At 70.7% G+C, this 56,670-nt stretch carries 55 protein-coding genes and 2 tRNA genes (1 of these 57 only partly in view); 22 read left to right on the forward strand and 35 right to left on the reverse strand.

The annotated features are described in order from the left end of the window. The 4 genes from KF837_29295 to KF837_29310 all read right to left on the reverse strand — a co-directional run. Window positions 1–301 (reverse strand): hypothetical protein (locus tag KF837_29295; GenBank protein ID MBX3231457.1); only part of this gene is annotated, 301 nt, incomplete at its 3' end. A gap of 207 nt (window positions 302–508) precedes the next feature. Further along, window positions 509–955, reverse strand: a complete 447-nt coding sequence (locus KF837_29300) for a hypothetical protein (GenBank protein MBX3231458.1) — start codon at window positions 953–955, stop codon at window positions 509–511. Next, window positions 952–2,109 carry a hypothetical protein gene (locus tag KF837_29305; GenBank protein ID MBX3231459.1) on the reverse strand — a complete coding sequence of 386 codons (1,158 nt, stop codon included), beginning with the start codon at window positions 2,107–2,109 and terminating at the stop codon, window positions 952–954. The genes KF837_29300 and KF837_29305 overlap by 4 nt, the downstream gene beginning before the upstream one ends. Continuing rightward, the gene (locus KF837_29310) at window positions 2,106–3,032 is read right to left on the reverse strand and encodes a hypothetical protein (protein MBX3231460.1); all 927 of its coding nucleotides are present in this window, start codon (window positions 3,030–3,032) and stop codon (window positions 2,106–2,108) included. The genes KF837_29305 and KF837_29310 overlap by 4 nt, the downstream gene beginning before the upstream one ends. A 58-nt stretch (window positions 3,033–3,090) precedes the next feature. Here KF837_29310 and KF837_29315 point away from each other — a divergent pair, with 58 nt between their 5' ends. Next, window positions 3,091–3,468 carry a hypothetical protein gene (locus KF837_29315; GenBank protein MBX3231461.1) on the forward strand — a complete coding sequence of 126 codons (378 nt, stop codon included), beginning with the start codon at window positions 3,091–3,093 and terminating at the stop codon, window positions 3,466–3,468. 3 nt (window positions 3,469–3,471) lie between these two features. Here KF837_29315 and KF837_29320 read toward each other — a convergent pair whose 3' ends face one another. From KF837_29320 to KF837_29340, 5 genes are read right to left on the reverse strand one after another with little or no spacing between them, the layout of a single operon-like run. Continuing rightward, entirely contained in the window at window positions 3,472–4,404 is a 933-nt protein-coding gene (locus tag KF837_29320) for a sugar kinase (GenBank protein MBX3231462.1), read from the reverse strand. Between the two features lie 18 nt (window positions 4,405–4,422). Continuing rightward, entirely contained in the window at window positions 4,423–5,280 is an 858-nt protein-coding gene (mtnP, locus tag KF837_29325) for an S-methyl-5'-thioadenosine phosphorylase (protein MBX3231463.1), read from the reverse strand. Further along, entirely contained in the window at window positions 5,277–6,593 is a 1,317-nt protein-coding gene (locus KF837_29330; protein ID MBX3231464.1) for a hypothetical protein, read from the reverse strand. Before KF837_29330 ends, mtnP begins: the two co-directional genes overlap by 4 nt. Beyond that, window positions 6,593–7,597, reverse strand: a complete 1,005-nt coding sequence (locus KF837_29335; GenBank protein ID MBX3231465.1) for a hypothetical protein — start codon at window positions 7,595–7,597, stop codon at window positions 6,593–6,595. Before KF837_29335 ends, KF837_29330 begins: the two co-directional genes overlap by 1 nt. A 42-nt stretch (window positions 7,598–7,639) precedes the next feature. After that, complete coding sequence (locus tag KF837_29340) at window positions 7,640–9,118, reverse strand: protein kinase (GenBank protein MBX3231466.1); 1,479 nt, start codon at window positions 9,116–9,118, stop codon at window positions 7,640–7,642. A gap of 68 nt (window positions 9,119–9,186) precedes the next feature. Between KF837_29340 and KF837_29345 the strand changes: the two genes are divergently transcribed. Further along, a complete protein-coding gene (locus KF837_29345) occupies window positions 9,187–10,131 on the forward strand; it encodes a prolipoprotein diacylglyceryl transferase (GenBank protein ID MBX3231467.1) in 945 nt (314 codons plus the stop codon). 58 nt (window positions 10,132–10,189) lie between these two features. Beyond that, window positions 10,190–10,405 (forward strand): hypothetical protein, encoded by a 216-nt coding sequence (locus tag KF837_29350; protein ID MBX3231468.1) that lies wholly within the window; start codon window positions 10,190–10,192, stop codon window positions 10,403–10,405. A gap of 77 nt (window positions 10,406–10,482) precedes the next feature. Here the strand turns inward: KF837_29350 and KF837_29355 are convergent, their stop codons facing one another. Continuing rightward, window positions 10,483–11,010 (reverse strand): DUF3341 domain-containing protein, encoded by a 528-nt coding sequence (locus KF837_29355; protein MBX3231469.1) that lies wholly within the window; start codon window positions 11,008–11,010, stop codon window positions 10,483–10,485. A 203-nt stretch (window positions 11,011–11,213) separates the two neighbouring features. On the opposite strand from KF837_29355, the gene KF837_29360 reads away from it, so the two are divergent. Together KF837_29360 and KF837_29365 are read left to right on the forward strand one after the other, a co-directional pair. Continuing rightward, window positions 11,214–12,209: a polysaccharide deacetylase family protein gene (locus KF837_29360; GenBank protein MBX3231470.1), complete on the forward strand. Its 996-nt coding sequence runs from the start codon at window positions 11,214–11,216 to the stop codon at window positions 12,207–12,209. 427 nt (window positions 12,210–12,636) lie between these two features. After that, the gene (locus tag KF837_29365) at window positions 12,637–12,999 is read left to right on the forward strand and encodes a VOC family protein (protein ID MBX3231471.1); all 363 of its coding nucleotides are present in this window, start codon (window positions 12,637–12,639) and stop codon (window positions 12,997–12,999) included. Window positions 13,000–13,009: 10 nt separating this feature from the next. On the opposite strand, the gene KF837_29370 is transcribed toward KF837_29365, so the two are convergent. Both KF837_29370 and KF837_29375 read right to left on the reverse strand, forming a co-directional pair. Next, window positions 13,010–13,882 carry a proprotein convertase P-domain-containing protein gene (locus KF837_29370; GenBank protein MBX3231472.1) on the reverse strand — a complete coding sequence of 291 codons (873 nt, stop codon included), beginning with the start codon at window positions 13,880–13,882 and terminating at the stop codon, window positions 13,010–13,012. A gap of 122 nt (window positions 13,883–14,004) precedes the next feature. Beyond that, window positions 14,005–14,841, reverse strand: coding sequence for a proprotein convertase P-domain-containing protein (locus KF837_29375; GenBank protein ID MBX3231473.1), 837 nt, complete (start codon window positions 14,839–14,841; stop codon window positions 14,005–14,007). 20 nt (window positions 14,842–14,861) lie between these two features. Between KF837_29375 and KF837_29380 the strand changes: the two genes are divergently transcribed. Beyond that, a complete protein-coding gene (locus KF837_29380) occupies window positions 14,862–15,449 on the forward strand; it encodes a hypothetical protein (protein ID MBX3231474.1) in 588 nt (195 codons plus the stop codon). Here the strand turns inward: KF837_29380 and KF837_29385 are convergent. After that, window positions 15,439–16,473: a site-2 protease family protein gene (locus tag KF837_29385; GenBank protein ID MBX3231475.1), complete on the reverse strand. Its 1,035-nt coding sequence runs from the start codon at window positions 16,471–16,473 to the stop codon at window positions 15,439–15,441. The genes KF837_29380 and KF837_29385 overlap by 11 nt on opposite strands. A 334-nt stretch (window positions 16,474–16,807) precedes the next feature. Between KF837_29385 and KF837_29390 the strand changes: the two genes are divergently transcribed. Both KF837_29390 and KF837_29395 read left to right on the forward strand, forming a co-directional pair. Next, entirely contained in the window at window positions 16,808–17,452 is a 645-nt protein-coding gene (locus KF837_29390; GenBank protein MBX3231476.1) for a hypothetical protein, read from the forward strand. Window positions 17,453–17,523: 71 nt separating this feature from the next. After that, on the forward strand, window positions 17,524–18,015 hold the full coding sequence (locus KF837_29395) for a hypothetical protein (protein MBX3231477.1): 492 nt from the start codon (window positions 17,524–17,526) through the stop codon (window positions 18,013–18,015). Between the two features lie 87 nt (window positions 18,016–18,102). On the opposite strand, the gene KF837_29400 is transcribed toward KF837_29395, so the two are convergent. After that, on the reverse strand, window positions 18,103–18,660 hold the full coding sequence (locus KF837_29400; protein ID MBX3231478.1) for a hypothetical protein: 558 nt from the start codon (window positions 18,658–18,660) through the stop codon (window positions 18,103–18,105). Window positions 18,661–19,096: 436 nt separating this feature from the next. On the opposite strand from KF837_29400, the gene KF837_29405 reads away from it, so the two are divergent. The 3 genes from KF837_29405 to KF837_29415 all read left to right on the forward strand — a co-directional run bounded on the left by KF837_29405 (window position 19,097) and on the right by KF837_29415 (window position 20,450). Continuing rightward, window positions 19,097–19,978, forward strand: a complete 882-nt coding sequence (locus KF837_29405) for a hypothetical protein (protein MBX3231479.1) — start codon at window positions 19,097–19,099, stop codon at window positions 19,976–19,978. A 71-nt stretch (window positions 19,979–20,049) separates the two neighbouring features. Beyond that, a complete protein-coding gene (locus KF837_29410) occupies window positions 20,050–20,190 on the forward strand; it encodes a hypothetical protein (protein ID MBX3231480.1) in 141 nt (46 codons plus the stop codon). Window positions 20,191–20,246: 56 nt separating this feature from the next. Beyond that, on the forward strand, window positions 20,247–20,450 hold the full coding sequence (locus tag KF837_29415; GenBank protein MBX3231481.1) for a hypothetical protein: 204 nt from the start codon (window positions 20,247–20,249) through the stop codon (window positions 20,448–20,450). A gap of 131 nt (window positions 20,451–20,581) precedes the next feature. Here the strand turns inward: KF837_29415 and KF837_29420 are convergent. The 3 genes from KF837_29420 to KF837_29430 form a co-directional block, all read right to left on the reverse strand. After that, a tRNA-Glu gene (locus KF837_29420) sits at window positions 20,582–20,656 on the reverse strand. A 39-nt stretch (window positions 20,657–20,695) separates the two neighbouring features. Next, a tRNA-Gln gene (locus KF837_29425) sits at window positions 20,696–20,769 on the reverse strand. An 88-nt stretch (window positions 20,770–20,857) separates the two neighbouring features. Continuing rightward, complete coding sequence (locus tag KF837_29430; GenBank protein ID MBX3231482.1) at window positions 20,858–22,633, reverse strand: serine/threonine protein kinase; 1,776 nt, start codon at window positions 22,631–22,633, stop codon at window positions 20,858–20,860. Window positions 22,634–22,919: 286 nt separating this feature from the next. Here KF837_29430 and groES point away from each other — a divergent pair, with 286 nt between their 5' ends. Both groES and groL read left to right on the forward strand, forming a co-directional pair. Beyond that, window positions 22,920–23,210, forward strand: a complete 291-nt coding sequence (gene groES, locus KF837_29435; protein MBX3231483.1) for a co-chaperone GroES — start codon at window positions 22,920–22,922, stop codon at window positions 23,208–23,210. A gap of 17 nt (window positions 23,211–23,227) precedes the next feature. Further along, complete coding sequence (gene groL, locus KF837_29440; protein MBX3231484.1) at window positions 23,228–24,904, forward strand: chaperonin GroEL; 1,677 nt, start codon at window positions 23,228–23,230, stop codon at window positions 24,902–24,904. A gap of 70 nt (window positions 24,905–24,974) precedes the next feature. Here groL and KF837_29445 read toward each other — a convergent pair whose 3' ends face one another. Both KF837_29445 and KF837_29450 read right to left on the reverse strand, forming a co-directional pair. Beyond that, window positions 24,975–26,186 (reverse strand): hypothetical protein, encoded by a 1,212-nt coding sequence (locus KF837_29445; protein ID MBX3231485.1) that lies wholly within the window; start codon window positions 26,184–26,186, stop codon window positions 24,975–24,977. Window positions 26,187–26,336: 150 nt separating this feature from the next. Next, complete coding sequence (locus KF837_29450; GenBank protein MBX3231486.1) at window positions 26,337–26,879, reverse strand: TlpA family protein disulfide reductase; 543 nt, start codon at window positions 26,877–26,879, stop codon at window positions 26,337–26,339. Between the two features lie 69 nt (window positions 26,880–26,948). Here KF837_29450 and KF837_29455 point away from each other — a divergent pair, with 69 nt between their 5' ends. Genes KF837_29455 through KF837_29470 form a run of 4 tightly spaced genes read left to right on the forward strand, consistent with a single transcriptional unit; the run spans window position 26,949 to window position 32,893 of the window. Then, entirely contained in the window at window positions 26,949–27,716 is a 768-nt protein-coding gene (locus KF837_29455; protein MBX3231487.1) for a 3',5'-cyclic-nucleotide phosphodiesterase, read from the forward strand. Between the two features lie 43 nt (window positions 27,717–27,759). Next, a complete protein-coding gene (locus KF837_29460) occupies window positions 27,760–30,198 on the forward strand; it encodes an ATP-binding domain-containing protein (GenBank protein ID MBX3231488.1) in 2,439 nt (812 codons plus the stop codon). Window positions 30,199–30,202: 4 nt separating this feature from the next. Continuing rightward, window positions 30,203–31,219, forward strand: coding sequence for an NAD(P)-dependent glycerol-3-phosphate dehydrogenase (locus tag KF837_29465; protein ID MBX3231489.1), 1,017 nt, complete (start codon window positions 30,203–30,205; stop codon window positions 31,217–31,219). A 33-nt stretch (window positions 31,220–31,252) separates the two neighbouring features. After that, complete coding sequence (locus KF837_29470) at window positions 31,253–32,893, forward strand: serine/threonine protein kinase (protein ID MBX3231490.1); 1,641 nt, start codon at window positions 31,253–31,255, stop codon at window positions 32,891–32,893. 12 nt (window positions 32,894–32,905) lie between these two features. On the opposite strand, the gene ureG is transcribed toward KF837_29470, so the two are convergent. The 7 genes from ureG to KF837_29505 all read right to left on the reverse strand — a co-directional run bounded on the left by ureG (window position 32,906) and on the right by KF837_29505 (window position 39,000). After that, a complete protein-coding gene (gene ureG / locus KF837_29475; GenBank protein ID MBX3231491.1) occupies window positions 32,906–33,631 on the reverse strand; it encodes an urease accessory protein UreG in 726 nt (241 codons plus the stop codon). Beyond that, window positions 33,628–34,257, reverse strand: coding sequence for an urease accessory protein UreF (locus tag KF837_29480; protein ID MBX3231492.1), 630 nt, complete (start codon window positions 34,255–34,257; stop codon window positions 33,628–33,630). Before KF837_29480 ends, ureG begins: the two co-directional genes overlap by 4 nt. Window positions 34,258–34,259: 2 nt before the next feature. Then, window positions 34,260–35,972, reverse strand: a complete 1,713-nt coding sequence (gene ureC, locus KF837_29485) for an urease subunit alpha (protein ID MBX3231493.1) — start codon at window positions 35,970–35,972, stop codon at window positions 34,260–34,262. After that, window positions 35,969–36,724 (reverse strand): urease subunit gamma, encoded by a 756-nt coding sequence (locus KF837_29490; protein MBX3231494.1) that lies wholly within the window; start codon window positions 36,722–36,724, stop codon window positions 35,969–35,971. Before KF837_29490 ends, ureC begins: the two co-directional genes overlap by 4 nt. Further along, on the reverse strand, window positions 36,724–37,557 hold the full coding sequence (locus KF837_29495; protein MBX3231495.1) for an urease accessory protein UreD: 834 nt from the start codon (window positions 37,555–37,557) through the stop codon (window positions 36,724–36,726). The genes KF837_29490 and KF837_29495 overlap by 1 nt, the downstream gene beginning before the upstream one ends. 15 nt (window positions 37,558–37,572) lie before the next feature. After that, a complete protein-coding gene (locus tag KF837_29500) occupies window positions 37,573–38,115 on the reverse strand; it encodes a hypothetical protein (GenBank protein MBX3231496.1) in 543 nt (180 codons plus the stop codon). Between the two features lie 120 nt (window positions 38,116–38,235). Beyond that, complete coding sequence (locus KF837_29505) at window positions 38,236–39,000, reverse strand: HAD family phosphatase (GenBank protein MBX3231497.1); 765 nt, start codon at window positions 38,998–39,000, stop codon at window positions 38,236–38,238. A 369-nt stretch (window positions 39,001–39,369) separates the two neighbouring features. Here KF837_29505 and KF837_29510 point away from each other — a divergent pair, with 369 nt between their 5' ends. Further along, on the forward strand, window positions 39,370–40,401 hold the full coding sequence (locus tag KF837_29510) for a hypothetical protein (protein MBX3231498.1): 1,032 nt from the start codon (window positions 39,370–39,372) through the stop codon (window positions 40,399–40,401). A gap of 27 nt (window positions 40,402–40,428) precedes the next feature. On the opposite strand, the gene KF837_29515 is transcribed toward KF837_29510, so the two are convergent. The 8 genes from KF837_29515 to greA all read right to left on the reverse strand — a co-directional run bounded on the left by KF837_29515 (window position 40,429) and on the right by greA (window position 51,944). Next, window positions 40,429–41,508 carry a glycosyltransferase gene (locus tag KF837_29515; GenBank protein MBX3231499.1) on the reverse strand — a complete coding sequence of 360 codons (1,080 nt, stop codon included), beginning with the start codon at window positions 41,506–41,508 and terminating at the stop codon, window positions 40,429–40,431. After that, the gene (locus KF837_29520; GenBank protein MBX3231500.1) at window positions 41,505–42,449 is read right to left on the reverse strand and encodes a glycosyltransferase family 2 protein; all 945 of its coding nucleotides are present in this window, start codon (window positions 42,447–42,449) and stop codon (window positions 41,505–41,507) included. Before KF837_29520 ends, KF837_29515 begins: the two co-directional genes overlap by 4 nt. Further along, window positions 42,446–43,564, reverse strand: coding sequence for a glycosyltransferase (locus tag KF837_29525; protein ID MBX3231501.1), 1,119 nt, complete (start codon window positions 43,562–43,564; stop codon window positions 42,446–42,448). Before KF837_29525 ends, KF837_29520 begins: the two co-directional genes overlap by 4 nt. Then, window positions 43,561–44,916, reverse strand: a complete 1,356-nt coding sequence (locus tag KF837_29530) for a PQQ-binding-like beta-propeller repeat protein (GenBank protein MBX3231502.1) — start codon at window positions 44,914–44,916, stop codon at window positions 43,561–43,563. Before KF837_29530 ends, KF837_29525 begins: the two co-directional genes overlap by 4 nt. Beyond that, window positions 44,913–46,193 (reverse strand): hypothetical protein, encoded by a 1,281-nt coding sequence (locus KF837_29535; protein MBX3231503.1) that lies wholly within the window; start codon window positions 46,191–46,193, stop codon window positions 44,913–44,915. The genes KF837_29530 and KF837_29535 overlap by 4 nt, the downstream gene beginning before the upstream one ends. A gap of 33 nt (window positions 46,194–46,226) precedes the next feature. Next, on the reverse strand, window positions 46,227–49,136 hold the full coding sequence (locus KF837_29540) for a sulfatase-like hydrolase/transferase (GenBank protein ID MBX3231504.1): 2,910 nt from the start codon (window positions 49,134–49,136) through the stop codon (window positions 46,227–46,229). A 243-nt stretch (window positions 49,137–49,379) separates the two neighbouring features. Continuing rightward, the gene (locus tag KF837_29545) at window positions 49,380–51,353 is read right to left on the reverse strand and encodes a DEAD/DEAH box helicase (GenBank protein MBX3231505.1); all 1,974 of its coding nucleotides are present in this window, start codon (window positions 51,351–51,353) and stop codon (window positions 49,380–49,382) included. A 111-nt stretch (window positions 51,354–51,464) separates the two neighbouring features. Next, entirely contained in the window at window positions 51,465–51,944 is a 480-nt protein-coding gene (greA, locus tag KF837_29550; protein ID MBX3231506.1) for a transcription elongation factor GreA, read from the reverse strand. Between the two features lie 55 nt (window positions 51,945–51,999). On the opposite strand from greA, the gene KF837_29555 reads away from it, so the two are divergent. The 3 genes from KF837_29555 to KF837_29565 are packed head-to-tail and all read left to right on the forward strand — an operon-like array spanning window position 52,000 to window position 54,448. After that, window positions 52,000–52,293, forward strand: a complete 294-nt coding sequence (locus KF837_29555; protein ID MBX3231507.1) for a hypothetical protein — start codon at window positions 52,000–52,002, stop codon at window positions 52,291–52,293. 17 nt (window positions 52,294–52,310) lie between these two features. Continuing rightward, window positions 52,311–53,150, forward strand: coding sequence for a tetratricopeptide repeat protein (locus KF837_29560; GenBank protein MBX3231508.1), 840 nt, complete (start codon window positions 52,311–52,313; stop codon window positions 53,148–53,150). After that, window positions 53,147–54,448, forward strand: a complete 1,302-nt coding sequence (locus KF837_29565) for a serine protease (protein ID MBX3231509.1) — start codon at window positions 53,147–53,149, stop codon at window positions 54,446–54,448. The genes KF837_29560 and KF837_29565 overlap by 4 nt, the downstream gene beginning before the upstream one ends. On the opposite strand, the gene KF837_29570 is transcribed toward KF837_29565, so the two are convergent. After that, window positions 54,437–55,015 carry a Uma2 family endonuclease gene (locus KF837_29570; GenBank protein MBX3231510.1) on the reverse strand — a complete coding sequence of 193 codons (579 nt, stop codon included), beginning with the start codon at window positions 55,013–55,015 and terminating at the stop codon, window positions 54,437–54,439. The two genes, KF837_29565 and KF837_29570, sit on opposite strands and share 12 nt — an antisense overlap. An 85-nt stretch (window positions 55,016–55,100) precedes the next feature. On the opposite strand from KF837_29570, the gene KF837_29575 reads away from it, so the two are divergent. Continuing rightward, window positions 55,101–56,670: the 5' portion of a sigma-54-dependent Fis family transcriptional regulator gene (locus KF837_29575; GenBank protein MBX3231511.1), read on the forward strand. 266 nt of this gene lie beyond the right edge of the window; 1,570 of the gene's 1,836 nt are visible here — the first part of the coding sequence; the start codon lies at window positions 55,101–55,103; the stop codon falls past the right edge of the window.

Genomic DNA, 56,670 nt, shown 5'->3' on the forward strand with positions numbered 1-56,670 from the left:
CGGCTCCGCCGGTCGCGCCGGCGGTCGTGGTCGATCCGGGCCAGCCCGCCGGGGTCACGAGCCATCCGACCAGCGCGATCAAGAGCGCGCAGACGGTGACGATCGCGGACGCGGTCACGACGAAGCCGCCCTTCGCCGCCGCCGCCGCGCCCGCGGCCTTGGTCGCGCTCGTCGCGGTCGCGGTCGCGGTCGCGGTCGCGGCGGCGGCCGCCTTGGGGGAGGCGACGAGCGCGACGACCCCGGCGGTGAACGCCGCCGTCGGCGCGCTCCGGCCGACCGCGCTCGCGAACCGCTCGAGCACCGACTCCTTCAGCGTCGCGCGCGCGCGCTCGAGGCGCTTCTTGATGTCGCGGGACAGAGTTCCTGTCAGGGTGAGTCAGAATTGCTGTCAGTGCCGCCGCCGCCGCGTGAGTCAGAATTCATGTCAGTAGTGTCGGGGTCACGATGCGAAGGGCCGGGGTCGGGCGCCTGTCGGGGCGCCTGTCGGTCGTGGTGCGTCGCGACCCGCTTACCCGGACTCGTTGACGTGCCGCGCGCGATGCTGCCCTCGCGGCTGACGGAGACCGGCTCGATTGAGCAGGAGGCGCACGTACCGCGCTGTGATGCGCAGTTGCACAGCGATCTGCCGATTCGAGACGCCCTCGCTGTGTAGCTCGTACACGCGCCGCTTCTGGAGTTTCGTCCTTGTCCCGCGCGGCAGAGAAAACCGCTCGCCCCCAAACGCCGCGCACACCTTCGACCAGGCTGTTTCACCAAGAACCTCGGCCCACGGATGCGAGGCGCTGGCGGTTGGTTTGCGCGGGATATGAGCGTCGACACCGCCGCACGCATCTGTAAGCTTCAACGTCAGCTCCGGCCCGATCAGGTCCGACAGGGCAAGCATCGAGTCGGGCCATGTGTCGCGATCCGGAATCGCGACGTGTTCAACCGCACGTGGCGGGGGCCGACTCTTCATCGAAACCTCAACGCGCCCAAGCGCGTCCCGGCAACCGCTTCGCGGATCATCGCCCCGCCTAGCGAGCCAGCGCGGCGAAGGAACTGCTCGGTGGTTCGGACTGCTTGGCTGGTAGATACGAAGACGTCGTGCCGTCGAAGGTCAGCGATGAAGAGCGATGACGCCGCAGCGACGGTCTCCGCCCCGAGCTCGTCGTCGGCGGTGAAGTCACGGACGGTCGCCCAGTCCTTGCCTAGCAGTCTGACGACGTATCCGTAGGCCTCAGCGGGAGAGACGTCACGCCCGGCCGCACGCGCCTTCTTGCGGTATCGCTCCGACGCGAGCGCTACGTCGGTCACGTGCTCGACGGCGTCCTCGATGCGGATGTCGATGCCCTTCAGTCGCTGCGCGACTTGATAGAGCTGCGCTTGGCGCTCGATCCTGTCATGGTCCAGTTCCGGGTTCTCATTGCCGTACGCCTTGCCTGCCCGGACAGGAACCGCGTCCACGGCGTCGGCCTCTATGAATCGGTCATAGACCGTCCCGTCGTCTCCAAGCTCGGGCACGACGATAGCGAACGGCTGGTTCGCCATCTTCGAAGGCGGAACGACGATCGGCGCGCGCCATCCCTGCGCGGAAGCCCCTTCCCTCGGGAGCAGCCTCTCCTCGACGAAGTAGGCCGTCGGGGCGAAGCGGCGGAGGAAGATGCCGAACGCTCGAAGGTCCGCTCCGACGGCATGCACCGCTTCGACGAAGGATGGCGCGCCATCTTCGACGAAGGCCACCGCACGCAGGCCCTTCACGGCCGGAGCCGCCGCGCCGAGGAAGCCCACGTGCTTCAAGTACCACCGACCCGGATGCGGATTGGCGAACGCGTCGGGTGTAAAGAAGGAGGCCGAGACCTTGGTGTATCGCCCCTCGCGAACCGCTTCGACGAAGTCATGATTCAAGCGCCCGACCTCGGCCACGAGGACGTTGCCGCTCCGTTCGAGCGACTCGACCCGCCCGTAGGTCGGTGTGTCATCGTGCGGATGCCCGATGACAATCGGCGCCTCGCGAAGACGAGGCTCGTAGGCGAGCGCCGCGGCATCGAGATCAGCAGTCGACAGATCGACGACCTCCCCATTCGACGCGGTCTGCGGTCCGGCGCGAAATATTTCGACGCGCGCCGTCACACCCAGCGCCCGAACGCAAAGGTGATCGCGGTCACGATTGCATAGTGGCTCGGCTCGCTCTGCGCTGCGCCACGGGTCGCGGCCGCGAATTCATCCTTCGCAGCTTGATGCGCGCGTGCATCGAGCGACTCCACGGACGGACATCGCGCCAGAGGGGCTGCGATGCCTGCGCGCGCGCACGCATCACGAACACGCTCGGCGTGCTGCGCGTGCTCGTCGAGCATCGAGCGATGCTCGACGAACGCGCGAACGAGCTGACGGCGTGCCTGCACCATCTTCGCGCCGATCGCTTCCTCGCGCGCCCGGAAGTCGCTCGTGAGCTGAGCGACCTCGAGCGCTGCCGAGTAGCGCGCGAGCGCCGATTCAGCGGCGCTAAGGCATCGCTCCGCATCACGGACCCGATTGGTCGCGGCGTCGAGCTTGGGCGTCAGGAGTCGGCGCGCGCGCTGCAGGTCGGCGTTCGCGCCGCGCTCCGCATCCTGCGCCTTGAGCACTTCGGCCCGCTTCGTCGGATCGGCATCGAATGCCGACTCCGCCTTGCTCGTCTGCGCCTGCACCTTCGCGAAGTCCGACTCCGCCGCAGTCAGCTCCGACGCGATGGCGTCCCTCGCAGCCATCGCTGTCGACAGGGATTCTCTCGCCGCGTCAACCTCACCCTTCCCACCCGCGGCGACGGAGCCAAGAACATCTCGGTTCTGCTCCGCGGCTCGGAGTTGCGAGTCCGCGCGGTCCACTTCCGCTTTCGCTCGGAGGACCGTCTCGCGCGCGTTCTCGCAGGCACGACTCAACGAGGAGAATCGTTCCGCGTCACGCTGCGGCACCTTGCGTTCCTCAGCCAGCTCGGCATCGCACGCAGCGGCGTGGGCGAGGGCATCCTCGTGGCGCGTCTCTGCCGCGGCGAGTTCACCCGCGGCAACGCCCACCGCAGCCGCGAGAAAGGCGTAGATTGGATTCCCTTCGGACTTCTGCTTCCGCGAGCTCGTGAACGCGAAGATCGAGACGTCGACGGTCCCGGTCTACGACGACGAGGGGAAGGAGATCGGCGTCGAGCCCGCCGACGCGGCCCACAAGGAGATGATGAAGGAGTTCGCGGGCTACTACTTCCAGAGCTACACCGACGACGGCGACCCGCGCCCCGCCGACGTGTCCGAGCTCCGCGGCTTCCTCGTCAGCGGCAGCGGCATCCGCATCGACCTCGCGAACATGCTCCCGCACGTCTTCGGCGGGATGGACGCCTCGTACGAGCTCACCTGGGCCGATCTCTCCGGCGCCGGCGTCCTCCGCACGGACACGGACCTCATCGCGCGCACCAAGGCCGCCCGCCCGCAGCAGCCGCCGGAGCCCGACGCGACGAACTGAACGTCACTCCCCGAGCGCGACGGGGCCGCCCGTGTCGACCAGGGAGGTGAAGAGCTTCATCCGCTCGGCGAGGTCCCTCGGCGTCACGTCGAGGAGGCGCTTCGGGCCGATGCCCTCGACGCAGAAGGAGCCGAGCGCGGAGCCGAAGTAGATCGCACGGCGGATCGTCTGGTGGTCGACCTCGCCCGCGCGCGCGATGTAGCCGAGGAGGCCGCCGGCGAAGGAGTCGCCCGCGCCGGTCGGGTCGAGCACCTCCTCGAGCGGGTAGGCGGGGGCGAAGAACATCCCCGCCGCGTCGAAGTAGAGCGCGCCGTGCTCGCCGCGCTTGATGATGAGGCGGGAGGGGCCGCGCTTCCGGATGTCCGCCGCCGCCTTCACGATGTTGTGGATGCCGGTGAGGTCGCGCGCCTCCTCGTCGTTGATGACGAGCATGTCGACCTTCTTCAGGACCTCACCGAGGAGCTTGGGCTCGCCCGTGATCCAGAAGTTCATCGTGTCCGCCATCACGAGCTTCGGCTTCTCGATCTGGGCGAGCACCTCGAGCTGGAGCGCGGGGTGGATGTTGCCGAGCAGCACGAACGGCGTCGCGCGGAACTGCGGCGGGATCTTCGGGCGGAAGTCGGCGAAGACGTTGAGCTGCGTGTCGAGCGTCGTGCGGCTCGCGAGGTCGGGCGAGTAGCGGCCGCGCCAGCGGAACGTCTTGCCGTCGGCGTGCTCCACCCCCGCGGTGTCGACGCCGCGCCGCTTCAGGTCCTCGAGCACGGCGCCGGGGAAGTCGTTGCCGACGACGCCGACGAGGCGGACCGGCGTGAGGAGCGACGCCGTGATCGACGAGTACGTCGCCGCGCCGCCGAGGACGTCGTTGAACACGCCCGTAGGCATCTCGAGGTCGTCGAACGCGAGGGACCCGACGATGAGCGCAGACTCTTTCTTCATGTTGTGCCGAGTCTCTTACTAGAGGTCCATGAGCCAGGAAAGGCGCGCGCGGGCCTCGGGCGACACCGCCGTACCGGCCGTCATCACCGCGCCGCGCGAAGCTTGGTGCGCGATGCTCTTCGTCGGGTCCGGGAGCATGCCGGCGAGGGCGACGAGGGTCTTCTTCGCGAGCACGACGTTGCCCTTCATCGTGGCGACGACCTGCTCGACCGTCACCGCGTCGTGGTGCTCGTGCCAGCAGTCGTAGTCGGTCGCGAGCGCGAGGGTCGCGAACGGCAGCTCCGCCTCGCGCGCGAGCTTCGCCTCCGGCATCGAGGTCATCCCGATCACGCTGACGCCCCACGTCCGGTAGACGCGGCTCTCCGCGCGGGTCGAGAACTGCGGGCCCTCCATGCAGATGTACGTGCCGCCGCGGTGGACCTTCGCGCCGGCCTTGTCGGCGGCGTCGGCGACGGCCGGGCCCATGAGCTTGCAGACCGGGTCCGCGAACGGGACGTGCCCCGCGACGCCGTCCTCGAAGAACGTCGTGATGCGCCGCTTCGTGAGGTCGATGAACTGGTCCGGCACGACGAGGTGGCCGGGCGCGATCTCCTCCTTCATCGATCCGACCGCGCTCACGCTCACGAGGTGCGTCGCGCCCGCCTTCTTCAGCGCGCACACGTTCGCGCGGAAGTTGATCTGATGCGGCGGGATGCGGTGGCCGCGGCCGTGCCGCGGGAGGAAGAGGATCTGCGTCCCGTTCTCGAAGGTGCCCATCACGAGCACGTCGCTCGGCTTGCCGTAGGGCGTGTCGACGTCGAGCTCCTGCACGTCGCGGAGGCCCTCCATCTCGTAGAGGCCGCTCCCGCCGAGGACACCGAGGGTGTAGTTCGTCATGGCTTCTGCACTTTCCAGACTTCGCCGTTGTTCCAGTTGACCCAGTAGACGTACGTCGCGTCGGCGGTGATGCCGCTCGGCGCGCCGACGCCGCGCCAGAGGATCTTCGGGTCCGTGCAGCAGCCGTCGACGGGGCACATCGCGATCGAGCCGCCGAAGTAGGGGAAGTACGGATCGCCGAGGTTCGTCCAGTAGAGGCGGCTCCCTTCGAGGTAGATGCCGTGCGGACGATAGACGCCGCCGTCGGTGCCGGCGCCGTAGGAGCACTCGGTCGTGCCGGTGCGCGTCATCCGCCGGAGCTCGCCGCCTTGTTCGCCGGCGATGCCGTCGTCGAAGAACGCGGCGATGACGGAGCTCCCCGTCGTCGTCACGTTGCCGGGGCCGCCGAGGCGGGCGAACGTGCTGTACTCGGCGATCGCCGTCCCTTGCGTCCCGAGCGCGTTGATCTTCCCGAGGATGGTGCGGCCGACCGCGGTCGCGCTGTAGAACGTGTCGTTCGCGTCGACGTGGATGAAGTCCGGCCCGTTGACGACGTTGAGGTCGATCGGCGCGCCGCCCGCGTCGGGTCCGCCGTCGGGGACCCACTTGTGGAGGCGGCTGTTGTAGTCGGCGTAATAGAGGACGCCGTCGTGGGCGGCGATCGCGAGCGGGTTGTCGGCGATCTCGACGAGGTGCGGCGTGCACGTGTCGGCGGTCTCCGCGTCCGCGAGATCGCAGTACCAGAGGCCGCCGTTCCGACCGGCGTCGTCGTACACGTAGTCGTAGACGAGGAAATAGAGGCGATCGCCGACGATGACCGGCGCCTGCGTGTACTGGAAGCTCACGATCTGGACGGGGTTGCCGCTCGTCTTCGAGATCCGCCAGATCCCGTACTCCGTCGACGGGTAGCTCGACGCGGCGAAGAGCCAGTCGCCGTGCTCGACGACGTAGCGGAAGCTCGCCGCCGGGACGCTCGCGATCGGGATTGCGTCGCAGGTGCCCATCGTGCACTGCGAGGGGCCGAGGCAGACGTTGCCGCACACGCCGCAGTTGTTCTTGTCGGTCGCGACCTTCGAGAGGTCGCACGTCGCGGAGTCGATCTCGAGCGCCGCGTCCGCGTCGGTGCCCGCGTCGTCCGGCGGCTCCGACACGTCGGGGACGGTGCTGTCCGTCACCGGCGTCGCGTCGACGACGACGTTTCCGTCGGCCGTGTTGCCGTCAGCGCCGGCGTCGGCGTCGGGCTCGGGCTCCTCGAACGAGAGGTCGGGCACGCCGATGAGGCCGGCGCAGCCGGTGAGGACGCTGAGGAGGAAGAAGAGCCGGGTGCGTTTCATCAGAACGCTCCGAGGACGGTGAGGCCGGCGCTGTTCGGGCCGGCGTTGGGGGCGACGTGGAGGCCGGTCCGCTTCGACGGCGCGGTGAAGACGAGCACGGCCCCGGCCGCGAGGCCGACGCCGCCGACGATGAACCCTGCGGTCGAGACCGCCCCGAGCGTGCGCGCGGAGTCGGCCGCGTCGACCGCGCTCCGGGACGAGCATCCGCCGTCGGTCGGGCAGACGTCCTTGGCGTCGCTGGCCTTGCCGATCGCCATGAGCCCGGTGACGGTGCCGACCGCGAGCCCGGCCACGCCGACGCCGCCGACGATGAAGCCGAGGGTGCGGCGCGAGCTGCCGCGCGGCTCGGGCGGCGGGGCGGGCGGAGGAAGCGGAGGCGTCACCGCGGGCGGCGGGACCGGCTCGGACGGCGGGGCCGGCTCGGGCTCCGGCTCCGCCTCGAGGCGCGGGATCGTGAGCTCCACGGTTTCGCCGTCTTTCACGATCGTCGCGGACGTGTGGAACGGCTTGTGGCCGGGCGCCTTCGCCTCGATCGGGTGGGCGCCGACGTCGACCGGGATCGACACGCCCCAGATCGCCTTCGCGACCGCGACGCCGTCGCGCGTGACCTCGATCTTCGCGTGGTTCGAGGGATCGACCTTGATCGTCAGCCGCGCGAGCTTCGGCTCGAGCGCCGCCGCGCGCTCCTTCGCGAGCTTCTCCCAGTCCTTCTTGTTGAGCGCCTGCGCCGCGCTCGCGGCCTCCTTGTAGGTGGCCCACGCGCTCGCGGACTGTTTGTTCTTCTCGTAGCAGTTCGCGAGGTGGATCATCGTCCCGGCGCCGCGATCGAGGCGGTTCGACTCCGCGAAGATCGGGCACGCCTCGGCGTACCGCCCCTGCGCGGCGAGCTTCTTCGCCTCGTCGAACAACGTCTCGGCCGCGACCTCGTTGCCCGCGTGCGCGACGCGGGGAGCGAAGACGAGACCGAGCACGAGACATACCGCGCCGAGCTGCTGAGGCCGCATGGCGCGTCATCCTAGCCGAAGCGCGGTAGCGCGCCCGCGCGATCAGCGCCGGCCGATTCCGTCGAGGTCGTCGGGCTTCGGCGCGGGAGGAGGCGGCCTCGGCGCGGCGGGGACGGCCGACTTCACCGCCGGCGGCGGCGTGGGCTTTCGCTCCTCGGGCAGCGCGCTCGCGGCGGGCGGCTCCGTCACCGGCGGCGCGGCGGGCGTGACGGCGGGCGGGAGGTCCTTCCGTCCCGGCGGCAGCGGATTGTCGTTCCCGGCGGAGATCGGCGGCGGCGGCGTCTTTCGATCCGGCCGGCCGGTGAACATCACGATCCCGGCGGAGACGACGAGGCCCGCCGCGATCGCCGCCGCGCCGATGACGAAGTAGGGCGAGCGCGCGACGAGGGCGGGCTTCGGGGAGACGGGGATGGTCGAGAGCGGCTGCACCGCGGTCTCGCCCCACGCGACCGAGGTCCCTTGCGCCTTGACCGGTCCGGACGGGCGGTTCTCGGCCGCGGGGAGCGCGCCGGAGCTCGGGCTGACGAGCGGGAGCACCACCGGGCCGCTCCCGGGGACGGAGCCGGGCGGCAGCGGCGCGGTCGCGGCGAGCACGTTGGTGCGGTTCGAGCTCACCGCGCGGATGCGGTCGGTCGCGGACGTCTGCGTGAGGCCGTGGAACGGCTCGAGCGCCTGCACGAGCTCGAGGACGCTCTGGTAGCGGTGCTCGGGCTGCTTCGCGAGGCAGCGATCGATGACGGCCTCGAGCCCCTCCGGCACCTCCGGCCGGTGCGAGCGGATCGACGGATGGCGCTCGGTCACGACGACGAGCACGAGCTCGGTGACGGTCTCGGCGTAGAAGGGGATGCGGCCGGTGAGGAGCTCGTAGAGGATGACGCCGAGCGCCCAGATGTCGGTGCGCGCGTCGACGTTGCGCGCGGAGCGCAGCTGCTCCGGCGACATGTAGCTCGGCGATCCGATGATCTCGGTCGTCTTCGTGAGCTGCATCTCTCCGGGCGTCGAGGGGTCGACCTTCGAGATGCCGAAGTCGAGGACCTTCACGAGCGGCTTGCCCGCGACCGAGCGCGTGAGGAAGAGGTTCTTCGGCTTGAGGTCGCGATGGACGATGCCGGCGGCGTGCGCCTCCGCGATCGCCTCGCAGGCCTGGAGCACGTAGTCGACCGCCTCCGTGACGGTGGGGAGCGTCGGGCCCTCGCAGACGTCGCCGAGGTCTTGACCCTCGAGGCGCTCCATCACGATGTAGGGGCGACCGTCCTCGAGCGTGCCGACGTCGAAGACGCGGGCGACGTGCTCGCTCCGCAGGCTGACCGCGGCGCGCGCCTCGCGCATGAAGCGGCCGACCACGTCGGTGTGGTCGAGCGCGACGGAGCGGAGCAGCTTGATCGCGACGTTGGTGTTGAGCCCCTCGTGGCGCGCGGCGAGGACGACGCCCATGCCGCCGGAGCCGATCATGCGCTCGACGCGGTATTTCCCGGCGAGGAGCTCGCCGCCGGAGAAGGTGGGCTGCGTCGTGTCCTGCATCCGATCACGGGAGAGTATCGGTCGGGCCGAGGGGCGTCGAGCGCGGTGGTATGCTCGGCGAACGCTGCATGCGGCCGGAGCTATTCCGCCTCTTCGACGTCGGGTTCCCGTCGTACTTCGTCCTCCTCTTGTCGGGCTTCGTGTTCGCGACGGGCCTCGGCGTGCTCTGGGCGCGGCGCATCGGGCTGAACCCCGACGTGATCGTCGACCTCGGGCTCGCGATGCTCCTCGCCGGCGTCGTCGGCTCGCGCATCCTGCACGTGCTCGCGGACGGTCACTTCATGGAGTACGTGCACCTCTGCACGGACCCGAGCCAGGTCGACTGGCCGTTCGACAAGGCGGAGTGCGTCTCGCCCGTGTACGACGGCGTCTGGGACGCGACGCGCGGCGTCTGCCATCCGAAGGAGAGCGACTGCTTCGCGTGGGCGAAGTTCTGGGCCGGCGGCCTCACGTATTACGGCGGCTTCATCGGCGCGACGGTGGCGGCGGTGTTCCTCCTCCGGCGCGATCGCTTCCCGTTCTGGAAGGCGGCGGACATGGCGGGGTTCGCGATCCCGATCGGGCTCGGCTTCGGCCGGATGGGGTGCCTCCTCGCGGGCTGCTGCTTCGGCGCGACGACCTCGCTGCCGTGGGGGCTCTCGTTCCCGCCGCGGAGCCCGGCGAGCGACGCGCAGGCGAAGGCGAACATATTGCAGAGTGCACGCATGTGGAGCGCGCCGGTCCATCCGACGCAGATCTACGAGTCGGCGCTCTCGCTCCTCGTCGCGGTGGTGTGTCTCTACGTCGTGCTCCCGCGGAAGCGCTACGACGGGCAGGTCTTCGCGGCGTCGCTCGTGCTCTACGCTTGCGCTCGCTTCGCGTGCGAGGTGCTGCGGCGCGACGATCGCGGCGGCTTCCTCGGTCTCTCGACGTCGCAGCTCATCGGTCTCGGCCTCATCGCGGCGGCCGCGGTCATCCACGTCGTGCGTGGCAAGCGCGCGCGTGGGACGATTTCGCCCAGCGCGGCGACGTGAGCGTGCGCCGGCGCCGCCGCCTCTCGGGAGCGGAACGAGGCTTGCTCCGTGCTCGAGCATGAACATCACGCCCACGTCCGAGCGCGGCAGCGAGGACCCGAGCCCGACCGGCCCCGAAGGCGAACGTGTCGGCGACGACGACGCTCGCGACGAGGGCGACGACGCGCCGAAGAAGTCGAACAAGGAGCTCGAGCCGATCCCAGGCCCGGGCGCGCCGCTCGTCCCCGATCACCCGACGATCGACTCGAACCCGATCGACCCACGGGTGTTTTGAGTCCCCGCCGGGGGATGCTCCGCGCGCGGGCGCGCGCTCCGCCGCCCCCGGACCCCCCGAGAGGCGGGTCTTGAGGGTCAGGCGCGGGCTTGCGGGAGGGCGGCCTCCGAGGTCGTGACGATGTCGGTGGCGATGACGCTGTCGAGGACGGCGCGGACGACGTCGGCGTCGTTGGCGCTGCGGATGTGGACGGCGACGAGGATGCTGCCGATGGTGCTCTTGCCCTCGTAGTACTTGGCCTCGATCTCGGGGACGGTCGCGCCGAGCATCGCGCCGGCGACGCCGACGACGAAGCCGCCGACCGCGGCGCCGGCGAGCGCGGCGAGGAGGGGCCCGAGCTCGCCGACCGCGCGCAGCGAAGGGAAGAGGCCGGCGAGCGAGAGGGCGAGGCCGAGCGTCGCGCCGAGCATCGCGCCGAAGCCGATGCCCATGAGCGCGCCTTCCGGCGCCTTGGTGTTCGCCTCGAAGCCGAAGTCGTGATCGCCGTGACGGTCGGGATAGAGGACGGAGACGTCCCGCGGCGAGATGCCCGACTCGGCGAGCCGCCGCACGGCCTGGTCGGCCTGAAGAGGAGTGTCGACGATGCCCATGACGACGCGCTTCATACCGCTCCCTCGAAGCAGCGCGCGTGCCGGATCGATCCGATCACGAGGGAGGATCCGAGGATCTGTAAAGATCCGCAGTTCTACCTCCACCCTCATGATCCCACATGGGCCGGCTCGAGCAATTTCCATTGGTTAGACGTGTCGGGGTGGGTGGTCCGATGTGTGCTGATAGCTCGGGCACACGTCCACGGAGGTTCTTGAACATGGTCTCTCGTCGTCTCCTCGCCCTGCTCCTCGTCGCTTCTTCTGGCTGCATCGCGGTCGCTGGCTGCTCCGCGGAGACCGACGACGACACGGCGACGGACGACGGCGCCGACGACGGCATCCCGGGCGACGGGTCCTCGGAAGACGAGGTCGTCGGCGAGCGCCAGCTGAACGGCTCGGAGCTCCCGGCGAAGACCGTGTCGCTCACGTTCGACGACGGCCCCGGGCCGCGCACGCAGGAGCTCGCCGAGTACCTCGCGTCGGAGGGGATCCCCGCCGCCTTCTTCATCAACGGCAAGAACGCGCCGGGCCGCCAGAAGGCGCTCCAGGCGATCGTCGACAACGGCCACGAGCTCGCGAACCACACGCACAACCATCTCCAGCTCACCTCGCAGTCGAGCGCCAAGGTCGTCGCCGAGGTCCAGCTCACCGACGACGTCATCAAGCAGTACCAGCCGCGCGGTCCGTGGTTCATCCGCGCTCCGTTCGGTGCGTGGAACGGCAGCGTCGCGCGCTCGATCAACAACAGCGCGATGAGCAAGTACGTCGGCTCGATCTTCTGGAACGAGGGCGGCGCGCTCACCTCGAACGCGGCGGCCGACTGGGACTGCTGGGGCAAGGGCGTCAGCGTCCAGCGCTGCGGCGACCTCTACCTCCAGGAGATCAAGCGCAACGGGAAGGGCATCGTCCTCTTCCACGACATCCACGGCAAGACGGTCGACATGATGAAGCAGGTCGTCGTCCCCGGCCTCAAGGCCGCGGGCTTCAAGTTCGCGCGGCTCCAGGACGTGCCGTCGATCAAGCGCGCGATGGGCGCCGCCGGCGGCCCGCCCGCGGCGGCCAACGAGTGCGCGAGCGCCACGCTCGGCCGCAACGTGAAGGAGAACGTCTGCGTGCAGTCGCGCACGGACGAGAAGTGGTACCGCTGCGTGGACGGCGAGTGGGCGCGCTCCGAGGCCGGCGACGCGCGCTGCACCGCCCGCCACCCGCTCTGATGGCGGCGAGGAAATCTCCGAAGAACCCCGACGAAGCGAAGCTCCGCGCGCTGGGCCTCTCGTTCCCCGAGACGACCGAGGACTTTCCGTGGGGCCACCGCGCGCTGAAGGTGAAGGGCAAGGCCTTCTGCTTCATGGGCACCGGCGCCGAGGCGGGCTCCGACAGCGACGACTTCTTCTTCACCGTGAAGCTCCCGCACACGGGCGCGATGGCGCTCACGCTCCCGGGCGTGAAGCCCACCGGCTACGGCCTCGGCAAGTCGGGCTGGGTCTCCGCGAGCTGGCCGCCCGGCAAGGCGCCCGTCGCCATGCTGCGCGACTGGCTCCGCGAGAGCTACTGCGCGGTCGCGCCGAAGAAGCTCGCCGCGCAGCTCGAAGGCGACGCGCCGCCCGCACGCGCGCCGAAGACTCGCGTAACCTCGGCCCCATGTCCGAGCCCGCCGCCCACACGCACCACGCGATCGACTACATCGAGATCACCGTCACCGACGTCGCCGCCGCGAAGCAGTTCTACGGCGAAGCCTTCGGCTGGACGTTCAACGACTACGGCCCCGGCTACGCCGGCATCCGCGGCGAGACGCGCGAGCAAGGCGGCCTCGCGCAAGGCGAAAAGCCGGCGCGCGGGGGCCCGCTCGTCGTCCTCTTCTCGCGCGACCTCGACGCGACGCTCACGGCGGTGAAGAGCGCGGGCGGCGCGATCGTGAAGGAGCCGTTCGCGTTCCCCGGCGGCCGGCGCTTCCAGTTCACCGATCCGAGCGGCAACGAGCTCGCGGTCTGGGCCGAGCGCTAGATACGTCCGATCACTTCACGTCGCTCTCGACGAGCGGCGCGGTGCAGTTGGCGACGAGCGACGGGTCGAACGAGATCGACCATCCGAAGATGAACCCGTTGTCCTCCGACCAGCGGTCGGTGACGCGGAGCGTCCATTCGCCGTTCAGCTCGCTGCCGACGAGCGAGTCGAGCGACTTCGCAGGGCGGTAGCTCCCCGGCGCGAGCGACTTCGGGAGGATCTTGTGCTTCGCCGCCTCCGAGTCGAGCATCGCGGGGTTCGGCGCGTCGGCGGACCAGCAGTACTCCGCGCCCTTGCCCGCGACCGGGCGCGCCTTGTCGTCGAGCCTGTTCGGCTCGCCCATCGAGAGGCCGTTGCCCTGCCGGCCGCGGAAGTCGGTGAGGATCGCCTCCTTGCCGTCGGGGCTGATCAGCTTGATCTCGAGGTCGCGGAGCCAGGAGTGCTCCATCGTCACGCAGATCTTCACGAGGTCCTTCTCCGACGCGATCGTCTTGTCCGGGTCGAAGCCCTTGAACTTCAGCTTCGACTCGTAGGGCACGCCCTCGCCGTCGTTGCCGTCCGGGAGCGCGAGCGGCGTCGCCTCGGGTTTGTCGACCTCGCCGCAGACCGGACAGCTGCCGACGCCGGAGCAGTCGGGATCGGCGCAGTCGACGAGGCCGTCGCAGTCCTCGTCGCCGCCGCCGGAGCACTGCTCGGGCTTCGGCTCGTCGCAGGTCGCGCCGTCGTCCTTGCCGCCTTTGCCTTTGCCGGCGATGGAGCCGGGGCCCGTCGCGGCCGCCGCTTCGTCCACGTCGGTGTCGGCGTCTTCGCCGGCCGGTGCGGCGGTGCAGGCGACGAGCCCGGAGAGGACGAGGATCGCGAAGCCGGCGGCCTTTTGCATCACGAGCAGAACGACAGCAAGCGCGATGCCGTCGCGCCGTTCCGCAGAAAAAGCCTGAAATCGCGGGGCGCGCCTGGGGCGGCCAGGCCCCCAGGGTGTATCCCGCGCGTTACTTCACTACTTCGCTACTTCACGCCGAGGTCGGCGATCGGGACGGAGCAGTCCTTCACGAGCTCGGGCTTGAAGGCGATCGACCAGCCGAAGATGAAGCCGTTGTCGAGCGACCACCGATCGGTCACGCGGATGGTCCATTTGCCGTTCAAATCGCTGCCGACGAGGGCGTCCATCGAGGTCACCGGGCGGTACGTGCCGGGCGTCATCGTCTTGTAGTAGGTCTCGAGCGAGGGCTTCGCGTCCTCGGAGTCGAGCATCGGCGGGTTCGGCGCGTCGGGCGCCCAGCAGTACTCCGCGCCGGTCCCCGCGATCGGCTGGTCGACGAGGTCGTCCATGTTCGGCGTGCCCATCCGGATCTGCGTGCCGTCACGGCCGCGGAAGTCCGAGAGGATGACCTCCTTACCGGAGGGGCTGATGACCTTGATCTCGAGATCGCGGAGCCACGAGTGCTCCATCGTCACGCAGATCTTCACGAGGTCGGCGCCCTTCGTCACCTGGCCGACGCCGAAGCCGGTGAAGTTCAGCGTCCCCTCGTAGGGCACACCTTCGCCGTCGTTGCCGTCGGGGAGGGGGAGCGGCGTCGCCTCGGGGCGCTCGACCGCGCCGCACACCGGGCAGCTCCCGACGCCGGAGCAATCGGGATCGGCGCAATCGACGAGTCCGTCGCAATCGTCGTCTTTGCCGTTTCCGCACGCCTCCTTCGTGTCGGCCTTGCATCCGGCGCCGGGCGTGACGCCGCCGATGTTCGGCGTGCTCTTCCCGCCCGCGCCGGCGCCGTCGTCCTCCGCGGAGGAGCCGCACGCGAGGAGGAAGCCGAGGACGAGCAGGCCACACGCCGTCTTCCGCATCCCGATATGCTACGCGACGCGTGCGTACGCGGCGACTCCTCTTTCCCTTGCTCCTCGCGGCGTGCGGCGCCCGCACGGCGCTCGGCGAGGGCGCGGACGTGGACGACGACGGCTCTTTCGTCTTCGTGGACGCGGGCGTGACGCGCGACGCGGCGCGCCTCGACGCATCTCGGAGCGACGCATCTCGGAGCGACGTCGTGCTCCCGCCGCCGCCCGCGACGTGCAGCGGCCCGCTCTTCTCGTGCGGCATGAGGTTGCGCGTCGAGGAGGTCACGCTCTCCGCCGGCTCGTGCTTCGTCGACACCGACGTCGACGAAGGCAACGAGGGCCGCCTCGAGTTCGAGTGCTTCGGCGGCCTCGCGACGGCGCGCTTCGGAAAGACGGTCTTCTCCGGCACCTTCGACGGGCGGGACCTCGATCTCTGCGCCGGCTCGACGTACCGCTGGGCCGACGGCTGCGACTGGACCAGCGCGCAGCGCCTCCGCGGCCAGCTCGCGACCGTGACGAACACGACGCTGCAGTTCGACTACGTCGAGAGCCCGGTCCCCGGCGAGCGCGGGTGCGCGTCGCCGTGCACCGCGCGCGCGACGGTCCGCGTCATCCCGTGATGTCGCGCCAGGTCACCAACGCGGCGATGCCGAGCAGGATGAGCATCCCCGCCGCGTGAACCAGCGCCTCGCCGGTGCGGTTGGGCCTGCGTCCCGCGATGAGCTCGAACGCGAGGAACATGAGCCGCCCGCCGTCGAGGAACGGGAAGGGGAGGAGGTTGAAGAAGCCGAGCGCGATCGAGATCGCGACGAGCACGAGCACGAACGCGTACGGCCCGCGCGCCACCTGCGCCGCGACCTCCTTCGTCATCCCCACCGGTCCGGTCACGCCCTCGGTCGATCGCGTCTTCGCGAGGTGCGCGAAGCCGGCGACGTTCTGCGCCGTCACCGCGGCGGGCATCACGACCGCGAGCTTGGCCGCTTCCCCCACGCCGAGCCGACGCGTGGTGGTCGTCGTCTTCGCGCTGATCCCGATGACGCCCCGGCCGTTCGCTTCGCGGGGGACGATGACGATCGGCGCGAGGCGCTCGCCGTTCCGCTCGACGACGTACGGCGTCTCGATCCCCGCGCGCGTGCTCGTCACCTTCGCGAGGTCGCGGACGTCGTGCACCGGCGTCCCCGCCGCCTCGACGACGACGTCGCCGGCGCGGACGCCGGCGCTCGCGGCCGGCTCGACGACGGCGTCGACGATCATCGGCGACGTCACCTGCGTCTCGGGCCACCCGGCGAGGCCGAGCGCGAAGATCGCGACCGACGCGAACGCGTAGTTCGCGAGCGGGCCGCCGAGGATCGTCAGCGCGCGGGCGCGGAGGCTCTTGTTCTCGTAGAGCCCCGGATCCTTCGGGTCGCTCTCCTCTTCCACCGCGCCCATCCCCGCGATCCGCACGTAGGCGAGGAAGGGGACGAGGCAGAGCTGGAACGTGGTGGGGCTCCCCTTCGGCTTGTGCTTCCAGAGCGCGGGCCCGAACCCGATGCTGAAGGTCGTGACGCGCATCCCGGCGAGGCGCGCGAAGACGTAGTGCCCGGCCTCGTGCACGATCATCAGCAAAGAAATCCCGAAGATCGCAAGGACGAGGTTGGCCATGTGCTCCCGATAGTGGTCTCAAGGACCGTTTTGTTCCCGCGCGCTCCCGTCGAGCGTCACGTGGATGCTGGGGTCGACGTTGCGCTTGCAGCGGCGTCCGGTGCAGATGTCGCGCCGGCACGCTCGGCCGTCGTCCGCATACGCAACGCCGCTCACGACGAGGAGAGCGGCAGCGAGCGCAACGCGGTGCACCCGTCGAGGATAGCGCGTCGCGCTCGTACGAGACGTCCACGACCGTGACCAGCGCCACGGCCCGATCGATCCGGCACCAGGCGCCACAAGTCTGAATACATTCGATTTTTCCAGAGGCACTGCGTTTGCTTCCTTGCCCACCATGCCCACCCGAGCCTGGTTGGCGGCGGCGGTCCTCCTCATTGGTTGCCGCCCCTTCGACGCGGACGACCCCCGCGAGCCCGAGCCGGACACGGCGGAGCCGCCGATGACCGAGACGATGCCGGTCTCGGCGAGCGGCTCGCCCGGCTCATCCGGCGCGGACGGTGCGGACGCGCCCGAGGACACGGTCCCGGCGTCGAGACCGGCGGCGCGCTGGCACGGAGCGTTGAACGAAACGAGGTCGGAGCACTTCAAGGAGTCGCTCCTCCTTTGCTGGCGCGAAGTCTCGTTCAAGGACATCGTCTTCGACCTCGAGCTCGCGGCGGACGGAAAGCCCACGAGCGCGGTCCTCACGGCGACCGCGGTCGACGACGGGAGCTGCAGCGTCACGCTGTTCTCGAGCTCCCAGCGCGAGCAACGCCTCACGTACCAGCTGGGTCCGACGCGCCGCATTCTCCCGGACGGCACGCACGAGCTCGAGCTCCGTCCGGTGGACGACGCGAACCCGCTCAAGGCATCGCTCGTCGTCAGCGGTCACTTCACGGGTGAGGAGAGCGACGGGAAGCTCCTCTGGACGCGCTCGGATTCGACGCCGTGGTCCCTCGAAGCGAACGTGCGATGCAAGCCCAAGCCCGTTCCACAATGATGCGCGAGCTCTGAAATCGATCGCGATCCCGAGCCAGGCAGGGAAGGGGGTGCTACGTCGCGCGGCGACGCATGAACACGAGCACGAGCATTCCTTCGCAGGTCCGCGTGGCGGTCGGCTTCTCCGAACCGCCGCGCCCGCACGGCCCCGCGCTCGGTCTCGAGGGCGAAGGTGCGGTGTGGGCGGAGCACGACGCGGTGGTGCTGCAGGGCGGAGCGCCCGCCGGGAAGGCGCTCGCGTTGGCGCCGATCGCGGCGTGGCTCATCGCGCTCGCGGTGTGTGGAGCGTTCGTGGCGCGCGGCGGCGAGCTCGAGCACCCGCCCGCGTGGTTGGTCGTCGTATGCATCGCGCTCAGCGCCGCGGGCCTGGCCGTGAAGCTCGCCGGCGCACGCCTGCGACGTCCAACGACGCTCCGCCTCGGCTGGTCCGAGGTCCTGGGCGCCGCCCCACTCGGCCTCTCGATGCGCCTCTTCACGACCCGCGGCGAGATCATCCTCGCCGGCCTCGGCCCTTCGGGCGCCGCCAATCTCCAACGCCTCGGCGAACGCATCACCCGCCGATAGCCCGCACCCTCTCGACGCGCTTCGGCCAGCCGGGCTCCGTCTTCTGGATCGACGAAGCCGCGAGGTCTGGCGCGCCGCCCCCTGATCCTACGGCCGCCGAGCCGAGAGCGCGTCACCGAGCGCGGCTTCGTTCAGGAGGTGTCCGCCGTGGTAGCGGACCTCCCTCACGTTCGCGTGCTTGGCGCGAAGCTGTCGAAGCAGGTTCCCGGAGGGATCGAAGTTGTGTTCGTCCTCGTCGCCGACGAGCATGGTGAGCTCTCCGCATCCGGTGAGAGATTCGGGGCTCGGCTCGAGCGGCCCATGGAACACGCCGGCGCCCACGGTGATCGCGCGAACCGCTTCGGGGACATGGCTCTTCAACGAGCAGCTCCGAATCAGCTTGTTCAGCAGGTAGCCCCCGTTCGAGAACCCGACGAGCGTGACGGGACCGTCACCGAAGCACGCCCGAGCTCCCGCACGAACGACCGAGGCGGCCGCGGCGAGCTCGGCGTCATCGAACGACCAGCCCCAGCAGATCGACCCAGGCTGCGTAGGACAGGCCATGCTGGAACGAGGCAGGGCGAAGCGAACGGACAGCTTCCGCGCGAGCGCGGCGAGCACCTCGCGATTCGCCATCTCTTGCGGCGAGGCCGTCGCCCCGTCCATCCCGTGCAAGTAGACAGCAAACGACGTCGCGTCCTTCGGACCAATGCACGCCGCCGTCCGAAGAACGCTGGGCGGTTCGGCATCCATCGCCACCTCGGCGGACGGCGCCGGCGCCGACGCCTTGGTGCTCCCCCGGCATGACGCGAGCACGAGAGCGAACGCCACCGTCCGCGTCAGCACCATGACAGCTTCATACCCTCCTTCGCCACACACCTCGCCGCGAAGTTGTTTTCGGAGCCGCCGCGCCGCCGCGTGTCTCCGCCCACTGCACGCATCATCACACGGGGCGCCGCGCTGGCGCTCGCGCATCTCCGCCGGGCATGGCCACGCGCGCGGGCATGGTGGGGTCCGACTCCCTGCCGCCCCACTACTTGCATTATGCACATGATGAGGACCAACGATGACATGGCGTAGAGGACACGGTGCGGGGGCGGGAGTGCCGCGCGTCGAGGTCATGCCTCCCGACGAGCTGCCGGTGAACGTGCCCGCGCGCGCCGACGACGAGAGCCCGCACGACCGCGGCGAGCACGGCCGCTTTGCTCGTGGCGACGGCATCGCTCGTCGCGGAGGTCATGCACGCGCGGGACAGACGCGCCTCGCCGATCGGATGGGCCTCGCGACGCTCGCGGGCGATGCCGCGTTCGCGCCCTATCGCCGCGCCGCGGTCTCGTTCCGTCGGGCGCAGTGCGCCGAGCTTGCTCGCACGGTCGGCGGCGGCATCTGCGGGCCGTCGTCGGGCGAGACGTGCACGTGCATGAGGGTCGGCGCGGTTGAAGACGAGGACGGCGATCCGAAGGCCGTGACCCTCGACTGCACGCCGGACGAGGCCGCACGCGAGGCGAGCATCGCGCGTGCGCTCTCTCGGCGCGAGGTTACGCATGAGGACGCTGCGGAGCGCGTTCGTGCGCTTCGCTTGGATTCGAGAACGGAGGAACACCACATGCTGAAGTCGAGCCCGGTTACCGCAGACGAAGAGATCGAGGACGCGTGCGCGTACATCGTCGCGAGGGAGGTGTGGCGCGAGAGCAGCCGCCGCGTGCCAAGCGCCCCACCGGAGTCATCGGCCGCGTCGACGCGATCATGCCGCCGATGCCGAGGCCTCGCCTCGACGCCCGCGAGGTCGACGTGTGCAGGCCGCGAGGCGGTCGAGGCCGACGTCCTCGCGGCTCGTCGGCGCCGCCGTGATCGGGGATGCTGCCGTGACGAAGAGGAGCTTGCGACGAGCATCGCGCCAGTCGTCGCCCTCGCGATCTGGTCGGCCCGCAAGCTGCACCGCGCGCGGACGATCGAGATCGGCCGCTTCGGGAGCGACCGGTGAGGCACTTGCGCGGCACGTGTAGCGCGCGCCATACTTGAGGCATGGGGCCCAGGGAGAAGAGTGAGGACAACATGCCTGTGCTCGTCCCGGCGTCCGACGAGGACCGTCGCGAGCTCGAAGCGGCGCTCGCGGAGACGGACGCGATCGAGCTGACGCCCGAGGAGCTCCGGCTCTGGGCCGAGACCGGCGAGTGTCCCGCACGCCTTCGTTGAGGCCACGGTTCATTCGCCGTCTTCACGCGCTGGGGGCCGTTCCGGAGAGCCCAGCAATGGCCGCAGTCGGACGGACGATCAACGCGATCTGCGCGTCGGCGATCTTGCCGACGCCGTTCGACGCCGTCGCGACGATCCCGCCGACTCAGGCCGCGCTCGTTCGGCGTGTGCCAAGGTTCAACCTCTGGCTGTGGTACCGCGTCGACGATGAGCGCGTGGACTTCATCATGGTGACACCCACGCCGCCTGTCATCGAGTGACGGGGCTGGCCCAGAACCGACCCGAGAAGCGCTTTTCGCAGGTCGTCAGACTTGCGTCATAAATCTGCGGTCGTCTTCAACGCAAAAGCCCAAGGTATCGCTACCTTGGGCTAGTTCTCACAGTCGCGTTTTGGCGACCCCAGCGGGAATCGAACCCGCGTTACCGGCGTGAGAGGCCGATGTCCTAACCGCTAGACGATGGGGCCAGTCGTGAATCCTTGGAACGAAGTAGGGGAGAGGGAGGGTGGCTGGCGGACTAGGATTCGAACCTAGATAGTCGGAGCCAGAATCCGACGTCCTGCCATTAGACGATCCGCCAATGTCACCTGTGCGTGACCGCACCTGGCTGGTCCGCGCACCATAGTCAGGCGCAATTGCTTGTCAAGAACGCCTACACGCGGCGCACCTCAAAACGTTCGCGAACGCCCCCGCTCCGGGAGCCGCGCCGGATGCGTGAAACCATTCGCGTTCGTTCGCGTCGTCGCTGCCGGTCGGGGTGGGGCGTACGGATCGTCGCGGACCGACAAGCGCGGGCGCGGCGGAGCGCTGCGCGGGCCGGGAGGCGGTGGTGGCGGCGGGATCACCGCGGCCTTGAAGGGGCCCGCCGGCGGCGCCGCCACCCTCTCCTCCCGCTCTGGCAACGCGAAGCTCGGCGGTACGAACGTCGACGTCCCGAACCTCAGCGGCCGCTCGACGATCAGGCTCTCCACCGGCTCGAGCGTCGCCGCAGCGGCAGCCGCCGCAGCGGGCGGCGCAGCAGGAGACGGCGCGAAGAGGCTCACGACGAAGAGCACGCCCGCCCCCGCCACGACGCCGATCGCACCCCAGCGCCGTCGCTGAAAGCTCCGCTCCGCCTCCGAGCGCATGTCCGCCGGCGTCGTCGCCGCCCGCAGCCGCTCCACGAGCCCGCTGCCCTTCGGCCGCGCCGCCCGCAGCCAACCGCCCTTCGCGTCCGCCGGCTTCGACGCCGCCCGCTCCGCGCGCCAGCCGCCCTCTGCGTCCGCGCGCGCAGCCAGCGGCTTCGTCGCCGCCCGCAGCCGCTTTGCGAGCCAGCCCTTGGCGTGCGTGTGCATCTTGCTGAGGTCGGCTCCGAGGTTGGGGAGCGACGTTGCACCGAGGTGGTGGCCGGGGAGGGGAGGGGGGCCGCTCGCCGCCCGCTTCACCGCCGCCACCATCCGCGTCACCGTGTCGAACGGAAGCACGTCGCTCGACGCGAGCGACTCCTCGGCGCCGTCCCGCGCGTCATCCCCAACCCGAACGTCAGCTGAAGCGTCATCGAGCGACACCGCCATCGCGAGCTGCGGCGCGACCGAGGGCGCGGCGTTCCCGCGCGGAGCCGGAGCGGGCGCGGGTGCGGGCGCCTGCGCGCTCGGAAGCGTCGGGCGTACGTCGCCGAACGGCGCGAGGTCACGCGCGAGCGCGCGCACGGTCGGCGGGCGGCCTGCCGGATCCTTCGCGAGGCAGGCGCGGACGATCTTCGCGAGCTCGTACGGAACGTCCGGCGCGGCGAGGAGCGCGGGCTCGTGGTACGCGACCGCGACGAACATCCCTGCGATCGTCTCTGCGTCGAACGGGAGCTTGCCTGCGATGAGCTGGTGCAAGATGACGCCGAGCGCCCAGACGTCCGCGCGCGCGTCGACCTCCGGATCGCGGAGCTGCTCCGGCGCGAGGTACGCCGGCGACGCGAACCACGCCGCCGAGCCCTCCTCGCTCTCGAGCGGCTGCATCATCCCGAAGTCGAGCACCTCGAGGACGCCACCCTTCGTGAGGAGGAGGTTCTGCGGCTTCAAGTCTCCATGCACGACGTCGGCGGCGTGCGCGTCCGCGAGGCCGATGCACGCTTGCAGCACGAGGCTCACCGCTTCACGCGCCGGCAGGGAGCCGTGCTCGGCGAGGAGCTCCGCGAGCGTGCGGCCCTCCGCGAGCGACGACGCGATGAAGGGATACCCCTCCTCCGTGAGCCCCGTGTCGACGACGCGCGCGACGTTCGCGCTCCTCAGCGCGGCGACGCGATGCGCGACCGCGAGCACCGCCTTGCCCTGCGCCGTCGTCAGCGTGGTGAGGACCTTCAGCGCGACGCGACGATCGAGCCGGACGTGCCGCGCCGCGACCACGAAGCCCGAGCTCCCCACCCCGAGCAGCCGCTCGACGCGGTAGCGCCCGGCGATCGTGTCGCCTCGCATCGTGTACCCAGGGACCACTCGCGCTCCGGAACCCAACATGGCATCCGATGCCCCTGCAGCCTGGATGCCTCGGCCGTTTCGGCGGAAAGCGCTCGTGTTTCCATACGGTTAACGTCCAAGCGCGAGCCTGGCAGAAAGCCTCATCTTCGCGGGCGTGGGCGGGAAAGCGCAGCGTAGGCCTTGACGCCTGGGGACCGGGGTAGCAGGTTGCGCCCGATTTCTGGCACTCACCTAGACCGAGTGCTAACAGCCCGCGTTCAGCGGCTCTCAAGTCAGGGTAATCACCATGAAAATTCGTCCGCTGCAGGATCGTCTCGTCGTCAAGCGCACCCAGGAAGAAGAGAAGACCAAGGGCGGGATCATCATCCCCGACACCGCCAAGGAGAAGCCGCTCGAGGGCGTCGTCGTCGCCGTCGGCTCGGGCAAGGCCGTCAAGGGCGGCAAGGTCATCCCGCTCGACGTGAAGGAGGGCGACAAGGTCCTCTTCGGCAAGTACTCGGGCACCGAGGTCAAGATCGACGGCGAGGAGCTCGTGCTCCTCCGCGAAGAAGACGTCCTCGCGGTCTTCAACAAGTGAGCTGAGGGAGAAGAACCATGAGCGCAAAGCAGATCGTCTACTCCCGCAACGCGCGCGGCCGCATCCTCCACGGAGTGAACCTCCTCGCCGACGCGGTGAAGGTCACCCTCGGCCCCAAGGGTCGCAACGTCGTCATCGAGAAGTCCTACGGCTCGCCCGTCGTCACGAAGGACGGCGTCACGGTCGCGAAGGAGATCGAGCTCGGCGACAAGTTCGAGAACATGGGCGCCCAGATGGTGCGCGAGGTCGCGTCGAAGACGAACGACAAGGCCGGCGACGGCACCACGACCGCGACCGTCCTCGCGCAGGCGATCTACCAGCAGGGCCTCATGCTCGTCGAAGCGGGCCACAACCCGATGGAGCTGAAGCGCGGCATCGACGCCGCCGTCGCCGCGATCGTCGCGGAGGTGAAGAAGGTCTCCACCCCGACGAACGACAAGGAGCACATCTCCCAGGTCGGCACCATCAGCGCGAACGGCGACAAGTCGATCGGCGACATGCTCGCGAGCGCGATGGAGAAGGTCGGCAAGGAAGGCGTCATCACCGTCGAAGAAGCCAAAGGCATGGACTCCGCGCTCGAGGTCGTCGAGGGCATGCAGTTCGACCGCGGCTACCTCTCGCCCTACTTCGTGACGAACACGGAGAAGATGACGACGGAGCTCGAGAACCCGTACATCCTCATCAGCGAGAAGAAGGTCTCGGCGATGGCCGACCTCATCCCGCTCCTCGAGGAGGTCGCGCGCTCGGGTCGCCCGCTCCTCATCATCGCGGAGGACGTCGAGGGCGAGGCGCTCGCCACGCTCGTCGTCAACAAGCTCCGCGGCGCGCTCAAGGTCGCCGCCGTCAAGGCGCCGGGCTTCGGCGATCGCCGCAAGGAGATGCTCAAGGACATCGCGACGCTCACCGGCGGTCAGGTCGTCTCCGACGACCTCGGCGTGAAGCTCGAGTCCTTCACCACGAAGGAGCTCGGCCAGGCCAAGCGCGTCACGATCGACAAGGACAACACCACCCTCGTCGACGGCGCCGGCGACAACAAGGACATCAAGGGCCGCATCGAGACGATCCGCAAGCAGATCGAGAACACGACGTCGGACTACGATCGCGAGAAGCTCCAGGAGCGCCTCGCGAAGCTCGCCGGCGGCGTCGCGATCATCAAGGTCGGCGCCGCGACCGAGACCGAGATGAAGGAGAAGAAGGCCCGCGTCGAAGACGCCCTCCACGCCACCCGCGCGGCGGTCGAGGAAGGTGTCGTCCCCGGCGGCGGCGTCGCGCTCCTCCGCGGCGCGAAGGCGCTCGACGCGCTCAAGCTCGAAGGCGAGCAGGCCTTCGGCGTCCGCCTCGTCCGTCGCGCGATCGAGGAGCCCCTCCGTCAGATCGCGAAGAACGCGGGCCAGGACGGCTCGGTCGTCGTCGAGAAGGTGCGCGAGAGCCAGGGCGCGTTCGGCTTCAACGCCGCGACGGACAAGTACGAGGACCTCGTGAAGGCCGGCGTCATCGACCCGACCAAGGTCGTCCGCTCCGCCCTCGAGTTCGCCGCGAGCGTCTCCGGCATGATGCTCACCACCGAGGCGCTCATCGCCGACAAGCCGAAGAAGCCCGCCGCGGGCGGCGGCGGCGGTGGCATGGGCGGCATGGGTGGAATGGGCGGCATGGGTGGAATGGGCGGCATGGGCGGCGACTTCGACATGGACTGAGGCTTTTCAACGACAGAGCCTCGGCGTCCGTACGGGCCGAGGCTCTGTCATTCCATGTCGGTGGGTGGCGCTACCAGCCGGTGACCTTCTTGATCTCCGCGATGAGGGTCGTCGCCATGCGGTCGTGGATCTTCACGCCCGGGTGGTAGTCGCAGCCGTCGCGCTCGGCGTCGTCGGTGAGCACGGGGAGATCGATGAAGTGCACCTTGTCGTCGCCGCCCGTCTTCCGCGCCGCGACGACCTCCGTGAACGCGCGCTTCTGGTTCGTGTGAGCGTCGAAGCCGACGGGGTACCAGTCGTTCTGCGTCGGCGAGACGATGACGAAGATCGGCGCCGCCGCGTACTGGGCGCGGACGGCGCTGACGAGCTTCGCGAACTTCTCCTTGAACGCGCCGAACGCCGGCGGATCGACGACGCCCGCCCGCGGCTGCGCGTAGTCGTTCGAGCCGAGGTTGATGAGCACCGCGTCCGGCGCGGGCGCCTTCGTGAAGTCCCAGGCCGGCGTCGCCGACTCCGGCGTCGCGCGCGTGAAGAGGTCCTCGAAGACGATCGGATCGTTGCGGTCGTTGTTCTGGACGACGCCCTTGCCGCTGTACGCGATGACGAGCGCGTCGGCGTCGAACGCGTCCGCGACCTTCGCCGCGTACGTCTTCGTGACGTTCTGCGTCGAGGCGCTGAACGGGCAATTCGGGCCCTTGCCCTCGACGCCGTACCCGGTCGTGTTCGAGTCGCCGAGGAACTCGATCTTGCGCGTGCGCGGCTTCGGCGGCGCGAGCAGCTTGCCGCCGCCGAAGTCGAAGCCCTTGAACTTCGTGACGCCGACCTGGCCTTCGACGCGGCGGATCAGCTCGACGACGTGCTCGCCGGCGGGGAGGTCCTTCGCGAGCTCGTAGACGTGCTCGCCCTCCTTCAGCTTGAGGACCTGGACCTTGTCGTCGACGCGGAGATCGAGCTCGCTCGGCCCCGCGTAGAGGTTCGTCTCCGCGAGCGTCGCCGACACGCCCGTGCCCTCGAAGCGCGCGAGGATGCGCGTGTTCGGCCAGCCGAACGTGCGGGTGTCGCCGTCGATCGCGAAGCGCCCGACGAAGGCGACGGCGGGCTCCGCGGGCGCCGGCGGGTCGACGTCCCCTGGCTTCGTCGGCGGAGGCGACTCCTTGTCCGCCGGCGGCGGGGTCCGATCGGGCGGGTTCCCGTCGCCGCCCGGCGGCGACCCCGAGTCGGCCGAAGTGCACGCCACCGCCAGAACCGACGCGGCGAGCACCGCCGCGAGCCGTCGTCCCATCCCGTTCCTCCACGCAACGAGGGAGCAATCCCCGGACCGCGCCCCGGCGTCGATATTGGCCCGCTTTCAGCGTGATTCACGAGCGATCCATGGACGCTGCGCCCACGTCGCTTGCGTGAAATGCTGCACCGCGCTGCCGCCGACGGCGCGTCAGAGGAGCTCCTTGATCTCCTTCTCGATCTCCTTCTCCTCGCCGTCGCGGAAGCCGGTGTGGATGTGTCGGATCGTGCCGGTCTTGTCGATGACGTACGCCGACGGCATGTTCGGCGGGTGGTAGCAGTCCGCGATCTTCTTCTCGGCGTCCCAGCCGACCGGGAACTTCGCGCCGTGCGCGCTGATGAACCCGGCGATCTTGTTGTCCTCGTCGTCGGTCGACACCGCGAGGACCTCGAGCCCGTTCGCCTGGTACTTCGTGTAGAGGTCCTGGTACTTCGGGAACGACTTCTTGCAGGGCTCGCACCACGTCGCCCAGAAGTCGATCACGGTGACCTTGCCCTTCTCGATCGTCATCTTGCGCCCGCCGTTGACGGACGCGAGCGAGAAGGAGGAGGCGAGCTTGCCGACCTCGGGCTTGCCGGTGCAGCTGATCTCGGCCTTCGTGTCCGCGCTCGACGTCGACGTCGGGTCCTTCGCCTCTTCGTTGCACGCCCCGAGGAGCACGAGCACGAGCGCGAGAGCTGCACGCATCTTCATGGCTCGCGAGCGTACCCGAGGACGGCGCGTTTTTGACTCTTCCGGATCCGTGGCGATAAGCTCCCACCCGTGCAATTACGCGTAGTCGGCTGCCACGGCGGGGAGACCCCGAAGCACCGCACCTGCGCGTTCCTCCTCGACGAGCGGATCGCCATCGACGCCGGATCGCTCACGAGCGGCCTCGATTTGCCGCTCCAGTTCAAGCTCGAGGCCGTCCTCGTCAGCCACGCCCACCTCGATCACATCCGCGATCTCGCGACGATCGCCGACAACCGCGCGCAGTACGGGTGCAAGCCGCTGCAAGTCTTCGGGACGAAGCCCACCATCGACGTCTTGAAGAAGCACTTCTTCAACGACCTCCTCTGGCCGGACTTCACCGCGATCCCGACGAAGAAGGAGCCGACGATCGCGTACCGGATCCTCAAGCCCGAGGTGCGGGTGGAGGTCGCGGGCTACGGCGTCCGCGCGATCACGGTGAGCCACACGATCGACGCCTCCGCGTTCATCATCGACAAGGGCGGCATCTCCGTCGCGTACTCCGGCGACACCGGTCCGACCGATCGCCTGTGGAAGGCGCTCGACGAGACGCCCGACCTCCGCGCCCTCCTGATGGAGGTCAGCTTCCCGAACGAGCGCCAGCGCCTCGCGACCGTGAGCGGTCACCACACGCCGCAGACGCTCATCACCGACCTCAAGAAGTACAAGTCGCCGAAGACCCTGCCGACGCTGCTCTATCACATCAAGCCCGCGTTCCAGGCCGAGGTCGAGAAGCAGTGCGCGAAGCTCAAAGGCGTCGAGCTCACCGTCCTCCAGCTCGGCGAACAGCTCCTGCTGTAACCCTGTAACCGGCCGAGGCCGCGTGCTATGTCGGTCGGCCCCTTTGAGCGCCGCCGAAACCAACGAAACTGCCCCGATCCCGGGCCTCGAAGACGACGAGGACGGGTCGCGGATCGTGCGCGAGGAGATGCGGCTCCTCGAGACGGTGCTGAAGAACCTCGGCCCCGCCCCGCCGGAGAGGGACCCGAACGATCCCGTCGTCCAGAGCGAGATGGCGGCGCAGCTCGCGGACGACGACCGGCGTCTCCTCGAGCTCCGCGACCTCGCCGCCTCCGCGAAGCCGGAGGACCTCCCGATGCTCTTCGAGCAGATGCACACGCTCGGGGCGCTCCGCGCGCACCGCGGGAAGGGGATCACCGGATCGGTCGATCGCAAGAGCCCGTACTTCGGGCACCTCCGGCTCGAAGAGCAGGTCCTCCAGCGCGGCGGCAAAGGGCAGGGGAAGGAGCGGCGGCGCGACGTCCTCATCGGATCGCGCCAGTACCTCGACGCGGCGGCGGGCATCCGCATCGTCGACTGGCGCAACGCGCCGGTGAGCCGGATCTTCTATCGCTACCGCGAAGGCGACAGCTACGAGGAGACGCTCGGCGATCAGCCGGTCGAGGGCGAGGTCGCCGCGCGCCGCACGGTCGCGATCGTCGACGGCGAGCTGCGCAAGGTCACCGCGCCGCAAGGCACCTTCGTGAAGGAAGCGGACGGCACGTGGCGCCGCGCCGCCGCGCACACCGCGCGCCTCCGCCTCCCCGCGGCGGGCACGAGCACCGCCGCGACGCCGCCGAAGCCGGGCAAGGAGACGACGACGTCGGCCGATCGCCTGCTCCCCGCGATCGCGGCGATGCTCGACAAGGAGCAGTACGACCTCATCACGAAGCCGGGGATCGGCCTCGTCGCGATCCAGGGCAGCGCCGGGAGCGGCAAGACCACGGTAGGCCTCCATCGCGTCGCGTACTTGCACGCGAGCCAGCCGAACCGCTACCGCGGCAGCCGCATGCTCGTCATCGTGCCGAACGAGGCGCTCGTCCACTACACGAGCCGCGTGCTCCCGGCCCTCGGCGTCGACGGCGTGCCGGTGTTGACCTTCCATCGCTGGGCGGTGCGCGTCGTGATGGACCTGTTCCCGAGGTTGCCCTCCGCGATCAGCGACGAGACGCCGCCGCTCGTCTCGCGGTTGAAGAACCACCCCGCGATGCTCGAGGCGTGCGCGTCGATCGGCGAAGAAGCGATGACACGCGTCGACGCGAAGGTCCGCGCCACGATGGCGAAGTGGCCGGAGGGCGAGCGCGTCATCGCGGCGTGGGACGCGACGAAGGGCGCGCCCGATCGCCGCGTGACGCAGCTCGCGCAGTGGCTCGCCGGCAAGCGCGACCTCGCGAACACGAAGGGCTCCGGCGATCTCCCGAACGTGACGCGGAGCGCGGTCGAGTCGATGGGGCAAGAGCTCCGGAGCGAGACGCGCAACGTCCTCGGCGCGTGGGACGAGGTCACCACCTCGCGGCCGCGGCTCGATCGATTCTTCGGGAAGTACTTCGGTACGGGCCAGCTCGATCAGGTGCACGAGTGGTGCACGCGGCAAGCGCGCGTCCGCACCGAGCACGAGCGCGACGGCGAGACGCCTTCGCTCGACCTCGAGGACCGCGCGCTCCTGCTCCGCCTCTTCCAGGTCCTCCGCGGCCCGCTCCTCGACGGCGACGGGCAGCCGCTCACGTGCGCGCACCTCTTCATCGACGAGGTGCAGGACGCGTCGCCGGTGGAGCTCAAGGTGCTCCTCGAGGTCGCGCGCGGCACCGCCGACGTCGCGACCGATCTCTCGCAGCTCTCCGTCACGCTCGCGGGCGACACCGCGCAGCGCATGCGCGAGGAGGACGACGAGCACGTCCCGTTCGACTGGGACGCGACGCTGAAGGAGCTCGGCGTCCCCGGCGGCGCGAAGGCGATCGATCCGCTCAAGGTCAGCTACCGCTCGACCGCGCCGATCACCGCGTTCGCGCGCGGCGTGCTCGGTCCCTTCGCGCACGAGGCGGAGCCGATCGCGCCGCGCGGCGGACCGCCGGTCGAGGCCTTCACGTTCGCGTCGGCGGGCGAGGCGGTCGCGTTCCTCGCCGACGCGCTGCGCGAGCTCGCCGCGAACGAGCCGGACGCGAACGTCGCGCTGCTCTCGCGCTTCCCGCAGCAGGCCGAGATGTACTTCGAGGGCCTCCAGCGCGCCGAGGTCCCGAACGTGCGCCGCGTGCGGCGGCAGGACTTCACGTGGGAGCGCGGCTTCGACGTCACCGACGTCCGGCAGACGAAGGGCCTCGAGTTCGACGAGGTCATCCTGCTGGAGACGACGGCGTCGAGCTACCCCGACACCGCGCAGGCGCGCCACGCGCTCTACGTCGGCGCGACGCGCGCGGCGCATCAGCTGTGGTGCCTCTCGAGCGAGTCCCCGTCGAAGCTCGTGCAAGAGGGCCTCGCCGCCTCCGCGGCCGCGCCTACGGAGTGACGGCGTGACGACGGTCGCGGTGATTGGTGGCGGTGCGTGGGGGACGGCGCTCGCCGCGCATGCGTCGCGGCTCGGGCACGACGTGAAGCTCTGGGCGCGTGAGGAGGAGGTCGTCCGCGACGTCAACGAGGCGCACGAGAACCGCCTCTTCCTCCCCGACGTGAAGCTCCCGTCCGCGATCGTCGCGTCGAGCGACGCGCGGACGGTCCTCGACGGCGCGGCGATCGTCCTGCTCGTGCCGCCGTCCGCGTTCCTTCGCTCCGTCACGACCCTCATCGCGCCGCACGTCCCGAAGGGCGCCCGCGTCGCGATCGCGACGAAGGGGATCGAGAACGACTCGCTCCGGCTCATGCTCGACGTCGCGGCCGAGACGCTCGGCGGCGTCGTTCCGCCGGCGGAGCTGGCCGCGCTCTCGGGCCCGAGCTTCGCGAAGGAGGTCGCCTCCGGGCTGCCGACCGACGTGGTCGTCGCCTCGAAGGACGAAGCCGCGGCGACCGAGCTGCAGAGCGCCCTCCACTCGCCGATGTTCCGCGTCTACACGAGCAAGGACCCGATCGGGGTCGAGGTCGGCGGCGCGATGAAGAACGTCCTCGCGATCGCGGCCGGCGCCTGCGACGGGCTCGGCCTCGGGACCAACGCGCGGGCCGCGCTCGTCACGCGCGGCCTGTCCGAGATGGCGCGGCTTGGAGTCGCGCTCGGCGGCGATCCGCTGACCTTCATGGGCCTCTCCGGCGTCGGCGACCTCATCCTGACGACCACGGGCGCGCTCTCCCGCAACCGCGCCCTCGGGATGAAGGTCGCCGAAGGGGCCGATCCGGCCGGGTTTCTCGCCTCGCAGCGGACGGTGGCGGAGGGCTACCTGACCGCGAAGGCCGGGTTTCAGCTGGCGCAGCGTCACGGGGTCGACGTCCCCATCACGGAACAGGTCTTTTACGTACTTCATGAAGGGCGGCCGCTCCTCGACGCCATGAAGCGGCTCCTCACCCGCGCGCAGAAAGAGGAGCTTTGGGGCCTCACGTAAAGGTATCCTGACGCCGAAAGCGGCCTCGCGACTGTGAGCACCATCCTCGATACCGGCGCCGTCCTCGATGGGAAGTACCGGCTTCTCCGCCGAATCGGCGAGGGCGGAATGGGCACGGTGTTCGAAGGCGAGAACGTCCGCATCCGGCGGAAGGTCGCGATCAAGGTGCTGCACGAGCACGTCGCGACCTCCCCCGAGTTCGCGCAGCGCTTCGTCCGCGAGGCGCGCGCCTCCGCCCGCATCGGGTCGGAGCACGTGTGCGACGTCCTCGATCTCGGCGACCTCGAGAACGGCGAGAAGTACATCGTCATGGAGCTCCTCGACGGCGAGAGCCTCGAGGACAAGCTCGAACGCGACCTCAAGATGACGGCCGCGGACCTGGCCCCGGTCGCGTTCCAGATGCTCGACGGCCTCGGCGCGATGCACCATGTCGGCGTCGTCCACCGCGATCTCAAGCCGGCGAACGTCTTCCTCTGCAAAGGGAAGGGGGGCGACGTCAGCGTGAAGATCCTCGACTTCGGCGTCGCGAAGATCGAGGCGAGCGACGAAGACCCGAGCGGCGTCCACGACATGACGACGACGGGCACGATGATGGGCACGCCGCTCTACATGTCGCCCGAGCAGGCGCGAGGCGCGCGCGACGTCGACGGCCGCACCGATCTCTACGCCGCGAGCGTCATCTTCTACCGCGCCCTCACCGGCGAGGTGCCGCACCACGGGACGAGCCTCCACGAGCTCCTCTTCAAGATCGTGCTCGACGAGCCGAAGGCGATTCGCGACCTCGCCCCCGAGGTCGACGACGAGCTCGCGCGGATCGTCATGAAGGGCCTCTCGCGCGATCCGGAGAAGCGCTACCCGTCGGCGCGGACGTACCAGGAAGACATCGTCGCGTGGGGCAAGGACCACGGCTTCGACTTCAGGATCACGCTCCCGAGCGAGCCGCCGCTGCTGCGCAAGGTGACGGGCGGCTTCCCCGCGGCGCAGATCGAGCTGGCCGCGCCGGCGATCCGCTCCGGCAACACGCCGGTCTCCGTCGACGGGCGGAAGAGCGCCCCGGCGATCACGCCGGACGCGGCGGCGATCGGCGTCGCCGACACGCAACCGTCGAGAGCGCCAGAGCCGCCACAGACGATGCAATCGCCGGCAGCGTCGACGATGGGAGAATCGCCATCGCTCGCGCCGAAGCCCGCCGCCGGCGATACGCTCGTCGCGGGAGGGACGCCGAAGGAGCCGGCCGCGGCGCCGCCCCCTCCTCCGACGAGGCCCTCGCCGCCGGAGCCCGCGAAGGCGACCCCCGAGGCCGCGGCGACGCCGGCGCCGGTGGGCTCGTCGATGACGATGTACATCGTCGGCGGCGTGATCGTCGTCGCGTCCGCGATCCTCGGCATGAAGCTCGGCATCGCGAGCAAGCCGCCGGAGCCGGAGCCCGCGCCGAGCGTCTCGGTGAGCGCGCCCCCGTCTGCGCCGCCCCCGCCCGCGTCGACGCCGGCCGCGATCGTCCCGGTGGTCCCGTCGGAGTCCGCGGCGCCTTCCGTCTCTGCGCCGCCCGCGCCCCCGCCGCCCGCAGCGCCCCACCCGAACGTCGCGCCTCCGCCGAAGCCGAGCCCGGCTCCACCCCCGACCCCCGCGCCCGCCATCTCCGGCCGCGTCATCCGCACCGACGCGGGCTTCTAGGGGTAGGGGAGCTTAGGGGGTGAGTGCTTCGTCGCGGGCGTGGAGGAGGTGGGTGATGATCTCGTCGACGCCGTCGCCGATGTTGCAGCGGGCGAAGACGACGGGGCCGCCCTGGCGCATGCGCTCGGCGTCCTTCGCCATCACCTCGAGGCTCGCGCCGACGTGCGCGGCGAGGTCGGTCTTGTTCACGACGAGGAGATCGCTCTGCGTCACGCCGGGGCCGCCCTTGCGCGGGACCTTCTCGCCGCCGGCGACGTCGACGACGTAGATCGTGAAGTCGACGAGCTCGCGCGAGTACTGCGCGGCGAGGTTGTCGCCGCCGCTCTCGACGAGGAGGAGCTCCGGCTTCGGCGACAGCGCGCGCATGAGGTCGTCGAGCGCGTCGAGGTTGGGCGTGATGTCCTCGCGGATCGCCGCGTGCGGGCAGCCGCCGGTCTCGACCGCGCGGATGCGGGAGGAGGGGAGCGCCTCGTTCCGCTGGAGGAACTCCGCGTCTTCGCGCGTGAAGATGTCGTTCGTCACGACCCCGAGCGACATCCGGTCGCGAAGCTTCCGGCACAGCGAGAGCACGAGCGCGGTCTTGCCGCTCCCGACCGGGCCGCCGATGCCGACCGTGAACGCGCGCGTCGCGAACGATCGCGGCTTGCGCGGGGCGCGGCCGCGGAAGAGGCCGGGGCCGTCCCAGCGCTCGTGGTCATGGTGATGGTGGTCGTGATCGTGGTGGTGATGATGGCTCATGACTGGAACATCCTTCCGTCGAGGCGTTCGTGGAGCGCGGCGTAGATCTCGAGGAGCGGCGCGGTCTGCGCCGGCTCGTCGACGCGGGTGGCGGCGACCTCTTCGAGGAGGGGCGCGCACGCGGCGTGGAGCTGCTGCGCCTCGAGCGGCCCGACGAGCCCGAGGCGCACGGCGGCGGAGAGGACGATGCGCGCGAGGCCGTGCAAGTACGCCGCGACGGTCTCGTCTTCGGACACACCGTGCGCCGCGAAGAGCGCGCCGAAGACGGGTGCATGATGCATGGGACCGTCGTGCGCGCGGAGCAGGGCGAGCTCGGCGCGCTCCGTCCACACGCGCAGCGCGGCGCTCGCGAGCGCGCGGCCCTGGGCGCGGCTCGCGTGGTTCGGACCGCGAAAGAGGAGGAGCGCATCGCACGCGTCGTCCGCGCCGACGAGGTCGCGCCGCGCGCGCCGCACGAACGGCAGCGCCGCGCGCGCCGCCTGCCGCAGCGTCGCGTCGAGGAAACCGCCGAGCTCGAACCCTCCGAGGACGGAGGCCGCCTCGAGCCCGTTCGAGTGCGCGAAGCCGCCGGCGGGGAAGCTCCCGTCCGCGAGCTGAAGCAAGAGCCAGCGCGCGCTCGCCGTCATCGTCAGAACAGCGAGTAGAGGCGTCCGAGGGCGACGCGGGCGGCAGGGGTGGCGCGGAGGAGCGCGCCGTCGGCGAAGACCTCGTAGGTCTCCGCGTCGATCCGCATCTTCGGGAGCGCGTCGTTGAGCTTCATGTCGCGCTTGGTGACGGAGCGGCAGCGGCGCACCGCGTTGAGCCGCTTCTTCAGGCCGATCGCGCCGATGTGACCCTCGGCGATCGCGCGCTGCGAGACGAAGGCGATGCTCGTCACGCCGACCGAGCCGCCTTGCGCGCCGAACATCGGGCGCATGTAGCTGGGCTGCGGGGTAGGGATGCTCGCGTTCGGATCGCCCATCTGCGCCCAGGCGATGAAGCCGCCCTTCAGCACGAGCTCGGGACGGATCCCGAAGAACGCCGGCCGCCACAAGACGAGGTCGGCCCACTTGCCGACCTCGACCGAGCCGATCTCGTGGCTCATCCCGTGCGCGATGGCGGGGTTGATCGTGTACTTCGCGACGTAGCGGCGCGCGCGGAGGTTGTCGTTGTTGCCGCTCTCGCCCGCGAGGCGACCGCGCTCGTCCTTCATCTTCGCCGCGGTCTGCCACGTCCTACAGATCACCTCGCCGACGCGCCCCATCGCCTGGCTGTCGCTCGAGATGATGCTGAGCGCCCCGAGATCGTGGAGGACGTCCTCGGCCGCGATCGTCTCCGCGCGGATGCGGCTCTCCGCGAACGCGACGTCCTCGGGGATCCGCCGATCGAGGTGGTGGCAGACCATGAGCATGTCGAGGTGCTCGTCGAGGGTGTTCTTCGTGAACGGGCGGGTCGGGTTCGTGGAGCTCGGGAGCACGTTCTCTTCGCCGCAGACGCGGAGGATGTCCGGCGCGTGCCCGCCGCCCGCGCCCTCGGTGTGGTACGTGTGGATCGTCCGTCCCTTGAACGCCGCGATCGAGTCGTCTACGTAGCCCGACTCGTTCAGCGTGTCGGTGTGGATCGTGACCTGGACGTCCTCCTCCTCCGCGATCCCGAGGCACGTGTCGATCGCGCGCGGGGTCGTCCCCCAGTCCTCGTGCAGCTTGAGGCCGACCGCGCCGGCGCGGATCTGATCGACGAGGCCGTCGGTGAGCGACGAGTTGCCCTTGCCGGTGAGGCCGATGTTGATCGGCAGGACGTCGGTGGAGTGCAGCATCAGCTCGATGTGGCGCGCGCCGGGCGTGCACGTCGTCGCGCAGGTGCCGGTCGCGGGGCCCGTGCCGCCGCCGATGAACGTGGTGACGCCGCTCGCGAGCGCCTCGGGGACCTGCTGCGGGCAGATGAAATGGACGTGCGCGTCGATGCCCCCGGCGGTGAGGATGAGGCCTTCGCCCGCGATCGCCTCCGTCGTGACGCCGATCACCATCGCGGGGTGCACGCCGCTCATCACGAGCGGGTTGCCGGACTTGCCGATCGCGACGATGCGCCCGTGCTTGATCCCGACGTCGGCCTTGTAGATGCCGCTCCAGTCGACGATGAGCGCGTTCGTGATGACGACGTCGAGCGCGTGCGCGTCGTCGGCGCCGGGCATCTGCCCCATCTGGTCGCGGAGGACCTTGCCGCCGCCGAACTTGCATTCGTCGCCGTACGATCCGAGGTCCCGCTCGACCTCGACTTCGAGCCCGGTGTCGCCGAGGCGAACGCGGTCTCCGGTCGTGGGCCCGTACATCGCGACGTAGGCGCGGCGATCGAGGCGCGTCATCGGGCGGGCTCCTTCATGGCGGGCATGTCGGGCAGCTTCCCCGACGCGCGATCGTATTGCTGCGCGATCTGCTCGGGGGTGAGGGAGCGCACGGCGGTCTCGCTCGGCGCGTTGGCGACGAGGGCGACCTTGCGCGTCTCGCCCGGCTCGAAGCGCACCGCGGTGCCGGCGGGGATGTCGAGGTGCTTGTCGGTCGCGAGCGCGCGATCGAAGTCGAGCGCGGCGTTCGTCTGCTCGAAGGGGTAGTGGCTCCCGACCTGGATCGGGCGATCGCCCTTGCTCGTCACCTCGAGGATCACGCGCTCGCGGCCCGGGTAGAGCTCGACGTCGCCGCCGCCGAGGATCACCTCTCCCGCGTGGACGTCCTCCGCGACGTCGGCGAAGACCTTCGGATCGGGGACGGGGAGGAACGATCCGTAGAGCGCGAGCGCGAGGTCGCCGTCGTCGAGGCTGATGGGATCGTGGACGGTGATGAGCTTCGTGCCGTCCTCGAACGTGCCCTCGACTTGCACCTCGTGGATCAGGCGCGGGACGCCGGGGAGGACCTGGCGCCGGCCGAGGAGGCGGCGCCCGAGGTCCATCAGGTCGGCGACGCTGTGCTCGCCGTCGCGCACGAATTCGAGGAGCTGCGTCGATAGGAGGGCGACGGACTCGGGGTAGTTGAGGCGAAGCCCGCGCGCGAGGCGCTTCTGCGCGAGGAAGCCGGCGCCGTGGAGGAGGAGCTTGTCGAGGTCACGAGGCGAGAGGTGCATCAGTACCGGGACGAGAAAGGGTCCACGACGTCGATGTCCGGAAGGTTTCGGAGGCGCGCGCGCGCGGCGGCGATCGCGGCGGCGGGGCTCGATGCCGCGACGCGGAGGGCGGCGCCGGGCGCACGGAGGAGCGGGCTCGTCGCGAGGGCGAGGTCGCGGGTCGGGGGAGGGGGCGCTGCGGCGATCGCTTCGGCGACGGTTCGTGCTCCGGCTCCGACGGCGACGAGCGTGAGGAACGCCTCGAAGGACGCGGCTTGCTCCGCGATCGCGCCGTCGAGCCGGAGCGCGTCGACGAGCACGTCGCGGCCCTCGGCGCGGACGGTGGTGCGGAGGTCGAGCGCGCGCATCTGCCAGCGCTCGCCGTAGGCCGCGCGCCCCGAGGTGAAGCCGTCGAGGAGCACGCACGAGGCCTCCGGCGCCGTCAGCTCGACGTCGACGCGTTGCGTGTACGATGCATCTTTGAACGCGGCGACGGGATCGGGGAGGAGCACCAGCGTGCCGGCGACGCGCGCGCGGATCGACTGGCGTGATGCGCCGCGGAACACCTTGGTCGAGGCCTGCGTGAACACGAGGAGCGTGGCGCCGGGCCCGACGTCGATCGCGGTGTCGATCGCGTCGCCGTCGACGAGGCCGCCGCCGAACGTGACGAGGCAGACGCCGGCGGAGCGGGTGGGGAAGTCGGGCCGGACGAAGCGGAGCGGGCTCGTCGCGTGGGCCTCGGCGAGCACGGTGCGTCCGCCCTCGAGGCGGGCGACGAGGCGACCGGATCCGGTCCGGGCGCCCCGTCGTTCGACGTCCGTGGGCGAGGGCGCGGGCGCGGCGGGCGCGGTCATCGCGCGCCATCATACTTATTGAAGCTGCGAGATCGTCGGCTCGTCGGTGAACGTGTCGATCTTCTTCGGCGTGACCTCGAAGCTGACCTTGTTCTCGCGCTCGGTGCGCTCGATCCGCATGACGGCCCAGTGCCCGGTCCACTCGCGGTGCTTGTCGTTGCCGTCGCAGCCGCAGCGTTGATCGCGGAGCGTGATATCGGTCGCGCCGGCGGGGACCTTCACGTAGTCGACCATGTACCCGTAGCCGTCGACCTCGCAGTGCGAGCCGACGTCACCGCCGCAACGCGACTTGGTCGAGGGGTCGAAGAGGAACCAGCCGACGTTCCTCGGAGCGCTGGCGGAGTAGAGGAGCACGTACGTCGCGTCGGGGTCGGCCTCGCGCACGGTGACGACGACGTCGGCGCGCTGCTGGCGATCGTTGTCGACGGCGAAGAGCGCGTAGCCGTCGGCCTTCAGCGTGCCGTCGACGGAGACCCTGTTGTCCTCGTCGTCGCAAGCGACGGAGAGGGCGGCGAGGGACACGGTGGCGAGCGCGGCGGTGAAGCGGCGAAAGGACATAGCGGGCCCCGTCAAAGCAACGATGATGCCGCCCGCAAACACCGAAAATTCCGCCGTTTCCGGCCCGGTCGAGAACACCGGTTCTCACGTGCCGCCGACCGCGCTCCACATTCCGGCCGCTCAGCGCGCGGTCGCGGCGACCACGATGGGCACCGCCGGCGCGGCGATCTCTCGAGGCGCGCGCCGGATGCCCGCGAGGCCGTTCCTCATCATGCTCTCGAGGAGCTCGACGACGCCGGCGCCGCGCGGCAGCGACATGGTGAGGTCGGCGCGCTCCTTCAATGCGGGCACGGCGTTGGCGACGGCGACACCGAGCCCGGCGGCGTTCAGGAGCGAGTGGTCGTTCTCGGCGTCGCCGATGCCGACGACCTGCGAGGCCTCGAGCGCGAAGTCGAGCAGCGCCGCGCGGAGCCCGCTCGCTTTGTTGACGCCGGTCGGGAGGACCATGACGGCGCCCTTGTTGAAGATGACCTCCAGCTCGAGCCCCATCTCGCGGATCGTCTCGAGGACGACGTGCTGATGCGGCTCCCACGTCGCAACGATGACCCGCCCACACGAGATCGGCCCGACGCCGCGAGCCACGAGCGTCTGCGCGAAGGCCGGCGGCGGCGCGGTGGCGAGCAGACGCACCGCCGCGGCCTGCGCATCGGGCTGCGGCGTGTAGAGGAGGGCACCGTTCTCGGCCACGACCGTGTCGAAAACGTCGAGCTCGGGAAACACCCCTTGAAGCTCATCGAGCTCGCGCCCGGTGACGAGCACGAGCGTGATCCCCGCGGCCTTCGCACGCCGCAGCGCCTCCAGCGTCGCCCCCGCCACCCGCCCATCCTCAGCAAGCGTCCCATCGTAGTCCGTCGCAAGCACGCGATACGCGATTGGCTGACCCATACAAAACTGCATGCAATCGACAGACCCCAACCGCCTTCGTCACGTCGCCGATCGAGCCCTCCGCCGTGGCTTTAGTTTACATAATGCATCTTATGCGAAATTCGAAATGACCGTGGGAAGAGCGCACTGGCGAGCAATCCCCGGTGTTTTCCTGCCCTCTCGAGAGCCGCGTCATGCGGGCGGACGGACGGATGCGGTGGTGCCGAGCCGCGTGCGAGCGGCGCGCGATCCACAGGACTCCATGCGGACCTGGCTTCGCTGGGCGCAACACGCGGGTATCGCGCCGCAATCGCGCCCTCTGAAATCGGCACGGCGGGTGCTGTCTTACATCTCGCGACATGTGTCGCCACTGAGGGGAGACTCATTGCCATGCTTCGTTCGCTTCGCTCGCTGCTCGTTGTCCTCGTTCCGTCCATGCTCGTCGCGTGCGCCGCGACGCCGAGCGGAGAGGAGGAAGACACGCCCGCCCCCACCGCCGAGAACGACCTCGTCGGCATCGCCGATCTCGAGCCCCTCCAGACGAGCCTCGGTCTCACCTGGGACGCCCAACGCACCCGCCCCGAAGCCCGCGTCAAAGCCGGACCCTGCTACGCCCGCATGGAGCAGACCGGCCGGCCGTGGAACATGCGCCGCTACACGACCGGCGCCGCCTTCTTCTTCACGAACGTCGCCGGCGACGCGAAGAACCCCGTCGAGTGCGTCGACCTCGACGTCCCCGCGAGCGACCGCACCATCGGGCTCGCCGGCCTCTCGCTCGACATCGCCGGCCGCAGCGGGCTCGGCAAGCTCGTCGCCGACGACAACACCGCCGACCCGACCGGCGGCGGCGTCCGCACCTTCACGTTCGCGCGCGGCGCGATCGAGATCGCGACCGTGCCGGCCGACTTCCCCCTCACCATCGCGGACAACGTCGCCGCCTACGACGTGAGCTTCCGCGGGATGATCCGCTCCGTGACGATCGCCGGCATGCCCACCGACCGCGGACCCCTCACGAGCGGCTACGCCGCCCCGACCGTGCCCCAGCTCGCCTCGCGCGCCACGATGCTCGCCCATCGCTACGCCAAGACGAGCCCCGGCGCCTCGCTCGACAACGACCCCGTCGGCCGCCTCCTCGGCATCGAAGACCGCACCGGCGCCGACCCCGACGAACGCCACTACGTGTTCCACTACGAGCGGGTAGATGTAAATTACATGCTTTACCGGACCGCCCTCATGGGCGCGGGGCTCCCGCCCGAGCCGCCGATCCCCGACGATCGCTCGGAGTGGATCGCGCTCCTCCCGCACGGCGACAGCCCCTACTCCGCGAGCTGCCGGCACGACCTCGAGCCCGCCGCGAGCCCCATCGTCTGCGCCGTCCACTCCGACCTCGGACGCTGGGAAAAAGGCTGGGGCACCGACTGAAACGCGACGACGGCGATGCGAACAGAGTCACAACGACGCGAACAAGCGCCGATACGCCGCCGCCTGGGCCTCGAAGGTGAACCGCTCGCGGATCATCTCGCGGCCCGCCGCGCCCATCGCGACCCTCCGCGGCTCGTCCGCGAGCACCGACGTGAGCGCCCGCGCGAGCGCGCCGGGATCGCCCGGCGGAACGAGCATGCCCGTCACCCCGTCGACCACCGCCTCTGGCGTTCCGCCGACGGCGGTCGCCACCACCGGCACACCGGCGGCCGCCGCCTCGAGGACCACGCTCGGCAGCCCCTCCGTGAACGACGAGAGCGCGAGCACGTCGAGCCCCGACACGAGTCGATCGAGGTCGTCGCGGAACCCTGCGAACACCACGCGGCTGCCGAGGCCGAGCTCCGCCGCTCGCCGCTCGAGCGACGCGCGCAGCGGGCCGTCGCCGAAGACGGCGAAGCCCACCTCCGCGTCCGGCACCCGCGCCGCCGCCTCGAGCAGGACCCCGAACCCCTTCTCCGGGCTCAGCCTGCCCGCCGCCCCGACGACCCGCCGCGGTCGCACCGAGAACAACGCGCGGACATCGACCGCGGCCGCCTCGAACCGCTCAATCTGCACCGCGTTCCGGATCGCCGTCACCCGCCGCACGCCGACCGCGCGCACCTTCCTCGCCTGCCCCTCCGACACGCAGACGACGTGGTCCATCGCGTGGAGCGAGACCTTGTCGAGCGCGTCGTTCAGGCGGACCTTCCAGGTCGCCCCCGTCCACCCGTGCGAGACCGCGACGACCGGCACGCCCGCGCGACGCGCCGCGCGCCCGCCGAGGAGGTCCGGCTTGTAGCCGTGGCACAAGAGCACCTTCGCTCCGAGCCTCCGCAGGTAACCGGCGACCTCGCGGATCGACGCGAGGTACTCCGGCGCGTTGTACGCGAGCGCGTGGGCCTCGAACCCGAGCTCGCGCGCGCGATCGAGGAACGGTCGCGCGAGCCCGCGCTCCGCGTAGGAGAGGAACACCGTTCGATGCGTGTCGCGCAGCGCCGCCGCGAGCCCCAACATCTGTCGCTCGGGTCCGCCGACGAACGGCGAGGCCGCGAGGTGCACGATCGTCATGCCGCGAGCAAGGAGCCGGCTCGATGCGCCGCGCCGAGCGAGGGACCGAGCGGGCTCGCGCAGACGCGCGCCGCCCAGTAGCGCATCGCCCAGAGCGGGCGCGGGCGGAAGCGATCGAGCAACGCGCGCCCCTCGCGCCAGCTCCCCCAGTACGCGAGCACGCACGCCGTCTTCGCCGCCCTCACCTCGAGGACGCGCGCGAGCAGATCGCGGAGGTGGAGCGGGCAGGCCTCGCGGAGCTCCGCCGGCTCCGTGAGCATCGGCTCGACCGCGCGCGGACCGCGCGTCGCGAGCGCGGATGCGTCGCGGTGATAACGCGCGAGCGGCTCGAGGTTCACGAGCACGGCGTGGCTCAACATGACCTTCAGGAAGAGGAACGAGTCTTCGCCGTAGAGGCAGCGCTCCTGATCGTAGAACCCGCCCGCGCGACGGAGCACGTCCGTGCGGGCGAGGGTCGTGCACGGGCTCAGGTACGCGAGCTGATGCACCGCGCGCATGACCGGCGTCGACGGCGTCGCGCGGAACACGCCGTCGCGAAGGCCGCGCCGCCGCCAGAGCGACTCGGTCGAGCGCCCCGACGGATGCTCGAAGTACCCCGACGACACCGCCGCGACGTCGGACGCCGCCGCGTCGAGGAGCGCGACCGAGCGCGCGAGGAACTCGGGCAGCCACTCGTCGTCGGCGTCGAGGAACGCGATGTACTCGCCGCGCGCCTCCGCGAGGCCTCGGTTCCGCGCGGCGCCCGGGCCCTCGTTCCCCTGCACGACGAGCCGCACGCGCGGCATCTCGAGCGCCGCGACGATCTCCGCGCCGCCGTCGGTCGAGCCGTCGTCGACGACGATCACCTCGTAGTCGCCATAAGTCTGCGCCGCGATCGACGCGAGCGTGCGCTGCACGTACGGCGCCTTGTTGTAGAGCGGTACGACGACGCTGACCTTCACGCGCGCTCACCTCTCGCAGCGGCGGCATACAGGCGGCGGTACCGGTCGACCATCGCAGCTTCCGAAAACACGTTCCGTGCCCGCTCCCGCGCCGCCGATCCCATGGATCGACGGCGGCTCGGATCACCCGCGAGCGCCTCGATCATCCCGGCGATCGCCGCGTCGTCGCCCGCGGGCGCGAGGAGCCCGGAAACACCGTCGAGGACGACCTCCGGCACGCCGCCGACGCGCGTGGCGACGACGGGGATCCCGGCCGCCATCGGCTCCAGGAGCGCGAGGGGGATCCCTTCGCTCACGCTGGTCAACAACCCCAGATCGCTCGCCGCCACCAGGCGCGGAACGTCCCGCCGGGTCCCGAGCACGCGCACGACGTCGCCGATCCGCAGCCGCGCGATCGTCGCTTCGACGCCGGAGCGCGCCGGCCCGTCGCCGGCGAGGAGGAGCTTCACTCCTTCCCGCGCCCGCGCCGCTCGCGCGATCGCCCGCAGCGCCGTCGCGTGGTCCTTGATCGGATCGAGCCGCGCCGCCATGAGCACGACGAAATCGTCGGGACCGAGCCCGAGCTCACGCCGCACCTCGTCACGGCTCGCGACGTCGAACGCCGGCGCGTCGACGCCGTTGAACACGACCTCGACCCGCGCCGGCGCGAAGCCTTCGACGTCGATGAGCGCGCGCCGCGCCGCTTCGCCGACGCCGACCACGCGATCGTGCCGCCGCAGCAGCGCGCGGTTCGCCGGCGGATGCGCGGGCCGCCGCGGATCCGGGTGCAGCCGCCCATGCTCCGTGAACACGATCGGCGGCGATCGCCACGGCAGGCGCGCGAGCGCCGAATAGAAGAACGGTCCATACTGATGCGCGTGCACGACGTCGATCCGCTCCGCGCGAACGAGCGACCTGAGGCGCGCGACGACGCGCAGATCGACCCCCGCGCGCTTGCCGAGCACGTGGACCGCGAACCCCTCCGCGCGCAGCTCGGGCGCGAGCTCGCCCTCGTCCGCGAGGCACACGAAGACGAAGCGATGCGAGCCCGCGAGGCGCCGCGAGATCCGTCCCGCGAGGATCTCCGCGCCGCCCCGATCGAGGCTCAAGAGGACCTGGCAAACCGCGAGCTTCAATCCTCGCGACCGAGGAGCATCCCACCCGTCACGCGGCGCTCGACCTCGTGCGGGCCGCCGCGCTTCATGCGCGCGACCGGGAGCGGCGGGCTCACGCCGATGCCGAGGAGCGTCCCCGCGTTCGACACGACGTAGGCGCGCCCCTGATACGCCGACGGCGTCTGCGAGAAGCCGCTCCCGAGATCGAGGCCGTCGATGACCTTGCCGTTGCGCGGCGAGATCAAGAAGAGCCCGTAGCGCGACGTACCGACGAGGAGCGCGCCCGCGAGCGCGGTCGGCGCGGTGACGCCGCCCTCCGGCACCTTGTTCCGCCAGAGCACGTGGCCGGTGTACGGATCGATCCCCATCAGACCGGAGCTCGCGCTCGACGCGACGAGCATCTTCTTCGCCGGCGCGGTCGGCCCGCCGCGATCGGGGCCGTGCTCGTTCGGCGCGTGCGCCGGCTCCGCGTAGAGCATGAGGTCCGTGACGCCGACCGCCTTGTCGTTCGACCACACCCGCGCGCCCGAGCTCGCGTCGAGCGCGTAGATGCCGCCCGCGTAGCTCGACACGTAGACGACGTGACCGTTCGGATGCGCGTCGACGACCGGCGTCGTGTCGACGTCGAGGTAGCGCGGCGCGTCTCCGCCCCCCGCCGCCTCCGCCTCGGCGGAGAGATCGATCGGCGTCCATTTCTCCGCCCCGTCGCGCGCGTCGTACGCGCTCACTTGCCCGGCCGAGTACGCCATGTACACGAGGCCGGTCGCGGGATCGTACGCCGGCCCCGCGTGGCCGCTGATCTCCATGCCGAGCGCGGGCGTCTGCCGGGCGTGCCACTTCGGCGTGCCCTTCCGGCGATCGACGCCGAAGAGGTAGTCGGAGGCGTTCGCGAACGCGATGATCTCCCCCGCGCGCACGGGCTTGCGCGAGACCTCGGCGCCGCTGTCGTAGCGGAACACGAGCGTCCCCGTCGCCGCCTGCACGCAGTAGAGCGCGCCGTCGTTCGACCCGAAGTAGAGGAGGTCGAGCTCCGGATCGTAGAGCGGCTCGCTCTGCACGAGGCCGGCCGTCTCGAAGCGCCAGATCGTGCTGCCGTCCCCCGCTCGCAGCGCGTACATGCCGTGATCGGAGCTGCCGACGAAGACGCGCTCGTGCGCGGCGTCGATCTCCGGCCGACCCCGCTCCCAGTCTTCGTCGTTGGAGCGGCCCTCGATCGTGAGCTGCCGGTGCATGAACACCTGCATCGAGGCGCTCGGCCGGTTGTACCAGGACGGCACCTCGGGGTTGACCCGATCGCCGGCGAAGAGCTCGCCGAGGCCGCAGCCGGAGCCCGCGAGCGTCAGCGCGATGACCGCCGGACGCGCGAAGCTCAATGCTGCCCTTGCCCCGCTTGTTCCATCAACTTCTTGAGCTGCTCGGGCGAGAAGCCGTGACCGCCGCCCATGCTCGGCGCCCTCGCCTTCGGCGCCGCGCTCGGGTCGATCTCGCGGAGGCGGTCCATCGCGATGTCCTTGAGGTACGGGTACGTCGTCGGCTGCGGGAGCCCCGGCGCGATCGGGTCCTCGCTCTTGTCGAGGCGTTCCTTCAGGCTGAGGAGGAGCTCCTTCGCCTTCGTCTTGTCGCCCTTCGCCATGAGCACGCGCGCCTGGTGGTACATCGCGGGCTCCTTGAAGCCCTTCACCTCGGCGTTCTCGAGCTCCTTGAACGCGGCGAGCGCGGCGTCGAGGTGCTTGTCCTTCTCCGCCGGCGTCTGCAGTGCCTTGAGCTCGTAGGCGAAGCCGACGCCTTCGAGCGCGCGGCCCTTCACCTCGACGTCGGCCGCGGCGAGCGCGGTGCCCTTCACGTCGTTGAAGGCGGCGAGCGCGTTGTCCGCCTCCTTCTTGTCGAGGAGGAGCGAGCCCTCCGCGAGGCGCGCGAGGATCGCGGCGCCGGTGCCGGGGAACTTCGAGCCGACCTCGCGGTAGTGCGTGAGCGCGGCGGCGCGGCGGTCGTCGTACGTCTTGTAGTACGTCTCGTGATGCTCTTCCTCGTCGTCGTCCTTCTTCGGCTCGCCGATGCGGGCGCGCTGGACCTCGATCGCCTTCGTGAGCACGACCGAAGCCTCGGTCTCGCGCTTGTCCTGGTAGTAGAGGAAGCCGGCGATCCCGAGGAGGGCGACGGTCAGGAGCGCGCCGAACACCTGGACGGCCTTCTGGTTCTTCTTCGCCCAGTCGGAGAGCTTCGCGGTGCGCTCGATGAGCGGGTCCGCGTCGGCGGCGAGGGCGACGGGGCGCTTCGGCTCCGCGCGCGTGCCGATCTTCGCGAGCTTCTTCGAGGCGGCGGCCTCGAGGCCCGTCTTCTTCCCCTTCTTCTTCGCGGCGCGCCGCTCGGCGAGCTTCCGCTCCTCTTCGCGCGCGAGCGCCTCCGCCTCGTCGTCGGCGCCGAGCGCCGCGACACGACGCGCGATCGCGGCGGGGTTGGCCACGTCGTCGTCCTCTTCTTCTGCCGCGTCGGCCGACTCCGCCGCCTCGGAGGCCTTGGCCTCGTCCGCTTTCTCCGCTTTTTCCGCGGCGATGCGGTCCTCGCTGCGCTTGGCAGCCTCGGAGTCGAGGGCGTCGATGTTCTTCTCGACCTCGGCGATGTCGTCTTCCGTGCGTTTCTCGTCGCTCACGCGCGGGACCTTAGCCTCAGGCTCGCCGCGGCGTCAAAGCCCGCCTGCATCCCAGGCCTTCGGCGCCGGCGGCGGGATCTCCTCGCTCCGCGGGACGAGCCACGCCGCCGCGCCCGCGCCGGCGACCTGGACCTCGCCGGCGGGGAGCGTCCCGAGCTCGAGCATCCACAGCCCCTTCGCCACCTCGGAGGGCGCGGCGGGCATGACGCCGTCGACCTGCGGACGCGGCTCCGCGGTCGCGATCATGAGGAGCCGCGCCGGCCCCGCCTTCGCGAGCCTGAGCTTCCCGCTCCCGCCCTCGGTCCCGCCTCGCTCCGGCGCGAGCAGCTTCGCCTCGCGCGCGATCGGGAGCGCCTCGACCATCGGCTCCGGCACGCCGGCGAACCGCTCGAGCGGCGCGAGGAGCTCCGTCTTCGCCCCGACCGCGAGGAGCGCCCGCGCCTCGAGCGGCCGCAGATGCACGTAGCGCTCGCTCGCGAACAAGAGGAGGAGCGGCTCCTTCGCGCGCGGATCGCCGATCGCGCCGAGCGTCTCGACGAGGTAGGGCCGGAGCCGCAGGTCCTCGAGCGAGCGCACGAGCGCGGGCACGGCCGCCTTCGAGCGGAGCGTCGCGAACACCGCGAGCAGCGCGCGCGCCTCGTCGATCTCGCCCGGCGTCTTCGTGTCCGGCGTGAACGCGTCGGCCCACCGCGCGACGAGGTCCCCTTCCCCGCGCGCGTCGCCGTGCTCGCCGAGCGTGAGCGCGGCCGCGACCCGCTCCTCCGAGCCCGGCGCCGACGACGCGAAGAGCTCCTCCACCGCGCTCCTCGCGCCCTCCTCGCCGATGCGCGCGAGCGCGAGCGCGGCCCAGCGCCGGACCTCGGGGTCGGCGTCCTGCGCGGCGGAGCGCCGGAGCTGCGTGACCAGGAGCGGCGCCTTGAGCCGGAACGCGCAGCGCGCGGCGAGGCGGCGGATGTCGACGCGCACGTCGTCGAGGAGCGGCGCGACGTCCTCCGCCGCGTCGAGGTCGCCCTGCAAGCCGCGGCGGAGCGCGTCCGGCAGCGTGCTCGCCTCGACGCGCCCGGTCTCGCGCTCGATCGCGGCGGTGAGCTTCTTCAGCTCCGCGACGCGCGCGGGCCGGCTCGTATCGGGGTGCTTCTGCGCCGGGTCCTTCGCGACGTCGAAGAGCGTGCAGGACGCGATCTTCCGCGCGCAGACGAGGCGATCGGACCCGCGCGCGACGAGGGTGTAGTCGTCGGTCTCCGCGAACGCGAGCCCCTCGTCCCCCGCCGGCGCCGTGCCCGCGATCGCGGGCCCGAGGTCGCGACCGCGGAGCCGCGGCGGGATCGGCACGTCGAGCGCGGCGAGGGTGGTCGGTAGGAGGTCGATCGTCTGGACCGGAGCCGGCACGACGCGCGGCGCGAGCCCCGGCACCGCGACGACGAGCGGCACGCGCACCTGCTCCTCGTACACGGTGGTGCCGTGGTAGCGCCCGCCGTGATCGCCGTGCTCCTCGCCGTGGTCCGCGCTCACGATGAACACGGGCTGGTCGCCGCCGCGCTCGGCGAAGACGACCTCGAGCTCGCCGACGAGGGCGTCCGCGGCCGCGATCTCGCTGTCGTACGCGTCGAACTTGGGATCGCCCGAGAACGGATGCTCCGGATGCATCACGTACGGCTCGTGCGGCTCGAAGAGGTGGACCCAGACGAAGACCGGTCTGTCCTTCGGCGTCGCGGCGAGGTACGCGCGGACTTGCTCGGCGCGGAGGGCGGGCCCGGCGAACTCCTCCTTGTGGTACTCGAAGCCGAGGTGCGTGTCGCGCATCCGCCGGAAGCGATGCTCGTCGATGAAGAACACCGCCGGCGGGTAGAACCCGCCCGTGCGGTAGCCGTAGCGCTGGAGCTGGACGGGCCAGGTCTCGTCGTCGGCCGCGTCCTCCCCGCGGAGCGCCACGAGCGCTTTCATATATTTCCCCGTCATCATCGAAGCTATCGAATACGACGTATGCGGGGTGGGGCAATACGCGCGCTCGAAGCGGACGCCGCGCGCCGCGATCGCGTCGATGTGCGGCGTCGTCTTGCGCGGATACCCGTAGGCCGAGACGTGGTCGGCGCGGAGGGCGTCGATCGTGACGAGGACGATGTCGCGCCCCCGGAACGAGAGCGCGTGCGAGCCGCCGTTGCTCTTGAGGCTCGTGAGCGTGCTCGTCGCGACCTCGTCGTCCTCGATCGGCGGCGGCGGCGCGATCCGCGACGCGACGACGACGGCGGGCCCGTGGATCGGCGCGCGCTCGAGGAGGATGCGGCGGAGGTTGTCCTGCGTCGCGAGGCGCGCCGCCGCATACGGCGTCCACGCGGCGGAGAGCAGCGCGAGCGCGAGCGCGCCGTACGCGACGTTGCGCCCCGCGCGGCTCCCCCGCAGCGGCAGGAGCAACCCGCTCGTCGCGACGAGCACGACCCCGAGCAGCGCGAGGTGGAACGCGGGATAGAGGCGCGGAAACGCGAACACGTCCGCGAGCCACGCGCCGAGCCCGACGAAGATCCCGAGCAACGCGATCTGCCCGCGCCGCAGCGGCGCGACCTTGCGCGCGACGACCCAACCGGCGCCGCCCCCGAGCGCCGCGACGACGAGCACGAAGGGCGCGCGCATCGCGAGCGACGCCATGAGCCGCCCCGTCGACACCCCGATCCCCACCGCGACGCCGGAGATCGCGCCGAGCCCCGCGACCAGCGCCGGCCGCGGATCGCGCGCGACGACGGCGATCCCCGCCGCGATCGGGAGCGAGCACGCGAGCGCGATCGGCGAGAGGTAGAGGCGCGCGGCCCCCATCTCGCTCGAGTTCGCGAACTCGGCGCGGTACCCGAGCCCGATCGCGAGGTTCTCGAACACGAGCACCACCACGTACGCCGCGAGCACGAGCCCCACGTCGGCAGCAAACCCGAGCGCACGCGATGCCGGCTTCACGTCGCCGCGCACTATACTCGCCAGCGCGCTCCCCGCCCCCCTCGCCATCGCCGTCATCTTTTTCATGACCCGCACGACGTCCTCTCGCGCTTCGACCTGATCGCGTGGGGCGCTGGCGGGCCTTCCCACCTACGACGTCTCATCGCAAGCCCGCCCCCTCGCCGCTCCCCCGGCTCCCACCCGGCTTCGCGCAACACCGCGCCTCGCCCCACCCTCGTCGCGACCGCGCGCGCGGCGCGCGGCTTACCCCGCCTCTTCGCGGACGGCGAGCGCGCGGCGGAGCTTGGCGACGATGGAGCCGAGGACGCGGTGCTCCGGCGCGGCGAGCTTCTTGTCGGCGGCGCGGATCGCGCGGGCGTCGGACTCCACGCGTTCGAGCCACGGCCACGGGTCGGCGGGGTCGAGGTAGACGAGCTCCTCTTCCTCACCGTGCTGCCGCGTGCCGCCGAGGTCGCCGGAGCCGCGGAGCTCGAGGTCCGCCTTCGCGACCTCCTCGCCCGACGAGAGCGCCGCGAGCCGCTCGAGACGCGCGCGCGCGAGGCCCTCGAGCGGCTCCTCGTGGAGCAGCACGCACGCGCCGGCGATGCTCCCGCGTCCGACGCGGCCGCGGAGCTGATGGAGCTGCGCGAGCCCGAACTGCTGTGCGTCCTCGATGACGATCAGCGTCGCCTCCGGCACGTCGACGCCGACCTCGATCACGGTCGTCCCCACCAGGAGCGGCGTCTCTCCGTCGCGGAACGCCTGCATCGCGGCGCGCTTCTCCGCCGGCTTCATGCGGCCGTGGATGACGCCGACCCCCTTCACCGCCAGCTTCAGCGCGAGCGCCCGCGCCTCGAGCGAGGCGAGCTCGTCGGTATCCTCGTCCTCCCCCGTATCCTCGATCCGCGGGACGACCCAGAAGACCCGCTCGCCGCGGAGCGTCGTCTCCTCCACGAGCCGCACCACCGCGGCCTCCGCGGACCGCGGCGCGAGCGCGGTCGCGACCGGCGGCCGCCCCGCGGGCCGCTCCCGCAGCGTCGTCGTCGCGAGCTCCCCCCGCAGCGCGAGCGCGAAGGTGCGCGGGATCGGCGTCGCGCTCAGCGTGAGCAGGTGCGGCCGCGTCCGCTCCCGCGCGCCCTTGTGCACGAGCGCGAGGCGCTGCCCGACGCCGAGCCGCTGCTGCTCGTCGACGACGACGAGCGCCAGGTCCGGCAGCGCGACCCCGGCGCCGAGGAGCGCGTGCGTCCCGATCGCGACCGCCGCCTCCCGCCGCGCGAGCGCGCGCTCCCCTTCCCTCCGCTCGGTCGCGCCCGCCGAGACGAGCACCGCGCGCGCGCCGGTCGCGGCCTCGAGCGGGCGCACCGCCGCCATGTACTGCTCCGCGAGCACCGTCGTCGGCGCGAGGATCGCCGCCTGCTTGCCCGCCTTCACCGCCTGCGCGACGGCCGCGAGCGCGACCGCGGTCTTCCCCGTCCCCACGTCGCCGAGGAGGAGGCGCCGCATCGGCCGGTCCGACGCGAGGTCCGCCGCCACCGTCGCGATCGCCTCCCGCTGATCCTTCGTGAACGCGAACCCGAGCGCGCGCTCGAGCTTCTTCACCGTCGCCGCCGCCGGCGGCAGCGCGGGCGCCCGCTTCCCCGCGAGCCCCTCCTCCGCGTCGAGCCGCTCCCACGCCTTCGTGAACGCCTCCGCCCACGCGAGCCGCTCGACGAACGCGCGCCGGTCTGCGTCCGCCGGCGCGTCGCCGCCGAGCGCGTGCATCCGGCGGAGCACCTCCTCCGCCGGCGGCATCCCCTCGCGCGCGGCGATCGCGGCCGGCAGCGGATCCGCGTCGACCGTCGCCGCCGTCGCGATCGCCTTCCGCAAGATCGCGCCCTTCGGCCCGAGCCGCGGGTAACGCGGCCGCACGACGCGCGTCTCCGGCGCGTCGGGGAACAGGTCCGGGTGCGCGGTCCGCGGCGGCTTCTTCGAGGGCGGCGGCTCGACGACGACCTTGCCGACGACGATCAGCTTCGCCCCCGGCTTCGCGACCGCGAGGACGCCGTGCGCGGTGAAGAACCAGAACGCGTGCAATTTGCACGTTTCGTCGCCTCCGTCGCGGAGCACCACGCGGACGCCGCGGCGGCGGCCGAGCGGCATCATCGACGCGCTCACGACGACGGCGGCGAAGACGTGCCGCCCCGGCGCCGCGATCGCCTCGCGGAGCGACGCCGGTGCGCGGAGGTCGTCCCAGCCCACCGGCGCGGTCCAGGCGAGGTCCGCGACGGTGCGGACGCCGACCTCGGCGAGCCCCTTCTTCGCGGTCGGCCCCAGCCCCGCGATCGCGTCGACCGGGTCGAGCGGGTCCAGCTACTTGAACTCGACTTCGAGGATCTCGTAGGTGCGCTCGCCGTTGGGCGTGCGGATCTTCACCTCGTCGCCGACCTCCTTGCCGAGGAGCGACTTCGCGATCGGCGCGGTGACGGCGATGGATCCCTGACTGATGTCGGCCTCGTCCGCGCCGAGGATGCGGTACGTGACCTCCTCGTCCGTCGCGGTGTTGAGGAGCTTCACCGTCGCGCCGAAGGCGACCTTGTCGCCGGACAGCTTCGTCGGATCGATGATCTCGGCGCGCGCGAGCTTGTCCTCGAGCTCCTTGATCCGACCTTCGTTGAAGCCGCCTTTTTCGCGAGCAGCGTGATATTCGGCGTTTTCGCTCAGGTCGCCATGTGCGCGCGCCTCGGCGATCATCTGGCTGATCTGCGGCCGGTCGACGGTCTTGCGCCGATGGAGCTCGTCGCGAAGCTTCTGGGCGCCCTCGGGGGTGATGGGGTTCTTCTCGACCGGCATGGCCGAAGCTTTTACTCCACTCTCGCGCTCGCGGGGAGTGTGCTACGTCCGGGCCGTGCCGATCGTCGGCGATCGCCCCGAGTCAGGAGTCCGCATCGCGATCGAACGCGACGCGTCGAAGGACGATCCGCCCTGGATCTACGCGGGCGCGGCGCATCTGCCCGACGGCAGCCATCCTCTGACCGTCACCGTCGACGCGGCGGGAGACGTCGCGGTGTCGATCGGCCCGGACGCGCCGCCCGAGCTCGGCGAGAAGGTGCGGCTCATCGTCCGGACCGCCTACCGCCAGGCCAAAGCCGACGGCGAGGCCCCCGCCTGGCGGATCGTCCGCTGGCGCGGCGAGAAGTAGTGCTAAACGGTTCCGCGATGTTCCGGCCGCTCCGCGTCGTCCTCGTCGCCCTCGCCCCCGCGTTCGTGGGCGGCGTCGCCGGCTGCGAGACGCCGGAGGCGCGCACGTCGCTGAGCTACACCGCGGACGCGCAGCGCGCGTACAACGAGGCGCTCAAGGAGCTGCAGGACCACAACTACATCGAGAGCCAGGCGCTCTTCCGCGAGGTGAAGCGGAAGTACCACTACTCGAAGTACGCGAAGCTCGCCGAGCTCCGCATCGCCGACGCCGACTTCGAGCAGGAGAAGTTCGCGGAGGCGATCCGCGGCTATCGCCAGTTCGTCCACGACCACCGCTCCGACCCGGAGGAGGTCGCGTACGCGCGCTCGAAGATCGCGGAGGCGCAGTACAAGCAGATCAACGAGTCGTTCCTGCTCCCGAGCGCGGACGAGCGCGATCAGGCGATCATCCTCGACGCCTTCAAGGAGCTGAAGGGCTACGTCCACGACTACCCCTCCGCGCCCGAGACGGCGAAGATCAGAGAGCTCCTCGCCGAGGTGACGGGGCGCCTCATGCGCCACGAGCTCTACGTCGCGCGCTTCTACCTCAACCGCGACAACTTCCAGGCCGCCGTCTACCGCGTGCAGTACGCGATGCGGAACTTCGCGTCGGGCCCGTCGCTCCGCGATCCCGGCGAGGCGATCGACTCCGGCCTCGAGGCGGAGGCGCTGCTCCTCCTCGGCGAGGTCTACCTCAAGATGAAGAAGTACCCGGAGGCGCGCGAGCAGTTCGACATGATCCTCCGCGACTATCCGAAGAGCCCGCTCACGGTGCAAGCGCAGAACTACATCGCGTACATGCGCGAGCGCGGCGTGTGAGCCTGCGGGCCGCGGCCTTCGCGCTCGGTCTCTTCGCGAGCGGCCTCTTCACGAGCGGCGCCGCCTCCGCGCAAGACGAGCCGCCGCAGGTGGAGCTCCCCGCGAACCCGCCGCCTCCGACTCCGCCTCCGACTCCGCCGAAGCCCCGCCACCCCGCGCCCATCCCCATTCCACGCGCGGTGGAGGGCGAGCGCGCGCCGCCGTGCGAGCAGGCCTTCATCGAGCACGTCTACAAGGCGACGAAGCCGAGCGTCGTGCGCATCACGCGGCCGGACGGCGCGCTCGGCACCGGCTTCGTCTATCACTCGCGCCGGCACGTCGCGACCGCGCTCCACGTCGTCGACCTCGGGCGCGAGCTGAAGGTCGAGTTCCCGAACGGCAAGCAGGTGAAGGCGGAGGTCGTCGCGGTCGACGATCGCCACGACCTCGCGCTCCTCGAGCTCGCGGAGGCGACCGACGCGCCGCCGCTCGTCCCGCGCTACAGCGTCACGATCGGCTCGCCGATCCTCGCGATCGGGAACCCGTACGGCGACGTCGCGCGCTACGTCGACGAGCTCGAGGGCCTCCTCAACTTCAGCGTCTCGCAGGGCATCGTGAGCGCGAAGAGCGACGCGTTCATCCAGACCGACGCGGTCCTCTCCCCCGGCAACTCCGGCGGCCCGATGCTGACCTGCGACGGCCGCGTCGTCGGCGTCGCGGACAAGCTCCTCGAGTCGCGGATCGGCTTCGGCGTGCCGGTGACGCACCTGCAGAAGCTCGTCCCGCACGCCCGCGAGTCGACGTACCGCGGCCGCTGGATCCCGCGCGACGCCGCGCTCGGCCTCGCGGTGCTCGTCGACGCGAATTCGTACATCGGCTTCTACCTCGGCGGCAGCGTCGTCGGCTACGACCGCATCGCGCTCACGACCCGCCTCGGCCTCGCCTTCGCCGGGAAGGGCGACGTCTCCGACGTCCCGGGCCCCGTCACCGATCGCTCGATCCGCCGCATCTTCGGCGAGCTCACGATCGGCTACCGCATGCTTTTCCTTCCTTACGCGTTTCCAACCTATTTCACGCTCGCCGGCGGCGTCTTCGGCACCTTCGACCGCGGCGAGCAGACGCGCCTCACCCTCGCGACGACGCCGGAGGGCGCGCCTGCGCTGGCCTCGCAGACGATCGACATCCGCGGCGGCGGCGTCAAACCGCTCGCGACCGCGGTGCTCCACCTCGCCACCCTCGAGCTCTCCTACGGCTTCGCCCTCGACGTGCTGCGACCGAAGTTCTCGACGCACCAGGTGCTGGTGGGCCTATCGTTCTGAGAGCGCCGGCAGATCGGCGAAGAGGCGATCGACGTCGATGCTCGCGCCGGAGCGGAGGCGAAGCGTGCCGGTGGTCACGAGCTGCTGCGCCCATCCGCTCGCACCGCGCGTCCAGACCGCGAGCTCCTGCCGCTTGTGCGAGACGATGACGTACTCCTCGAGCGTCGGGATCTGCAGGTAGTCCTCGAGCTTCACGCCGCGGTCCTTCTTCTCGGTCGACTTGCTCGTCACTTCGACGAGGAGAGATGGATTCACGCGCGTTTCGGAGGCTTGGGGATGGACCGCTCCGCTGCAGTACACGGCCAGGTCGGGATAGTACGCGACCCATCCCTTTTGCGTCGTGTCGACGGCCAGCATCTGATCGGAGCGCTCGAGGAGACAGGGGCCGTCACCGAGCGAGGGACGGATCGCGTCGTGAACGCGCCCGCAAAGAACGTTGTGCCGGAGCGACGCACCCGCCATCGCGACGATCTCGCCGTCGATCAGCTCATGCTTCTTTTCAGCCTCGAGCTCGTAGCGAAGGTACGCCTCGAAGTCGACGCTCCAGTGCGACGGGTTGGCGACCATGTCGAGAAGATACCACGCGCTCCGTTGGTGCTAGGTTGCACGGGATGATCGAGATCGAGCCGGCCTCCATGAAGAGCTCCGGTCGATGCGCGTGCTGCGGCAAGACGAAGCGCACGGCGTGGGGGTTCGTCTACGAAGACGGCGGACCGCGCGCTTGTTACTTCGTCGAGTGGACGGAGGGCCACGCCGAGCGCACCGCGCGCTTCGACGTCGTGCTCGGCCGCTGGTCCGACGACACGACCGAGGCCGATCGCGACGCGGTCTCGCTCGAGTACCGCGCGCGCGCGAGCGGCCCGCGCTTCGCGCTCGCCGACGCGGCCGGCCGGCCCGCGGCGGAGGTGGGGCGCGCGACGAAGAAGGACGACGTGACCGGGACGAAGCTCGCGGAGGAGGCGCTCGCCCTCGCGACCGCGATCCTCGCGTCCGACACGCGCTTCAAGGAGCTCCAGTGAAAGAGCCCGCGGCCGAGGGCGCGCCGAGCGCGAAGACGATCCTCGTCGTCGACGACGAGAAGAACATCCGCCGCACGCTGCAGCTCGTGCTCGAGGGCGAGGGCTACAAGGTCGTGGGGGCGGAGACGGCGGAGCAGGCGCTCGAGATCCTCGCCTCCCCCACCCAGCCGGTCGACCTCGCGATCTTCGACGTGAAGCTCCCGCAGATGAGCGGGCTCGAGGCGCTCGAGCGCGTCCGCCGCGAGGAGGCGACGCGTGACCTCCCCATCGTCGTCATCAGCGGCCACGCGACCGTGAACGACGCGGTCCACGCGATCAAGCTCGGCGCGAGCGACTTCTTCGAGAAGCCGCTCGTCCGCGAGCGCGTGCTCGTGAGCGTGAAGAACGTCCTCGACGCGGCGCAGACGAAGCGCGCGCTCGAGACGATCTCGCGCGAGCAGCTCGCGAAGTACGAGATGATCGGCAAGAGCGCGCCGGTCCAGCGCCTCTTCCACGAGATCGAGAAGGTCGCGCCGACGCGCGCCTCGGTCCTCATCACCGGCGAGAGCGGCACCGGCAAGGAGCTCATCGCGCGCGCGATCCATCGCCTCTCGCCGCGCACCGACTCGCCGTTCATCAAGGTGAACTGCGCCGCGATCCCGCGCGAGCTCATCGAGAGCGAGCTCTTCGGCCACGAGAGGGGCGCCTTCACCGGCGCGCAGTCGAAGCGGCGCGGCTTCTTCGAGCAGGCCCACGGCGGCACGCTCTTCCTCGACGAGATCGGCGACATGGACCTCGTCGCGCAGGCGAAGGTCCTCCGCGCGCTCCAGTCCGGCGAGATCTCGCGCGTCGGGAGCGAGCACGTCATCCACGTCGACGTCCGCGTCCTCGCCGCGACGAACAAGGACCTCGCGAAGGGCGTCGAGAGCGGCAACTTCCGCGAGGACCTGTTCTTCCGCCTCAACGTGTTCCCGCTCCGGAGCCCGAGCCTGCGCGAGCGGGTCGAGGACATCCCGCTCCTCGCCCTCGCCTTCATGCAGGGCTTCGCGAAGGAGAACGGCACGAAGCCGAAGCCGATGGACGACGCCGTCATCAACGCCCTCGTCGCGCGCCGCTGGCCCGGCAACGTGCGCGAGCTCAAGAACGTCGTCGAGCGCATGGCCATCCTCAGCGGCGACCGCGTCACGATCGCGGACCTCCCCGAGGACCCGCACGAGTCCCCCT

The sequence above is a fragment of the Labilithrix sp. genome (genome assembly GCA_019637155.1).
Classification (GTDB): domain Bacteria; phylum Myxococcota_A; class Polyangia; order Polyangiales; family Polyangiaceae; genus Labilithrix.

Coding starts and splice junctions, on each gene's coding strand:
- KF837_29450 (MBX3231486.1), bottom strand. CDS start 26,879: ATGAAGATGCGTGCAGCTCTCGCGCTCGTGCTCGTGCTCCTCGGGGCG.
- KF837_29395 (MBX3231477.1), top strand. CDS start 17,524: ATGAACACGAGCACGAGCATTCCTTCGCAGGTCCGCGTGGCGGTCGGC.
- KF837_29390 (MBX3231476.1), top strand. CDS start 16,808: ATGCCCACCCGAGCCTGGTTGGCGGCGGCGGTCCTCCTCATTGGTTGC.
- KF837_29375 (MBX3231473.1), bottom strand. CDS start 14,841: ATGCGGAAGACGGCGTGTGGCCTGCTCGTCCTCGGCTTCCTCCTCGCG.
- greA (MBX3231506.1), bottom strand. CDS start 51,944: ATGCCGGTCGAGAAGAACCCCATCACCCCCGAGGGCGCCCAGAAGCTT.
- KF837_29505 (MBX3231497.1), bottom strand. CDS start 39,000: ATGGGTCAGCCAATCGCGTATCGCGTGCTTGCGACGGACTACGATGGG.
- KF837_29560 (MBX3231508.1), top strand. CDS start 52,311: ATGTTCCGGCCGCTCCGCGTCGTCCTCGTCGCCCTCGCCCCCGCGTTC.
- KF837_29400 (MBX3231478.1), bottom strand. CDS start 18,660: ATGGACGGGGCGACGGCCTCGCCGCAAGAGATGGCGAATCGCGAGGTG.
- KF837_29350 (MBX3231468.1), top strand. CDS start 10,190: ATGAACATCACGCCCACGTCCGAGCGCGGCAGCGAGGACCCGAGCCCG.
- KF837_29365 (MBX3231471.1), top strand. CDS start 12,637: ATGTCCGAGCCCGCCGCCCACACGCACCACGCGATCGACTACATCGAG.
- KF837_29320 (MBX3231462.1), bottom strand. CDS start 4,404: ATGAAGAAAGAGTCTGCGCTCATCGTCGGGTCCCTCGCGTTCGACGAC.
- KF837_29515 (MBX3231499.1), bottom strand. CDS start 41,508: ATGACGATCGTGCACCTCGCGGCCTCGCCGTTCGTCGGCGGACCCGAG.
- KF837_29415 (MBX3231481.1), top strand. CDS start 20,247: ATGGCCGCAGTCGGACGGACGATCAACGCGATCTGCGCGTCGGCGATC.
- KF837_29430 (MBX3231482.1), bottom strand. CDS start 22,633: ATGCGAGGCGACACGATCGCCGGGCGCTACCGCGTCGAGCGGCTGCTC.
- KF837_29385 (MBX3231475.1), bottom strand. CDS start 16,473: ATGGCCAACCTCGTCCTTGCGATCTTCGGGATTTCTTTGCTGATGATC.
- KF837_29495 (MBX3231495.1), bottom strand. CDS start 37,557: ATGACCGCGCCCGCCGCGCCCGCGCCCTCGCCCACGGACGTCGAACGA.
- groL (MBX3231484.1), top strand. CDS start 23,228: ATGAGCGCAAAGCAGATCGTCTACTCCCGCAACGCGCGCGGCCGCATC.
- KF837_29360 (MBX3231470.1), top strand. CDS start 11,214: ATGGTCTCTCGTCGTCTCCTCGCCCTGCTCCTCGTCGCTTCTTCTGGC.
- KF837_29340 (MBX3231466.1), bottom strand. CDS start 9,118: ATGCAGGACACGACGCAGCCCACCTTCTCCGGCGGCGAGCTCCTCGCC.
- KF837_29410 (MBX3231480.1), top strand. CDS start 20,050: ATGCCTGTGCTCGTCCCGGCGTCCGACGAGGACCGTCGCGAGCTCGAA.
- KF837_29330 (MBX3231464.1), bottom strand. CDS start 6,593: ATGAAACGCACCCGGCTCTTCTTCCTCCTCAGCGTCCTCACCGGCTGC.
- groES (MBX3231483.1), top strand. CDS start 22,920: ATGAAAATTCGTCCGCTGCAGGATCGTCTCGTCGTCAAGCGCACCCAG.
- KF837_29300 (MBX3231458.1), bottom strand. CDS start 955: ATGAAGAGTCGGCCCCCGCCACGTGCGGTTGAACACGTCGCGATTCCG.
- KF837_29445 (MBX3231485.1), bottom strand. CDS start 26,186: ATGGGACGACGGCTCGCGGCGGTGCTCGCCGCGTCGGTTCTGGCGGTG.
- KF837_29355 (MBX3231469.1), bottom strand. CDS start 11,010: ATGAAGCGCGTCGTCATGGGCATCGTCGACACTCCTCTTCAGGCCGAC.
- KF837_29570 (MBX3231510.1), bottom strand. CDS start 55,015: ATGGTCGCCAACCCGTCGCACTGGAGCGTCGACTTCGAGGCGTACCTT.
- KF837_29345 (MBX3231467.1), top strand. CDS start 9,187: ATGCGGCCGGAGCTATTCCGCCTCTTCGACGTCGGGTTCCCGTCGTAC.
- KF837_29510 (MBX3231498.1), top strand. CDS start 39,370: ATGCTTCGTTCGCTTCGCTCGCTGCTCGTTGTCCTCGTTCCGTCCATG.
- KF837_29335 (MBX3231465.1), bottom strand. CDS start 7,597: ATGCGGCCTCAGCAGCTCGGCGCGGTATGTCTCGTGCTCGGTCTCGTC.
- KF837_29500 (MBX3231496.1), bottom strand. CDS start 38,115: ATGTCCTTTCGCCGCTTCACCGCCGCGCTCGCCACCGTGTCCCTCGCC.
- KF837_29480 (MBX3231492.1), bottom strand. CDS start 34,257: ATGACGGCGAGCGCGCGCTGGCTCTTGCTTCAGCTCGCGGACGGGAGC.
- KF837_29490 (MBX3231494.1), bottom strand. CDS start 36,724: ATGCACCTCTCGCCTCGTGACCTCGACAAGCTCCTCCTCCACGGCGCC.
- ureG (MBX3231491.1), bottom strand. CDS start 33,631: ATGAGCCATCATCACCACCACGATCACGACCACCATCACCATGACCAC.
- mtnP (MBX3231463.1), bottom strand. CDS start 5,280: ATGACGAACTACACCCTCGGTGTCCTCGGCGGGAGCGGCCTCTACGAG.
- ureC (MBX3231493.1), bottom strand. CDS start 35,972: ATGACGCGCCTCGATCGCCGCGCCTACGTCGCGATGTACGGGCCCACG.